Here is a 44,010-nt window from a genome sequence, read left to right on the forward strand (position 1 = left end):
CGGTCGACGACCTGCCAGGCGCCGCGCTCCCGCAGCCACTGCGTGGCGAGCGCCTTGTACTCCTTGACGAGCTCCGCCGCCTCCTCAGGAGGGGGCTCGGGGAACACGGCGTCGAGCTCCCGCACCTCCGCGGTGAGCAGGGGCTCGGCGCTCTCGGTCACCGCGGGAACGCGCACCCGGCGCAGCGCGCGGATGAGCGCGCCCGGGTCGCCGCCGGCGAGCCGGCCCACCTGCTCGACGCGGCCCACGACGCCGATCTCCCCGTAGGCGACCGCTCCTTGGCCGCCTTCGGCCTCGTGGACCCGCGGCACCAGCACCACCTCGGGCTTCCCCGTTCCCGCGGCCTCCCTCGCCGCCTCGACGGCGGTGCGGACCTCCTCCTGCGACAGGTCCAGCGGGACCACCATTCCCGGCAGCACGATGTCGGTGTCGGGCTGGCCGAGCGGCACCACGGGCAGGGTGAGCGGTGTGGACATCGAAGCCATGATCTCTCCCTAGGCAGGCAAGTTGAGCTATACCCACTCAATGACGGGAGGCCGAGAGATGTTCCCCGGAGCGTGTTCGCCGTGAGCGATCACGGGGTCCGCGGCGCCGTGCGCCCCCGGAAAACCCCGGCGGACGTCGCAGTGTTCCGCCGACCAGGAACGTCGCTGGACCGTACGCGGCGGTAGTGCCGAGGATGGCGGCCATGGACACCGCGTACCCGCACCCCGCGCCGCCGCTGACCCTCGACCGCAGGGACGGGCCGTACGGCGAGGTGGTGCTGCGCAGGCGCGGCGAGGTGCACGAGATCATCGCCAACGGCTGCTTCCTCATGGACAGTTCGGACGGCCGCTCCGAACGCCTCCTCGTCCGCGCCGCGCTCGCCGAACTCGGGGAGCGCCCGGACCCGACGCTGCTGCTCGGCGGACTCGGCGTCGGCTTCTCGCTCGCCGAAGCGGCGGCGGAGCCGCGGTGGGCGCGCGTCACGACCGTGGAGCGGGAGCCCGCGATCGTCGAGTGGCACACCGCGGGCGGCCGGCCGCTCGCCCCCGTGACGGCGCAGGCGCTCGCGGACCCGCGGACCGAGCTGGTGGTGGGAGACCTCGTGGAGTATCTGCGGGGCGACCACCTTGCAGCAAGCGGGAGTTGGGGCGAGACTGCCGGCGGCGGCGCCGCCTCCTCCGTCTTCGACGTCATGGCGCTCGACATCGACAACGGCCCCGACTGGACCGTCACCGAAGGCAACGCCGACCTTTACACCCCGGAGGGGCTGGCGCTCTGCCGGGAGCGGCTCGCACCGGGAGGCGTCCTCGCCGTGTGGTCGGCCCGGCCTTCGGCGGCCTTCGAAACGGCGATGCGGAATGCCGGGTTCGACCGTGTAAGGACGGATGAAGTGCAGGTCGCCCGGGGCGTCCCGGACGCCGTCCACTTCGGGCGCCGAGCGTAGCCCGTTGTCAACCCTGGGGCCTACGCTGCTCCTGCGAGCAGCTCGGGGTGGCCGTACACCCGGGGACGACGAGGTCGCCGCTGCCCGCAGAAGACGCAGACACAGCAGACACGTTGACGACAGCCGCGGGGCAACGCAGGGGCGGGCAATGGACCACAGGAACACCACACAGACGACCGGCGGACCGGCCTCCGCCAGCACACCGGGCGCGCAGCGCCGCATACTCGTGGTGGAGGACGACCCCACCATCTCCGACGCCGTGACGCGCCGCCTGCGCGCCGAGGGCTTCCAGGTGCAGACGGCCGCCGACGGCCCCGCAGCCGTCGAGGCCGCCGAGGCGTTCGAGCCCGACCTCCTCGTCCTCGACGTCATGCTGCCGGGCTTCGACGGGCTGGAGGTCTGCCGCAGGGTGCAGTCCCACCGCCCGGTCCCGGTGCTGATGCTGACGGCGCGCGACGACGAGACGGACATGCTCGTCGGCCTCGGCGTCGGCGCCGACGACTACATGACCAAGCCCTTCTCGATGCGCGAGGTCGCCGCACGCGTGCACGTGCTGCTGCGCCGGGTGGAGCGCGCCTCGCTCGCCGCGCACACCCCGCGCAGCGGCATCCTCAGGCTCGGCGAGCTGGAGGTCGACCACGCGCAGCGCCGCGTCCGCGTCTCCGGCTCCGACGTGCACCTCACGCCGACCGAGTTCGACCTGCTGGTCTGCCTCGCCAACTCCCCGCGCGCCGTGCTCTCCAGGGAGCAGCTCCTCGCCGAGGTGTGGGACTGGGCCGACGCCTCGGGGACGCGCACCGTCGACAGCCACATCAAGGCGCTCCGCCGCAAGATCGGCGCCGACCGCATCCGCACCGTCCACGGCGTCGGGTACGCGCTGGAGACACCGACGGCGGCCGCGCAGGCCGACGGCTGAGCACCATGCCCGAGGAGACGACGGCCGAACGCGGAAGTGCACCTCCCCGGCACCCGCTCCGCGCCCGCGCCCTGCGGGTGCGCGCCGGCGCGGGCCGCGGGATGGAGCGGATACGCGGGCGGCTGCGCTCCAGACGGCTGCGGCTGCGCGACCTGCGCCTGCGCAGGCTGCGCGCCCTCCAGCACGGCGACCCCGCGGACGGCGCCCCGGCACAGCGCGCGCTGCGCTCGTTGCGGTACCGCTTCGCGTACGCGGGGGACCGCCTGTGGGAGGGACTCCGCCCGCTCGACCCCTACCGCTCGATCAAGGCCGCGCTGGGTTTCCTCGTGATCGTCTCGGTGGCGATCACGACGCTGCTCGCGCTCTTCGCCGTCCACTCCGCGACCGAACTGCGCGTGATCACGATCATTTCGATCATCGCCTCACTCCTGGTGACCCAGTTCGTCGCGCAGTCCCTCACCGCCCCGCTCGACGAGATGAAGGACGCGGCGCGCTCGATGGCGCACGGCGACTACTCGCGCCGCGTCGACGTCGCGCGCAGGGACGAGTTCGGGGAGCTCGCCGACACCTTCAACCGCATGGCGGCCGACCTCGAATCGGTCGACCAGCACCGCAAGGAGCTCGTCGCCAACGTCTCGCACGAGCTGCGCACGCCGATCGCCGCGCTGCGGGCCGTGCTGGAGAACGTCGTCGACGGCGTCTCCGACGCGGACCCGGAGACGATGCGGACCGCGCTGGCCCAGACCGAGCGGCTCGGCCGCCTCGTCGCGCACCTGCTCGACCTCTCGCGGCTCGACAACGGCGTCGTACCGCTGCACGCGCGCCGGTTCGAGGTGTGGCCGTACCTCGCGGGCGTGCTGAAGGAGTCGAACATGAGCAAGGGGCCCGGGCACTCCCGTACCGATGTCCACCTCCATCTCGACGTCTCGCCGCCCGAACTCGTCGCCTACGCGGACGCCGAGCGGCTGCACCAGGTGGCGACGAACCTGATCGACAACGCCGTGAAGCACAGCCCCCCGCACGGCCGCGTCACGGTGCGCGCCTACCAGGGCGAGACGGACGGCAGCCTGGAGGTCGAAGTCCTGGATGAAGGGCCCGGAATCCCGGAGGAGGAACGGCAGCGCGTCTTCGAGCGGTTCAGCCGGGCCAAGGGCGCCCAGGCCGCGGTCCGCGGCAGGAAGAGCGAAGGGCGGACGGAGCAGCGGGGCCAGGGCGCGGGCGACGGCGGTACGGGCCTCGGGCTCGCGATCGCGCACTGGGCCGTCGATCTGCACGGCGGCCGGATCAGGGTGGCCGAGTCCGAGATCGGGTGCCGGATACGGGTGAGCCTCCCTGGAGAACCGCAGGCCGCACGTGTGACGTAACCTCGATCATGGGCACGGCAGTCGGCGGTGACGCAGCGGCGTCGCCGACAGTTCCTTTTCCGAGCGAAACTGTGGGTGATTCCCGTCGTATTCGATGCTGAAACTGAGCGTCGGATGTGACGTGTATGACCAACAGGCAGCCCGGACTGCACCAACCGGCCCGGAAGGCGTAGCCTTTATTCCCGCTGTCCACCACCCGAGGAAGCGGAAGAGGGCGGTTGCCGCCGTGTCGTCTCAGTCCCCCAACAGCTCCAGTCTCTCGGCCGAAAAGGCCGGTCAGGATCAGGCTCCTGCCGACCCGTCCGCCGCGTTCGGCACCAACGAGTGGCTCGTCGACGAGATCTACCAGCAGTACCTCCAGGACCCGAACTCGGTAGACCGAGCCTGGTGGGACTTCTTCGCCGACTACAAGCCGGGCGCTTCGGACGCCCAGGCCCCGAAGAGCACGGCGGCCCCACAGCCAGCGAACCCACAGCCGACGCAGACCGCTGCCCCGGCGCAGCCCGCAGCCCAGCCGGCGGCGCAGCCCGCGCCGCAGCAGCCGAAGCAGCAGAGCGCACCGGCGCCCGCGCAGCCGGCGAAGCCCGCACCGCAGCCGAAGCACGCCAAGCCGGCCGCTGCGCCCGCTTCCCCGCAGCCGAAGCAGGACGAGCAGAAGCAGGAGCAGGCGCCCGAGGGCCCCGAGTACGTCCAGCTCCGCGGTCCGTCGGCGGCCGTCGCGAAGAACATGAACGCCTCGCTGGAGCTGCCGACGGCGACCTCCGTCCGCGCGGTCCCCGTGAAGCTGCTCTTCGACAACCGCATCGTCATCAACAACCACCTGAAGCGGGCGAGGGGCGGGAAGGTCTCCTTCACCCACCTCATCGGCTACGCCATGGTGCAGGCGATGAAGGCGATGCCCGCCATGAACCACGCGTACGCCGAGAAGGACGGCAAGCCGACGCTGGTCAAGCCCGACCACGTCAACCTCGGCCTCGCGATCGACCTCGTCAAGCCCAACGGTGACCGCCAGCTCGTCGTCGCAGCGATCAAGAAGGCGGAGACACTCACCTTCTTCGAGTTCTGGCAGGCGTACGAGGACATCGTCCGCCGGGCCCGGAACAACAAGCTGACGATGGACGACTTCTCCGGCGTCACCTGCTCGCTCACCAACCCCGGCGGTATCGGCACCGTCCACTCGGTGCCGCGGCTGATGCCGGGCCAGAGCGTGATCATGGGCGTCGGCGCCATGGAGTACCCGGCCGAGTTCCAGGGCACCTCGCAGGACACCCTCAACCGCCTCGGCATCTCCAAGGTGATGACGCTGACGAGCACCTACGACCACCGGGTCGTCCAGGGTGCGGCCTCCGGCGAGTTCCTGAAGATCGTCGCCAACCTCCTCCTCGGCGAGGACGGCTTCTACGACGACATCTTCAAGGCCCTGCGCATCCCGTACGAGCCCGTCCGCTGGATGCAGGACATCGACGCCTCGCACGACGACGACGTCACCAAGGCGGCGCGGGTCTTCGACCTGATCCACTCCTACCGGGTCCGCGGCCACATCATGGCCGACACCGACCCGTTGGAGTACCACCAGCGCAAGCACCCCGACCTCGACATCAACGAACACGGGCTCACCCTCTGGGACCTGGAGCGCGAGTTCGCCGTCGGCGGCTTCGCCGGCCAGTCGATGATGAAGCTGCGCGACATCCTCGGCGTGCTCCGCGACTCGTACTGCCGCACCACCGGCATCGAGTACATGCACATCCAGGACCCGAAGCAGCGCAAGTGGATCCAGGACCGGGTCGAGCGCACCAACGCCAAGCCGGAGCGCGAGGAGCAGCTCCGCATCCTGCGCCGGCTCAATGCGGCCGAGGCGTTCGAGACCTTCCTCCAGACCAAGTACGTCGGTCAGAAGCGGTTCTCGCTGGAGGGCGGCGAGTCCGTCATTCCGCTCCTCGACGCGGTGATGGACGCCGCGGCCGAAGCCCGGCTCGACGAGTGCGTGGTCGGCATGGCGCACCGCGGCCGGCTCAACGTCCTCGCCAACATCGTCGGCAAGCCGTACGCGCAGATCTTCCGGGAGTTCGAGGGGAACCTCGACCCGAAGTCGATGCACGGCTCGGGCGACGTCAAGTACCACCTCGGCGCCGAGGGCACCTTCACGGGACTCGACGGTGAGCAGATCAAGGTCTCGCTCACGGCCAACCCGTCGCACCTGGAGGCCGTCGACCCGGTCGTGGAGGGCGTCTCGCGCGCCAAGCAGGACATCATCGGCAAGGGCGGCACCGACTTCACCGTCCTGCCGATCCAGCTCCACGGCGACGCGGCCTTCGCGGGCCAGGGCGTCGTCGCGGAGACGCTCAACATGTCGCAGCTCCGCGGCTACCGCACCGGCGGCACCGTGCACGTCGTCATCAACAACCAGGTCGGCTACACGGCACCGCCCGAGTCCGCGCGCTCCTCGATGTACTCGACCGACGTCGCGCGGATGATCGAGGCGCCGATCTTCCACGTCAACGGCGACGACCCGGAGGCCGTCGTCCGGGTGGCGCGGCTCGCCTTCGAGTACCGGCAGGCGTTCAACAAGGACGTCGTGATCGACATGCTCTGCTACCGCAGGCGCGGTCACAACGAGGGCGACAACCCGAAGTTCACGCAGCCGCTGATGTACAACCTGATCGACAAGAAGCGCTCGGTGCGCAAGCTGTACACCGAGTCGCTCATCGGGCGGGGCGACATCACGCTGGAGGAGGCGGAGCAGGCGCTCCAGGACTTCCAGGGCCAGTTGGAGAAGGTCTTCACCGACGTCCGCGACGCCACCGCGTCGCCCGCGCCGGCCGAAGTCCCCGCCCCGCAGGCCGAGTTCCCCGTGCACGTCGAGACGGCCATCAGCCAGGAGGTCGTCAAGCGGATCGCCGAGTCGCAGGTGAACATCCCCGAGCGGATCAGCGTCCACCCGCGGCTGATGCCCCAGCTCCAGCGCAGGGCGCAGATGGTCGAGGACGGCACCATCGACTGGGCGATGGGCGAGACCCTCGCCGTCGGCTCGCTGCTGATGGAGGGCACGCCCGTCCGCCTCGCCGGACAGGACTCCCGGCGCGGCACCTTCGGCCAGCGCCACTCCGTCCTCCTCGACCAGAACACCGGCGACGACTACACCCCGCTCCTCTACCTCTCCGAGGACCAGGCGCGGTTCAACGTCTACGACTCGCTGCTCAGCGAGTACGCCGCGATGGGCTTCGAGTACGGCTACTCGCTCGCCCGTCCCGACGCGCTCGTCATGTGGGAGGCGCAGTTCGGCGACTTCATGAACGGCGCGCAGACGGTGATCGACGAGTTCATCTCGTCGGCGGAGCAGAAGTGGAACCAGACCTCCGGCGTCACGCTGCTCCTCCCCCACGGCTACGAGGGCCAGGGTCCCGACCACTCCTCGGCGCGGATCGAGCGGTTCCTCCAACTGTGCGCGCAGAACAGCATGACCGTCGCCATGCCGTCGCTGCCGTCGAACTACTTCCACCTCCTGCGGTGGCAGGTGCACAACCCGCACCACAAGCCGCTCGTCGTCTTCACGCCGAAGTCGATGCTCCGGCTCAAGGCGGCGGCGTCGAAGGCGGAGGAGTTCACCACCGGCGGCTTCCGTCCGGTGATCGGGGACTCGCTCGTCGAGTCGGGCAAGGTGGACCCGGCCGGCGTCCGCAAGGTCGTCTTCTGCTCCGGCAAGGTCTACTACGACCTCGACGCCGAGCGGACCAAGCGCGGCGTCACCGACACGGCGCTCGTCCGGCTGGAGCGGCTCTACCCGCTGCCCGGCAAGGAGATCCAGGCGGAGCTCGCCAAGTTCCCGAACGCGCAGAAGTACGTCTGGGCGCAGGAGGAGCCGGCGAACCAGGGCGCATGGCCGTTCATCGCCCTCAACCTCGTCGACCACCTCGACCTGATCATCGGCTCCGAGCCCGTCCCGGACGCCGACCGCCTGCGCCGGGTCTCGCGCCCGTCGTCCTCCTCCCCCGCCGTCGGCTCCGGCAAGCGGCACGAGCAGGAGCAGGCACAGTTGCTCACGGACGTCTTCGAACTGTGAGGGCTCGGCCTTGAGCTGAGTCTCCGAGTGGGGCCGCCGCGCCTGCGGCGGCCCCACTTTTTGCTTGTCCGGGCCCTGTTCAGGTTCAGCGCCATACGGACGGCGGTTCGCCGGTCTCGGACCGGGCTGCGGCACGAGGGGCCCCGCATCGTCGTCGAACCGACCGGGCCGGTTCAGGGGTCAAACGCCCCGCTTCCGGAGGCGGACGACCACAACAGCAATGCGCGCCGGGCGAGAAGGCAGTGGCTGCCGGGAGCGTTCGCGTTCCGTGCGTGACGGACGCCCCTTCGCGGGCGACGCGAAAGGGCGTCGGCGCCCGCCCTCAGCCCAGGTAAGCCTCGAAGTTCCAGTGCGGGCGCATGCGTTGGCGGGCGCTGAGGGTGTGCGGGTGCTGGGCGCCCATGGTGCGGGTGAGGCGTTCGAGGGCGTCCTCCTCGAGCTTGCCCGCCTCGGTGCGTTGGCGGAGGGCGCGGAGATCGGCGGCGAGGGCGATCTGGGCGGAGAGCGTCAGCGGGTGGTCGTCGCCGAGGACGCGGCGGGCGCGGCCGAGGGTGTTGCGGCTCAGCTCGGCTGCCTCGTCGAGGTCTCCGATGATGTTGTGGCCGCCTGCGGCGTTGAGGGCGCAGCCGAGCGTCCACGGGTGCTCCTCGCCGAGGAGGACGGCGAGGCCGCTGTACGCCTGCTTGAAGAGGGCGACCGCCTCGTTGCGCGCCCCCTCCGCCTGGAGCAGCAGGCCGACGTTGCTCTGGAGTCCTGTCGCCACCGGGTGCGCGGGGCCGAGGAGTTCGCGGAAACCGCTCTCGGCCTCGGTCAGGAGGTCGCGGGACTCGCCCAGGTCGCCGTGCTCGCGGAGGAAGTTGCCGTAGTCGTTGGCGACGATGAGCGCTTCGAAGTGGGTACGCCCGTGGACCTGCCGGCGGCGCTCCAGCAGCCCCGCGAGCTGGCCCGCCGTCTCGCTGCGGTCGAGTCCGGCGCGGTAGCGGCAGAGCGCGAGGTGGTGGCGGGCCCAGAGGGTCTGCGGGTGGTCGGGGCCGAGGACCTGGAGGTGGAGGCGCATGCCCTGCTCCTGGCGCGCCGCGGCCTCCCGGAAGCGGCCGAGGAGACGCAGGTCGAGAGCGCAGGAGTTGCCGGAGTGCAGGGTGGCGGGCGCGCGCTCGCGCAGCACCTCCTCGCGCTGGCGCAGGACTTGCTTGTCGACCTCGTACGCGTCCTGGTAGCGCCCGAGGAAGCGGAGCGAGAAGGCGACGCTGTCCCTGGCGACGAGGGTGTTGAAGTCGGCGGGGCCGAGGATGCGTTCGGCGTCCTCCAGGCACTGGAGCTGCTCGTCGAGCGCCTCCTGGTAGCGGCCGAGGCTGCGGTAGTCGGCGGCGAGGGCGCTGCGGGCGAAGTTGAGGGAGTACTCGTCCACCGGTGCGGCCGACTGGAGGTCCTCGAAGAGCGCCTGGTCGAGCTCGTACGCGCGGTGGAAGTCGCCGCTCTCGCGGAGGATGGCGCCCTGCTGGCTGGTGAGCTGCATCCAGAGGCGGTCGTCCCCGGGGACGACGCCCGTCCAGTGGCGGCGTACGCGGTCGGCGAGCTGGCTGCCGGAGATGTACTCGCCGCTGCGCAGGCAGTACCGCAGGCAGTTGACGACCGTCTCGCGGACCCGCGGGTTGCGCGAGTCGAGGGCGCCCGAGGACTCCAGGTGCGCGCGGATCTCCGCGTACTTGGGCCACGAGCGGCTGTCGAGCGCGTTGCCCGGGTCGGCCCTGGCGAGGGCGCGGCGTACGGCCCGCCGGTACTCCTCGCGGTTGTCGTCGGCGGTGAGGCGGCTGATGATGCTGTGCACGACACGGTGCATACGGACCGTCTCGCCGCCGCGGTCGTCGTCCGAGAGGTTCTGGCGCTCGTCGACGTCCCTGCGGAGTACGCAGAAGTTGACGAGGGTGTCGATGGCGCGCGCCCATCCGGAGCCGTCCCGCGCGATCCACCGAAGCTGCTCGGGGAGTTCGGCCTCCGGCACCTGGCGGACGAGTCCGAGCGGGATGCGTCCCGGCGCGAACGCCGAGCAGAGGGCGAGGAGTTCGACGGTGCGGGGCTGCTCCCTGCGGAGCCGGTTGATCAGTATCGACCAGGAGGTGAGCGAGGACTGCGGGTACTCGCTCGGGGTGTCCGGGTGCGGCATCGCGTGGTAGGGGCGCTCGCGGACCATGGAGAGGTACTCGTCGGCCGGCATCCCCGACTCGCCGAGCAGCGCGGCGGCCTGGACGAGCGCGAGCGGCAGGTCCTCGAACTCGACGGAGACCCGGTCGGCCTCCTCGGCGGTGAGGTGCGAGGCCCGGCGCATGAGGAAGCCGGTGGACTCGGCACGCTCGAATCCGGGGACCTCGATCTGATCCACCAGTTGGGACCAGGAGCGGTAACGGGAGGTGATCAGGACGTGCCCCTCGCCCTGGGGGAGGATCTGCTCGGCGCCCTCGACGTCGTCCCAGCCGTCGAAGACGACGAGCCAACGGCGGTACGGCTCGCCCGTGCGCAGCGTCTCCCGGAGCGTCCTGATGCGCTCGCCCGGGCCGCCCGTCTCCGCGGTGATGCCGAGCCGGGGGGCGAGTTCGCTGTACCGCTCGCGGAGGCTGCTGCGGGTGTCGGCGGGGACCCACCAGACGACGTCGTACTGCGGCCGGAAGCGGTAGGCGTACTCGGCGGCGAGCTCGGTCTTCCCGATGCCGGGCATGCCGACGATGGCGCAGGCGGCGGTGTCGCGCACGGCGTCGGAGAGCCGGTGCTGGAGGGTGTTGAGGAGGTCGTCCCTGCCGGTGAACTGGTGGTTGCGGCGGGGCACCGCGCCCCAGACGGGCGGGGGGTCGCCGGGGAAGCGGAGCGCGCCGGGGCGCGGACGCGGCCGGCCGGCGGGGAGTTCGAGGCGCTCCAGGAGGCGGTGCACGGCCTCTTCCTCGCCGATGCCGTAGAGCTCGGCGGGCCTGAGGACCGAAGTGGCCGCGGGGAGCGGCTGGTCGGTGAGGTGGACGGCGGCGAACCTGTGGCGGTTCTCCGCGACGAAGCCGCGCAGCACCTCGTCCCACTCGCCCTCGGGGCGGGGGCCCAGCTCGAAGAACCACTCGTTGAGGACGAGGAGGACACGGCCCTCGGAGAGGAGGAGGTCGCCGAGGCCGCGTTCGAGCGGTTCGTCCCTGGGAGGGTCCCAGCGCTGCATGTTGACGCTGTGGCCGCGGCTCTCCAGCGTCTGGTAGATCCAGGTGGCCCACTGACGGTAGTAGCCAGGGAAGACGACGAGGACGTGCTCGGGGCCCTGGGCCTGCGCGCTCTTCGGCTTCGGCTGAGCGTTCATGCGCCGCTCTCCCTCGGTGCGTTCGTCGGCGGTCCGTCACCGGGCCAACCAGCGGGAAGATTACCGTAGGTCACGTGGCGATGACAGTCTCCGGGAGAGCGACCCCTGCCGGGCGTCGCCGCCGTAGGCCACGGCCCAGCCGAGTATGCCTCAGCACCATCCCGCGCACGAACTGCCGCCCCTCGTAGGTGAGTTCGGCGGACTCACGAAGCTGCGCCAGCGTCCGGGCGGTCTGCTGCCACGCCTCGTGGCTGCGCGGTACGGCGGCCGCGCGCGGGGGCCGGCCCGTCGCGAGGCGGTGCCAGAGCTCGGCGAGGGCGAGGTGCGCGAACGTCCCCTGGAGCGCCGCCTCGACGGGGCGCGGATCGCTCCGCCAGCCGACCTCGTACCGCTCGCGGTTCCGGGCGGTGTGGAGCGGGCGGAGGACGTCGAGGAGGGCGAGCTTGGTGTGCTGGATCTCGTGCACGAGGACGGCGGCGAAGGAGTGCGCGTCGGCGGGCAGCGTGGTGAAGACGGCGCCGGGTGCGGCGCGCAGCGTCATGCTGGAGTGGCCGCCGCCGCGCGGCGGTTCGGGGAGCGGGAGCACGCACTGGAGGAGCGAGCGGACCTCGGCCGCGCCCGCCGCGTCGACGGCCGTGAGCGCGCCGAGCGCGGCGCCGAACCTCGCCGACCAGGTGCGCCTGTCGGTGCGTACGCCGGTGGGCGTGCCGTCGGCCGCGTGGAGCGGCTCGACGTCGTCGAGGCGGGCCGCCGCGCCGGGGAGCCTGCGCGGGCGCACTGCGGCGCGTGCGTACGGGAGCGTCAACTCGCCGCCGATCGCGGTGAATCGACCGAGCCCGGGGAGTACGGCCGAGTCGCTCGGCGGCGCGAGCCGGTGCACGGCGGGCACGCGGGCGGCGACGGCGGCGGCGCAGGCGATTTCGCCGAAGCCGGCCAGCGCGGACGCACGGGGCCCCTCCGGCGCCGAGAGGGCGGCGGCGAGCCGGAGGCCGACCGTCGGATAGAGGAGGACTCGCCGCACGGCCGCCGGGCTCCGGTGCTCGGCGGCTTCGAGGAGGCGCCAGGCCGCGGTGAAGTGCGGGGACGGAGGCCCGAGTTCGGCGGTGCGCTCCCACAGGGCACGGAGCAGGACGAGCCTGCGGTGGTGGAGGAGCCGGCGGAGGAGGGCCCGGTCGGCCGGCTGCGCGGCGCCGGCGCCGGCGCGCAGGTGGAGGCGCGGGTCGCCCTGCGGTGCGCCGCGGCGGGGCGCGGGTGCGGCAGGCACGGTCAGGACCCGGCCCTGGCGGGGGCCGGCGGTGTCACGTGCCGGGGAGCGGGTTGGGGTTGGGGTCGGGGTGGTTGTTCCAACCGCCGTTCTCCGCTGCCGGGTTGGCGAGGACGTGGTCGACCGCCGCCGCGAGGCCGGGAAGCTGGGCCCGAGGAGTCAGGCGCAGGGTGCGGAGATCGACGCCGGAGAGGTCGGGGAGCGGAGGCGCGGCCTCGGGGAACTCTCCCCCGCCGACTGCCGTTTCCGTGTCCTTCGCCATCCTCGCCTTCCCTTTCAGCGGTCGCCGACGGCCGCTGCTGCCAAGGCCCCCGCGGCTGTTGACTTCTTCCCCCTACACCAGATGAGAAAACCCGTTCGGCCGGGCCCGGGCCGTGCCTCGGGTTCCGGCTCACCGCGTCGAGTCGTACCCCCAGGGGTCGATGTCGCCTTCGAGGAGGCGGACGCGCCGCCGTACGAACTCGGTCTCGGCGGCGCTGAGTCGGGGAGGCGAGCCGGTGGGCCCTGGCTCCGCGGCGAGGAGTCGCGCCTGTTCGGCCGCCGTGCGGTAGCAGTCGAGCGCGGCGCTCGGACGGCCCGCGGTCTCCGTGGCGCGGCCGCGCGACAGCAGGGTACGGAAGAGCTCGATCCGCGCGGTGCGCAGGTCCGCCGGCGTGCCGGTCGCGTCGTCCAACGCCTCGTACGCGGCGGCGGTCGCCCGCGCCAGCGCCTCCTCCGCCTGCTGACGAGGCGGCTCCGCTTCCGGGAAGGCGCCGTACGCCTCGGCCAGCAGCCGCCAGTACTCGGCCCGGCGCAGCGGTTCCTCCGCTTGGTGGGCCGCGCTGTGCAGGAGGTGGGTCGCCTCGTAGAGGTCGGGGAGGAACGCGGCGGTGCGGTAGCGGCGCAGGAGCGCGTCGGCGAGGAGGCGCTGGAGGTGGAGGGTGATACCGGCGCCCTGCGGTGCGCCCGTCAGCGCTTCGTGGAGGAGGCCCTCGGCGCGGTGCGGTTCCTCCATTTCGCCGAGCCTCAACTCTCCCCATTCGGCGAGGAGTTCGCACCGCCGCAGCGAGTAGCGCCCGCAGTGCTGCTCGGCCTCGGCGTAGCAGCGTTCGGCGTCGGGCCAGCGGGAGGCGGCGCGGTGCGTCCGCGCCTCGGCGAGGGCCGCATGGAAGCGGAGGGCGTGGTTCTCGCCGGCGGCCTCGCGGGCTTCGGCGAGGGTGCGCAGGAGTTCGGTCTCGGGCGCCTCGGCCGCGCGCAGCGCGGCGGCGCGGTCGAGGAGCGCCGCAGCGGAGAGGCGCCCGCGGGCCTCCGAGTGCCCGGCGTACTCGGCGAAGAGCCCGACGGCCTGCCCGCCCCACTGGCGGCGTTCCGGGGCGTCGCCCGCCGTGCGCGCGAGGTCGAGGAGGACGCGGGCGAGCGCGAGCGCGTCGGCGCCCTCGGAGTGCTCCCCGAGCCGCAGCAGTTCGTCGCGAGCGGCGAAGAGGTGTGCGCGTCCGGACGTGGCTCGCCACAACGCGTGGTGGACGGCGGCGCGTTCGCGTCCGGAGGCGGCGTCGTCGTCGCGGAGCAGGTCGAGCGCGCGGGACAGGAGGGTCGGCGCTTCCGGTGCCGGGCGCGCGTCCGCGTGCGCGTGTGCCTGGGTGCGGAGGGTGCGCGCCAGCAGCAGACGCGCGCGCCGGTGCACGCCGCGAGCCGCCTCCGGCGCGTCGAGCACGCTCGACGCGAGCGCCACCGCGTGCCGCAGCCTGCGCGCGCCCTCCGCGTAGCGCGGGTCGGGGCGCTCCCGCAGCACCTCCTCGACCTCGTCGAGCATCTGCTCCTCGGCGGCCCCGGACGCGGTGAACCCGGCGGCCCCCGTCCCGAGGAACCGGTCGACGACCGCCTCCGGCACCTGCGCGAACAGCTCCTCACCGCCCGGCGGACGCCACGCGGCGGCGCCCCACTCGTCCTGCCCCTCCGACGGTTCGTCGCCGCCCGCGAGCCGAAGCGCCGCGAGCGCCGGGAAGTTGCGCACCCCGCGCCCGAAGTGCTGCGTGACGTACTCCGAGACGTGCTTGAGGACGAGCAGCGACGTGTCGCGGTCGAGCGAGTCCGCGAGGAGCTCGGCGACGCCGGGGGCGTAGCGGTAGCGCGGACCGCCACCGCGCTCGGGCAGCCGCTCCAGTACGCCGCCGAGGAGGACTTCGGCGAGCTCCATCGGCCCCGTGTCGGGGAGCATGGCGCGTTGCACGAGTTCGATGACGGGCGGCAGCAGCGGCACGGCCGTGAGGTGGGCGGCGAGTTCGACGGCGCCGGGCGAGGCGCCGGCGAGGAAGTCGTCGAGGAGCCGGTGCGGATCGTCGACGGCGCCGGTGCGCGGGCGGACGGGCGGGTAGGCCTGGTGGACGCGGGCCGCGGCGCCCCTCGTCGTCTGCGGTGCCCGACTCCCCATCATGCGCGCCCAGTTCGCCAGCGCGCCGGGCACGGGGAGGAGGACGGGGACGGCGTGCGCGCCGGGGCGTGCGGCGGGCCCGCGGTCGGCGCGGAAGAGGACCCGGCCGCCGCCCTCCATGCGGCGCAGCTCCCCCGACTCGGCGGGGAGCGCCGTACGCGGCCACAGCCGCGGCGGCAGCGGCTGCACGAGGGCGACCGGGGCCGGGCCGCGGCACCAGGCGTGGAGCATCCGCTGCGCCGCGCCTTCCTCCCAGAGCCGCCCCGCGCAGTCGCTGAGCAGCAGCGTGAACCGCCGGCCCGAGACGTCGCCGAACTGCCCCGGTGGGCGGAGCCCGCCGTCCTCGAGCCGGGGCGAGGTGCTCACGGCAGGCGTTCCGCCCGGGGTGCGGTGCAGGTAGAAGGCGCGGACGTCCCGGAAGGCGCCGGACTGCTCGCAGCTCTGCCGGAGTTGCTCGAAGGCGAGCCGCCACACGGAGGACGTCGGCGAGGCGTCCATCACGAGCTGCATCTCCGTCGTGCGGGCGCGCGACGGCGCGAAGACGGGCGTGAGCGCGCCGGAGCGTGCGCTCGCCTCGGCGGAGGCCCGCTCGTCGAGCCGATGCGTGCGCCGGCGCACCTCGGGGACGGGTGGGCGGTAGCGGGCCAACGGCCGCAGGGCGCGCTGGAATTGGAGGAGCCCGGAGAGGGCGCTGACGGCGGGAGCACGCACCCGCTGGAGCGAGGGATCGTTCTCGGCGCCCGCGGACGGCGGCGCGGGCTCCTCGGGACGCGGCGGCGTGCAGAGGTCGGGCGGGTGCGTCTCGGCGGACGGCGGGATGAAGAGCGGGACGTCGTCGGCGGCCCCGGGGGCCGGCGGTTCGGGCGCGGCGACGCGGGCGTCCGGGAGCGGTGCGGGGAGGCCTGCCGTCTCGGGTGCGTCGGCCGCGTCGGGCGCGGGCCGGGGCGCCGGCGGCCGGGGGGCGACGTGCCGGGCGAGCCAGACGGCGTCGGCGAGCGCCTCGGCGTCCGGCTCCCAGGAGAGGGCGGCGAGCCGCGTGGCCAACTCGGCGAGTGGTGCGAGGGGTTCGCCGCTCACGACGGGCCCGAACGGTGTCCGCGTGGGCCCGCACGCGGTGGCGCCGGCTCGGTCGGCATCGTGGGTCACTCCGTCTGGTCGAGGGGGCGGAGCAGCATCTCGGCGAGACGCTCACGGGTGAGGCGCTCTGCCCCCTCGGCCTGCTGGGTGAGGTAGAGCGCGTTGAGGAGTTGGTCGGTGGCGACGAGGCTGCCCGGATCGCGGTCGAGGAACCGCTGCACCAGCTCGCCGCCCTCGCGGAGCGCTTCCTCGCCGAGGTGCGCCGCGACCATGGCGGCGAGTTGCCGCTCTCCCGGCGGCTTCAGCTCCAGGTGGATGCAGCGCCGGAGCATGGGGGCGGGGAAGTCGCGCTCGCCGTTGGAGGTCATCACGATGAAGGGGAAGACGCTGCACTCGACGCGCCCCCCGCGGACGGGCACCCGCACCCCGTCGTCCGTGAGCACCTCGGCGACCGGCTCGCGGTCGGCGACGCGCTCCAGCTCGGGGATGTCGAACCGGCCCTCCTCCAGGACGTTGAGAAGGTCGTTGGGCAGATCGATGTCGCACTTGTCCAGCTCGTCGATGAGGAGCACCCGGGGCAGCCCGTCCGCGGTGGGCAGCAGCGCGGTGCCGAGCGGGCCGAGACGGATGTAGGACCCGAGGGGCGGATGGCTCACAGGGCCCTGCTGGACCGCCCTGTCGAGCTGGACGTCCTGCAGGCGTCCGAGCGCGTCGTAGTGGTAGAGGCCGTCGGCGAGCGCGGTACGGCTGACGATCGGCCAGCGGAGCACCCGGCCGAGCCCCAACTCGTGGGCCACGGAGTGCGCGAGGGTGGACTTGCCGGTGCCCGGGTTGCCGGTGACGAGAAGCGGGCGACGCAGGTAGAGGGCGGCATTGACGGCCTCCACCTCCTCCGGGTGCGGATGGAGGTTCTCGACGAGCTGGTGCCGCACACGCTCGGCCCCGAGACGGCGCGCCGTGTCGCCGGTGTCGGCGTGCCCGCCCGGCTCCGCGGTGTCGTCGGCCTGCGGGGGGTCGTCGCGGGAGGTGAAGTCGCGCCAGGGCGGCGGGTCGGGGAGGCGGCGGATGTCGTCGTGCCGCAGGCCCACGCCGCGGTAGATGCGCCAGTCGCTCACGCTCGCTCCTCACGTGCCTCGTCGAAGTCGCCCGCCGTCGTGCGGGCTTCCCCTCCATCGCTGTGGATACCCGCCCACGCGGCTACCGACCGGTTCTCGTCCGATCTCCCGGGCCCCCTCGCCGCCGCGGCTCACCGAGCGGGCCCGCACCGCGGCGCTGCCGCTGAGGCGGATCGTAGAGGAGCGAGAGACGCCGTGCACAGGCTGCCTCGGTACCGTTCCCCTCCTCGCCGCGTCTGCGCAACTCCCGTACGCGTGCGGGGAGTCCTGCGGCCTGCACCGACTCGTCGAGGAGACTGCTCACGAGCTCCAGTTGCGCGCCCCCGGTCGAGGGCGCCCCGGACGGGTCCTCGCGCAGCCAGAGTGCGACCGCGTACCCCGCGTCCATCGCGGCGTCCACCGCGCGGGCCGCCGCGCCCTGGGAGACCCCGGCGTGGTGGAGCGGGACTGCCGTCGGCGCGAGGCGGTCGAGCGGCTCGAACTCGCCTACTGCCGCGGGAAGTTCGTCCGGCTGACGCCGACCGGCACGCTCGGGGAGCAGCGGGTGGGCCTCCATCGGGCCGCGGCTCACCCCCTGCCACCGCTCCTCGCGCACCGCCGCCTCCTCCTCGGGCGGGTCCGGGCTGCCGACGGTGCGCTGCCAGTCGCGGAGCACGACGCTGCGGTGGAGGCCGAGCCGCTCGCACGCTCCGCCGTCCGACGTCCGTACCTCCCACCGCTCCACGGGCAGGTCGAAGAGCTGCCGCGGCACCACGAACTCGACGGCGGCGAGGTGCGTGAAGGCGTCCCCCAGGTCGAGCGCCGCCGGCAGCGCCGCGCAGATCGCCTCGCGCAGCCGGGAGCGCGCCACGGCTCGACCGCCGACCTGCTGGACGCGGTGGTGCCCGCGCGGCCGCAGCAGCTCGATCTGCCAGGTGTGCGTGCCCGGTTGGGAGAGCTCGGGGTGGATGACGACGCGGACGTCGGCCCGCGCCGACGCCGCCCTGGGGTCCTCGGCGAGCAGATCGGCGACGCGGCCGCGGATCACCTCGTTCTCCACCCGCAGCCCCGTCTCCTCCACCCATGCGGCGAGCGCGTCGAGCGCGTCCGCGGGGCCGCGCTGCTCCCAGGCGAGCGCGGCGCAGACCTTCGCCGCGTAGACGACGACGGCCTCCAGCTCCATCCCGGGTGCGCCGGCGCCGCCCGGGACGCGGCCGTCGTGCGCGTCGTAGAGAAGTCCTGCGCCCTCGCGCCAGCTCCGTGGCCGGTACTCGCGGACGTTGTACGAGGGACGCAGTACCGCGTCCCTGGCCTCGTTGGCGAGCTCCAGCACCTCGCCCGCGGTGCGCGGGGCCGGGAGCCGGGCGAAGAGTTCGTAGAGCGCGGTGCGCAGCTCGGGCGTGAACGTCCCGTTGCCGCGGCCGAGTCGGGGCTGGATACGGGGCCAGCACTCGCCGGGTGCGAGGAGCCGGTCGCGGTGGTACCTGTCGTGGGCGCCGAGTACCTCGTGGAGGACGCGCGCGCCCGCGGGGGTCTCGTCGCAGAGTGCGCGCAGCGCGGTGACGGGGGTGGCGACGCTCCCCGTCGATTCGGCGCCCTTGCAGACGCCGATCACCGCGCCCCGCTCCAGATCGACGACGGGGCCGCCGGAGCAGCCCGCACGCAACTGCCCGCCCTGCACGACGAGATGGCCGCCCCGGCCGCCGCTCACCGAGCCGACGCTGGGGTGGAACTCGACCCCGCCGCCCGGCACCTCGATCCATCCGTAGAGGCCGCAGCCGGGCGCGGGCGCGAGGGTGGAGCGGTCGCTCAGCCAGAGGCACTCGGGGTCGAACGGGTAGGCGGCGGAGACCCGCACGAGGGCCAGGTCGGGGAAGGGCCAGGCCCGGGTGCGCACCGCATCGGGGGCGGGGAGGGAGAAGACGAGCTCACCGTCGAGCACCTCCTCCTCGGCCGTGGTCACGGCGACCGGTGCGGCTCCGCGCCAGGTCTCCTCGCCGCCCGCGGCCGCGACGTGGCCCGCCGTCAGTACCCAGCCCGGTGCCACGAAGAAGCCGCTGCCCCAGAACTTCCCCGCGGCGCCGCCCGGTTCGCCGGGCGCGCCGATCCGCACCACGGAGGGGCGCACGGCCTCCCCGAGGATGTCCGCGGGACCTCCCCCCGACGTCATCGCGCACGGGCGCACCGCTGCCGCGCCCTGCCCGCCGTCCACCACTCGTCCATGCGCCGTGCTCGCCCCCGTCCGCCGTCGTGAAGGGACAGGCTAGTCCCGGTACTCCGCGGACGGGAGGGTGCCGGCGGTCGCGAGGGGCAAGGATGGGGACGCGTGGCGCGGGCGGCGGCGGGCCGCCCGCCGCCGAGAGGAGGACGGTGTGGAACCGATCATCCAGGAGATCGAACTCCCCGGAGGCGGGCGGGTGCTGGCGAGGGTGACCGTGCCGGACGACGCCGAGCTGCCGGACGGCGCGGAGGACGACGGGTTCGGGTATCGCGACGTCGGCGCGGTCGACCGGCTCTCCGCCCGCGTCGAGCAGCTCAACGAGGTGATCGCCGGCGTGGGTACGGCGGTACGCGGCGCCGCGGCGGCCGCGGCGCCGCACGAGGTGACCGTAACGTTCGGCGTGGAGCTCGCGCTGCGCCCCGGCCGCACGGTGGCGCTCCTCGCCGACGGGGAGAGCAAGGCGGCGCTCTCCGTCTCGCTCACCTGGCGCGGGGAGCCTCCGCAGTCTTCGCCGCCACCTCGCACGCGTTGACCATGAGGCAGGCGAAGACCGCGGCGAGCAGCACGACTTCGGCGACCGAGTTCAAGGCGCGGCAGGAGTTGATCGGCCTGGCGTGGGCGTGCATCGGAAGGGAACTCCTCGATCAAGTCGATGCGGGGGAAGAGCGATCGGCAGGGCGTAAGCCGGTGGCTGTTTTCGCGTCGACCGGGAAGCAGTGAAGGGGCCTTCTCTGCCAGACGCGCTGCCCTCGTCAGGAGGCGGGAGACACCAACGACCCGCCGGGCACGCCCCGTTCGGGAGACACTGACGAATGTCAGCACCGTCCGACCTGATCGGCTGTCCGCACCGCGGCCGGCCAGGGACGCCGCCGTCGACCGACCGTCTCAGCCGATGAGCGACTGAGTTCCTACGACGGTGAGCAGGGCCAGGCGCTCGGCGTCTTCGGTGTCGGGTCGGGCGGTATAGGCCATGATGCGCAGGTGGTTACCGGCGACGTGCAGGACATCGCAGTCGAGGGTGAGCGTGCCCACGCTGGGGTGGTCGATGGTCTTGCGGCTCGAGTGGTGCTCTGCGGTGGCGCCGGTCTCCCATAGTTCGGCGAAGTGGCCGCTACGCCGCCGCAGTTGAGTGATCAGCTCGCTCAGCGCTGCGTCGTGCGGGTAGAGGGCACTGGTGCGGCGCAGGTCGGCGGCGAGCAGTTCTTGCAGGGCGCCGTTGGACTGGGGGGTGTGGCGTACGCGGGTGGTGGAGGTGACGAACGCCCGCCACGCGGCGTTGAGGTCCGGCCCCGAAAACGCTCCTATCAGCGCGGTGTACAGCGGGTTGGCGAGGAGCTGGGTCCAGGTGGCGTCGTAGACGGCGACGGGCGTGGTGTGCAGGCGGTCGAGGAGGCGGTGGACACCGGGGGTGATGTGCCGGGGCACCGTTCCGGGGCCGGGCACGGCGAGCCCGGCGAGGCGGAACAGGTGCTCGCGTTCGTCGTCGTCCAGGCGCAGGGCGCGGGCGAGGGCTTCGACGATCTGCGGGGAGGGGTTGCGGGCTCGCCCCTGTTCGAGGCGGATGATGTAGTCGGCGGAGATTCCGGCGAGCTGGGAAAGCTCCTCCCGCCGGAGCCCGGGTGCGCGTCTGCGGCCCGTGCCGGTCAGACCGGCCTGGTCGGGTGTGGCGCGATCACGCCAGGCATGCAGGGCCTCGCCGAGAGCGGTGGAAGGCATACCGCCATGGTGACAGAAGCAGCTTTTACTCAGCCTGGTACCGGTAATCCCAGGAAAGCGCGTCTACTACCTAATCACCCCGATAATGCGGACGTTGGTGTTCATGAACGCCACCACAGCATCGAACGCTCCCCTTGTCGCCGGATTCATCGGCCTGGGCGACCAGGGCCTGCCGATGGCCCGCGCCGTCGCCGAGGCCGGCTTCTCCTTGACAGCGTGGGCCCGGCGCCCCGCATCCCTGGAACCCCTTGCCGGAGTCCCCCACCAGGTGGCGGATTCGGTCGAGGAACTGGCGGCCTCCTGCGACGTCGTCGCCCTGTGCGTGGGCACGGACGAGGACGTCGAACGGCTCGTCACCCAGATGCTGCCCCATCTGCGTGAGGGCGCGATCGTCGCCAACCACGGCACCGGCGTCCCCGCAACCGCCGTACGCCTGACCGAACGTGGTGCGCCGCATCAGGTCGCCGTGCTGGACGCCCCGGTCAGCGGGGGCCGCCCGGCGGCCGAGGAGAAGCGCCTGACCTGCATGGCCGGCGGCCCGGATGCGGCGTTCGAGCGGTGCCGCCCGGTGTTCGAGGCGTTCTCCGCGCACGTTGTGCATCTCGGGCACGCCGGTGCGGGGCAGACAGCGAAGCTGTTCAACAACGCGCTGCTGATGCTCAACCAGCGCTCCGTCGCCGACATCGTCGCCCTCGCCGCCCAGCTGGACGTGGACCTCGATGCGCTGGTGGACGTCCTCGAGCTCGGCAGCGCCTCCAGCGCCGCGCTGAGCCTTTTGAACACGATGGTCCGGCCCGACAACGTCGACCATCTCTCAGCGGTGGAGGCACTGGACATGGAGCTGTTCGAGCAGGCCATGTCCGATGCCGGCGTCGAAGCGGGCGACGTCACCGAACGGGGCCTGTCCGGGGCCCGCGGCCTGCCCGCGCTGCTGACCCGCCTGAACAGCTGATCCCCGCCATGGACAGCATCAACGAGACCACCCAGCTCGTCCTGCGTGAACGCCGGAGCAGGGACCGCGGCTGGTACGAGCAGACGGCCGCCCGCTGCAGCGCCGACAGCCGCATCGGGACGAGCTGGTTTTCCGGCAGCGGCGCCGACTGCACCGCACGCACCCGGGCCACGGCCGAGCGCGGCGACATCGCCGTGCATCGCCTCGGCCCGCCCACCGTCCACGTCGACGGCGAGAGGGCGCCGGCCGAACTGCCCCTGGTCACCGATGGCACATCGGCGTGGACGGAGTCGAGGCCGACCTCGCCTCCTCCTGCCGCTCCCAGTACCGCTCCCGCCGCGAGGCGGACGGGGTACGGCACATCGTCGCCCTCACCTCCACCTGCAAAAAGCACACCCCCAGCCCCGTCCTACCCGGCACGACGGTGCACCCGGACACCACCGAGCCCCCCGCCCACCGGTTCCTGTCCTGGTTCACCAACCGCCTGGACTACCCACTGGACAGCGACGACCTCGGCGACGACCAGCCCGACGACGGCGCAGAGCAGTCCCGCAGCGAGCCCACCTGGCTGCACCAGACCCCCACCGCCCCGGCCGCCTGACGCCGGAGCTTCGAAAGGACACACCCCTCATGAGCAAGCTCGCTCTCGTCACCGGCGCCACCTCCGGCATCGGCAAGGCGTTCGCCGAACGCTTCGCCGGCGACGGCTACGACCTGATCATCGTCGGCCGCCGCCAAGACCGCCTCCAGGAGTTCGCCGACAGCCACCCCGGCACGACCGTTCGCACCGTCACCGCCGACCTCTCCACCGCCGACGGCATCGACCTTCTCGCGCGGATCTGCGCCACCGAGCCGCTGGACATGCTCGTCAACAACGCCGGCGTCTCCCACTACATGCCCCTGGCCGACCTGCCCGCCGACAAGGCCCAGGAACTCGTCAACGTCAAGGTCCTCGCCGCCACCCAGCTCATGCGCGCCGCAGTGGGCCCCATGCAGCAGCGCGGCACCGGCACCATCCTCAACGTCGCCGGCATGATCGCCTTCTCCGGCCCCGCCGACAAGAGCGTCATGCCCCGCCGCGCCGTCTACGCCGGCACCCTGGCCTACCTGGTCGCCATGACCCAGACCCTGGCCGCCGAGGTCGAAGGCTCCGGCGTCACCGTCGGCGTGGTCTGCCCCGGCGTCGTTGCCACCGAATTCCACTCCTCCCAGGGCCTGGACATGAGCGCCGTTCCCCGCATGAGCGCCGACGACCTCGTCACCGGCGCCCTGCGCGGCCTGGAACTCGGCGAAACCGTCAGCGCCCCCGGCGTCGAGGACTACCAGCTCCTCCAGGACGTCTTCACCGCCGACCTCGCTGCCTTCGGCGGCCAGGCCCCCACCCTCGCCACTCGCTACACTGAGTAACCAGAGCAGGGCGGGTGCTTCAGCCGCACCCTCCCAGCACTCGGGCGCCGCACCCTGGGCGAGGGCGCAGGCAGCCGGCGCGGCGGAGGTGGCCAACCCCGCCGGCTGGTTCACCACCGTCACCGCACGCGTCTGCCCCGACCTCCTCGGGGCCCGCGAGCGGCACGGCGAACTCCCCCTGCTCGCAGAGGAGATACCGGACGGGCGGCTCGACGCGGAAGAGGCGTTCCTCCGCCGCGAGCGGGTGTCGCGGGCGCTCCTCGTCCTCCTCGACGAACTGTCGCCGAGCCGGCGGGCGGCCTCCTCTCCGCCCTTCCCTTCGCCGACGTCGCGGAGGTCCTCGGCACCAGCGCGGGCGCGGCGAAGAAACTCGCGAGCCGTGCGCGCATCAGGCTGCACGCGGCGCCGCCGGCCGCGTCGGACCCGGACGCCGAGCACCTCGCCGTCGTCGAGGCGTTCCTCGCGGCCGCGCGCGGCGGCGACCCCGCACGGCTCGTCGCGCTGCTCGCGCCCGGCGCCGTCCGCACGGTCGATCCGCGGCTGCTCCCCGAGGGCGCGCGGACCCGCGTCGGCGGGGCCGGGGAGAGCGCGACGAGGGTATTCGCCGGGCGGATCGCCGTCGCGGCTCCGGTGCTGGTCCCGGGCGCCCGGGCGCGGTCGTCGCGCCCGGCGGGCACGCATGGGCGCTGATCCGCTTCCGCCTGGAGGCCGGGCTCGTGACGAAGATCGACATCGCACCCTGCGTGCCCGGAGCGATCTCGCTCGGCGGCTGAGTACCGCCCGGTGGGCGGCGGTGAAAGGCGCTCCCGGCAGCGCGGAGAATGGGGGTCCGAGAGACGTCGTACCCGACAGGAGCAGCACCGTGTACTTCACCGACCGAGGCATCGAGGAGCTCGCCGACCGGCGGGGCGAGGAGGAGGTCACCCTCGGCTGGCTGGCCGACCAACTTCGCGCCTTCGTCGACCTCAACCCCGACTTCGAGGTGCCCGTGGAGCGGCTGGCGACCTGGCTGGCGCGGCTGGAGGACGAGGACGACGAGTGACCTCGGGGCTGGACGCCGGTGAAGGTGCGGACGTGAACTCGGGGCGCTCACCGGCGCGTTGAGCCGCGCGCGGTGGCGGACGCGAGCGGGTTGCGGCCGTCGGCGACGCGACATATCGTGTCTTGGCGAGGATGCGATATGTCGCCGTCTCGCGGTGGCACGGAGGTGTCCCGCAGCGGTTGCGGACGGCGCCGGGGAGTCCCGGCTCCTGTTTGGAACCCGTGCGGGGCGGCCGAGTCGGGCCACCGCCGTCGGCCCCTGCGCGTCCACGCGTCGTACGCAGAGCCCAGGGGGAGCGCCATGGCCGAGCAGAGCCGGTGGATCGACGGTCCGCAGACGGTCGTCTTCGAGGCCGTCGACGCGGTCGACATCCGCCTCGTCGACGGCGCCGTGAACATCGTCGGCACCGAGGAGAGCACCGCGAGGCTTGAGGTGGAGAGCGTCGAGGGTCCGCCGCTCCGCGTGGACCGCAGCGGCGACCGCCTCACCATCAACCACGGCGAACTCACCTGGCACGGCCTCCTCGACTGGCTCGATCGCAAGGACACGCGCCGCTCCGCGCGCCTCACCCTCTCCGTGCCGCGAGCCTCGGCTCTCCGCCTCGGCGCCGTCTCCGCGCACGCCGTCGTCTCGGGGCTGCGGGGCCGGGCCGAGCTCCAGTCCGTCTCCGGGGAGGCGACCCTCGTCGGGCTCTCGGGCGCCGTCTCGGCGCACACCGTCTCCGGGTGCGTGGAGGCGCAGGGCCGCCGCGGTTCGCTCCGCTTCCACTCCGTCTCCGGGGACCTCACCTCCGTCGAGGACGCCGGCTCCGCGCTCCGCGCCGACTCGGTAAGCGGTGCCGTCATCGTCGAGCTCGGCCGCGCCCCGGACGCCGCCACCGACGTCGAACTCACCACGGTCACGGGCGAGGTGGCCGTCCGGATGCCGCGGCCCGTCGACGCGGAGGTGCAGGCGAGCAGCTCGTCCGCGGTCACCTGCGACTTCGAGAAGACCTCCCCTTTCCCGTGGCCGGGCGCGCACAGCCTGCGCCGGACCTACGGCAACTCCGCGGGGCGGTTGCGCGCCGGCAGCGCCTCGGGTCCCGTCGCCCTCCTGCTCCGCCCGCCGTCACCGGCCGACGCCGAACCGATCGTCCTCGAGGAGCGCTGAGATGCCCCCAGTCTTCGCCCACGGCCGGCTCCGCCTCTACCTGCTGAAGCTCCTCGAGGAGGCCCCCCGGCACGGCTACGAGATCATGCGCCTGCTCAAGGAACGCTTCCAGGGGCTCTACGCCCCCTCGGCGGGCACCGTCTACCCGCGCCTCGCCAAGCTGGAGGCCGAGGGACTCGTCACCCACACCACCGAGGGCGGCCGCAAGATCTACGCCATCACTCCGGCAGGCCTGGAGGAACTCGCCGAGCGCAAAGCGGAGTTGGCCGAGCTGGAGCTGGAGATAGGAGCCTCCCTCTCCGCCCTCGCGGCCGACATCCGCGAGGACGTCCGCGGCTCCGCCGACGACCTGCGTCGCGAGATGCGGCAGCGCATGCAGGGCGGTCGCCGCTCGGCGAGCGACGAAGAGCGCCCTTCCGGCGGCACCGAGCATCTCTCGGCGGACGGCGAAGCGTGGCGCAGGGCCAAGGAAGAGGCCCAGCAAGCCAAGGAGGCGTGGAAGGAGCAGGCGCGCCAGGCGAAGGACGAGGCCCGCCGCGCGAAGCGCCAGGCGGAGAAGGAGCGCGAAGCGCACCAGGACGCCGTCGAGGAGTTGCAGCGCGTCGCCCGTCGGGTGCGCGACCAGGTCCAGAGCGGCCGCCGCGCAGGGGACTGGGCGACGGCGCTGCGCGACGGGATGGCCGAATTCACCCGCGAGATGGACCGGTGGGGCCGGCAACACGCCTCCGCCCCTGCCCCGGAGGCCCAGAGCGCACCCCCGCCCGAACGCCACGAAGAGGCAGCGCCGCGGCCCGACCCGACCTGGGGCGAGGAGGTCCTCCAGGACGACCCGGCGCGCAGCCTGGAGCGCCTCCTCGACCGCTTCCGCGACGACATCCGCGACGCCGCCCGTGACACCGGCGTCGACGAGCGCCAACTCCGCGAGGTGCGCCGCCGACTCTCCACCACGGCCGCCCACCTCGGCGCCGCACTCCGCGATCCCGACGCGTATTTCGGCCCGGACGGCCCGGGTGCGGCCCAGGCGGAGAAGCCGACCCCCGAACCACCACCGGGCGACGGCCCGTCCGACTGAAACTGCATCGCGTTCGGTCGGGACCGTCCGGCCGCGTGACTCCCGGCCTCGGCCGACTGTTCGTCCAACTGCGACTGTTCCGCGTCCGGTTGGCGTCCGCCCGGCTCTTCGGCGCCCGTCCCGCTGGACGGACCCGGCATCACTCGACCTGCCCGGTGCCCTGCTGAGGCAACACGGGCCCCATACCGGCATTACCCGCTGGACGACCAGCCGAACTGCGCCTCACCCGCATCCAGTTGCGTCAGCCCGACACTTCGACGCCTGACCCGTCCGACGACCCGGCACCACTCAACCTGCCCGGCGCTCAGCTGACGCGGCACAGCCCTCTGCCGCCACGCCCGCCGGACAACCCGCCCAACTGCGCCCATCCCGCGCCCAATTGCGACAGTCCGACCCGTCGACACCCGCCCACCGGACACCCCGCACGACGGCACCCAGCCTGACCGGCTGCACCGACGAACGACCCCGAGCCGCCCACCGAACCGGACGACCGCGGCCCCTCCCGGCCCCGGCACCGACTGACAGGCCAGGCACCGTCCCGCGCCCGCCTCGACGCACGTCTAACTTCCCCCGGGCTCCCGCCACATGGGCCACATCAGCGGGCCGTCGAACGGCAGCCTCACGGGCGCGGACGTCTCCACGAACCCGTAGTGGAGGTAGATCCCCCGGCTGTGCTCGTTGCTCGCCTCCAGGTAGGCGGGGAGGCCCTCGCGGTCGCAGCGGTCGAGCGCCCGGCGCAGCAGCCGCCCGCCGAGTCCTGTGCCCTGGTCCTCGGGATGGACGGCGATCGCCTGGAGGTAGACGTGGTCGGCCGTCGGATGGTGGTCGCCCGTCGCCTCGCCCAGCGCCGGCAGCCGCGCGTTGCCGGGGTCGACGCGGCCGAGGGCCTCGTCGAGCTCGTCGCCGCCGGCCAACTCCCCGCCCGACGACCGGAACCAGAGGGCCACCGCCCGTGCGTCGGCGGCGAGTTCAGCGGTGCCGTGGCGCGCCGACACCGCGAGGAACGTGCCGAAGAGCCGCGGGTGGGCCGCCTCCCTGTGCGCCTCGTCGGGGAAGACCCAGCGGCTCACCGGGTCGTCGCGGAAGGCGACGTGGAGGAGGTCCGTGACGGCGGACACCTCCTCCGGCCGCACCTCGCGCGCGTCTCCCCCGTGCCCGGCTCTCTCCGTCCGCCGTACGTCCATCCGTTGCAGCCTCCGCTCCGCTCTCCGAACCGTCGCCGACTGCTCTACCGGTGCGGGGCGGCGCACACAAGATCTGCACCGCAGCACGGTCGGGAATCGGCCGCCGCCGCACCGCACACGGCAGGGGCTCGACGGCCGAACCCGGCGCACGCAAGGCAGCGCACCACCGGCCGCGGAAGACCGGCTCAGACGGTGAGCACCAGCTTCCCGAAGTGGTCGCCCTCCGCCATCTTCCCGAACGCGTCGCGGGCGCGATCGAGCGGATGCGTGGAGTCGACGACGGGCCGCACGCCCTTGGCGACGCAGAAGTCGAGCAGGGAGGCGAGCTCCTCCTTGGTGCCCATCGTCGAGCCCGCGACGTTCAGCTCCAGGAAGAAGACGCGGTTGAGTTCGGCGGCCGAGGGGTTGGGCCCGCTCGTCGCACCGGAGATCACCACGGTGCCGCCGGGCTTCAGCGACTTCAGCGAGTGCGACCAGGTGGCGGCACCCACCGTCTCGATCACGGCGTCCACGCGCTGCGGCAGCCGCGCCCCCGTCTCGACGGCCGCCTCCGCGCCCAGCTCCTCGGCACGCTTGCGCTTCGCCTCGTCCCTGCTGGTCGCGAAGATCCGCAGCCCGGCGGCGGCGCCGAGGACGATCGCGGCCGTGGCGACGCCACCGCCCGCGCCCTGGACGAGCACGCTGTCACCGGGGCGGACGCCCGCCTTGGTGAAGAGCATCCGGTACGCGGTGAGCCACGCCGTCGGCAGGCAGGCGGCTTCGGCGAACGACAGCTCCTTCGGCTTCGGCAGCAGGTTCCACTCGGGCACGGCGACGCGCTCGGCGAACGTCCCCTGGTACCGCTCGGTGAGGATCGAACGCGGCTCCTTCGGGCCCACGCCGTGCCCGCTCTGCCCGATGACGGAGTGGAGGACCACCTCGTTGCCTTCGGCGTCGACGCCTGCCGCGTCGCAGCCGAGGATCATCGGCAGCGACTCCTCGCCGAGCCCGACACCGCGCAGCGACCACAGGTCGTGGTGGTTGAGGGAGGCAGCACGGACGGAGACGGTCGTCCAGCGGTCCGGGGCAGTGGGCTCGGGGCGCTCGCCCAACTCGAGGCCGTCGAGCGGCCGATCCTTGTCGATGCGCGCGGCGTAGGCAGCAAACATGATCCAGACGCTACGCCGACGGCGCGCGACGCGGAAAGCCCTGCACCGCGCGAGCGAGCCAGATCACCCGGTGGTCCTGAGGCCAGCTCCCTCCTTCACTGGAGGTGCTCCGCCAGGAACCTGGTGTCGAGCTTGACCTTCACAGGCTCCGGGAGCACCAGCTCCTCCCCGAAGGGCACAGTGTGAAGGTCGCGGTAGCCGAAATCGCCAGGGCCGGAGTGAATGGTGGCGGTCCCCGCCTGTCGGTCGACCAGGAAATAGACGGGGATGCCTGCCGCAGCGTAGGCGGCGGGCTTTTGCCGACGGTCGCGCGCATCGGTGTCGTGGTCGTAAGAGGTAACCTCGACCGTCATCAACACACCCTCGGGGTCGGCCCATTCGCCCTTACCAAGAAAGTGACCGTCGAGCGCAAGCGCCCCGTCCGCCCGAGCGCGCCCTTTTCGGTACGCGGCTACCTTGAGCCCGCGGTCCGGATACAGCCACAAGTCAGGCCGCTGCTGCATACAGCAGCGCATCAGCCATTTGATGATCTCGTCGTGGTCCCCGTCGGGCACGCTCTTCACCCCGATCCGTCCTTCGAGGAACTCCAGGGTGACGGTCTCGGGTGCCGCGGAGGCGATCTCCTCGAACTCCTCCGGCAGCATCTGGGCTTCGCGCTCGGCCATAACCGTCATGGTGCCCCTCCTTCTGTGTCGGACTCCAGTCTCAACACGAGAGCACCTCATATCCGGGGAATCGTCCCCGGATCCTCCGATCGAGGGAACCCGACCCGAGCTCTCGGTGACCGATACCGCTCGGGAGTCAACACAGCCGCCCTCACAGCACCTTGGACAGGAACGACCGCGTCCGCTCGTGCTGCGGGTTGCCGAGCACCTCCCGCGGGTGCCCCGACTCCACGACGACGCCGTCGTCCATGAAGACGAGCGAGTCCCCGACCTCCCGCGCGAACCCCATCTCATGGGTGACGACGATCATCGTCATCCCTTCGGAGGCGAGGTCCCGCATCACGTCGAGGACCTCACCGACGAGCTCCGGGTCGAGCGCGGAGGTCGGCTCGTCGAAGAGCATCAGCTTCGGCTCCATCGCCAACGCACGGGCGATGGCGACGCGTTGCTGCTGCCCGCCGGAGAGCTGGGCGGGATAGCTGTCGCGCTTGTCGCCGAGCCCCACCCGGTCTAGGAGCGTCACCGCGCGCTCGCGCGCCGCGGACTTCGACTCCTTCTTGACGCGTACGGGCGCCTCCATGACGTTCCCTGCCGCCGTCATGTGCGGGAAGAGGTTGAAGCGCTGGAAGACCATCCCGATGTCCCTGCGCTGCGCGGCGACTTCGCGGTCCCGCAGCTCGTAGAGCTTCTCGCCCTGCTGCCGGTAGCCGACGAGCGTGCCGTCGACGTAGAGCCGCCCGGCGTTGATCTCCTCCAGGTGGTTGATGCACCGCAGGAACGTCGACTTGCCCGAGCCCGAAGGGCCGACGAGGCAGAAGACCTCCTCGGGCGCCACCTGAAGGTCGATGCCCTTGAGCACCTCGACGGGACCGAACGACTTGTGGACCTGCTCGGCCCTGACCATCGGGGTCATGCGTGCTCACCTTCCCGGGCGGGGCGCCTGTCGTGCCAGGTGAAGAGGTTGCGCCGCACCTTCTGCCAAGGCGTGTCGGGGAGTTGGCGGCTCGTCCCGCGCGCGTACCGCCGCTCCAGGTAGTACTGGCCGATGCTGAAGACGGTGGTGATCGCGAGGTACCAGACGGTCGCGACGAGGAGCAGCTCGACGACGGAACCCGAGGTGTTCCCGATGTTCTGCGCCTTGCGCAGAAGCTCCTCGAACATCACCACGGCGCAGAGGGAGGAGGTCTTCAGCAGGTTGATGAACTCGTTCCCCGTCGGGGGCACGATCACCTTCATCGCCTGCGGCAGCACGATCCGCCGCATGTTCTGCGCGCTCGTCATGCCGAGCGCCTGGGACGCCTCCGTCTGCCCCTCGTCGACCGACTGGATACCGGCCCGGCAGATCTCGGCCATGTACGCGGCCTCGTTGAGCCCGAGCCCGAGGAGCGCCGCCATGAACGGGGTCATGACGTCGGTCATCTCGTTCTTGTAGATCGGCCCGAGGTTGAGGACGGGGAAGATCAGTCCGAGGTTGAACCACAGCAGCAGTTGGACGTAGACGGGCGTACCGCGGAAGAACCAGATGTACCCCCAGGCGACGGAGGAGGTCACGGGGTTCTTCGACATCCGCATCACGGCGAGGACGATCCCGAGGACCAGCCCCATCGCCATCGCCAGGATGCTGACGAGGAGCGTGTTCTTCGCTCCCTCCAGCACCTGGTCGTCGAAGAGGAATTCGCCCAGCGCGCTCCACTGGAGGTCGGCAGAGGCGAGCGCGTTGACGAAGAGGACGACGAGTGCGAGCACCACCAGGGCCGCCAGGTAGCGGCCGTAGTGGCGCACGGGTATCGCGCGTATCTCCGCGGGAGGGACCGTCGTCTTCCCCGGTCCGGTGTTCTTGCTCGGGGACGGCGTCCCCGGGGACGGCGAGGCGTCCTCGGGTTCCGCCTGCCCGGCGCGGTCGGCTGTCACGGGTGTTGCCTCTTCTCGGATTCAGCCTCGGGTGACGGCGTCGCTGCCGGTCAGGAACCGGCGTTGACCGTCGCCTTGTCGACGGCGCCGTCCTCGACGCCCCACTTCTTGAGCGCCTTCTCGTAGCTGCCGTCGTCGATGATCTCGGAGAGCGCGGCCTTGAGCGCCCCGCGCAGCTCCGGGCTGCCCTTGGGGACGGCCATGCCGTACGGCGCCGACTCCATCTGCTCGCCGACGACCTCGAAGTCGCCGCTCTCCTTCGCCGAGTTGGCGGCGACGGGGAAATCGGAGACGTCGGCGGCGACGCCGCCGGCCTTCAGGCGGACCCGGGCCTCGTCGTCGTTGTCGAACGCCTCGATGTCGAGCTTCTTCTCGCCGTCCTTCTCGCACTTCTCGATCTGCTGCTTCAGCAGGGCGTGCGAGGTGGTGCCGCGCTGGGTGGCGACCTTCTCTCCGCAGAGGTCGTCGAGGGCCTCGACCTTCTCGGGGTTGCCCTTCTGCACGAGGATCGAGCTGCCGGCGCTGAGGTAGTCGACGAAGTCGACGCCCTTGCCCGCCTTCTTGCCGTTGTCGTCGAGGCCCTCCTGCCGCTCCTTGGTGTCCGTCATCGCGGACATGATCATGTCGAAGCGGCCGGTCTGCATCGAGGTGACGAGCCCGTCGAAGGTGCCGTTGGTGAACTTGAAGTCCACGCCGAGCTTCTCGCTCATGGCGTCGGTGAGGTCCGGGTCGAGCCCGACGATCTTCTGACCGTCCTTGTACTCCATGGGCTTGTACGCGGCGTCGGTACCGACCTCGATGACGCCCGCGTCCTTGATGTCCTTGGGGAGCTTGTCGTAGAGCGGAGCGTCCGAGCTCTTCCCGGAGCCCTCCGCCCCCTCGGTCTGGTCGCCGCAGCCGACGAGCAGCAGCGAGCCGGCGAGCACTGCGGCGCCTACCGCGGCTATCCGACGGCGCGGCGCGGATGCGCGTGAGGGTGTGCTGACGGTCATCGCTTGGTCCTCCTGCGGATCTGTCCAGCCGAGCGGTCGGGCATGCGCCTTCGGATGTCGCGACCATGGAATGGAGGAATCCTGCCATCCGCGTAGACAGATCCAGGTCCAGGTGAAGTCAAAATCGGATAACGGACTGGCGTATCCGAAAACGGAACGAAGATCGGCCGGCACGGGACTCCCCGCCACCCGTGGGCATTCGCGAGCGGGCATCACCGCCGCGACCAGCGCTGAGACGTCCGTCACGCTGCCACTCCCCTACCCGCGGGCTGCCCGGTGTACTCCGCCGCGCCCCTGCTCCCCCCGATACGCCCCCTTTGCACCGTTCCTTCGGGGAAGTTGGCCCGGCTATGCACCAATTCCCTGCACCATAGGGGGAGTTGTCCGCCACGACGCCCCGCAATCGAGCCTCGCTCCCCTCGATTCACGCCAACCACCCGACGTACAGCGCGCCACCCGGTCGTCTCCCGCCCTCGTCTTCCGGTAGAAAGGTCGATTACACCCCTCACCCGGGGACCAGGGCGCGTGTGCGGCGCGCCCGGCGCCCGCGCAACCTCCCGCACCCGCGGCGAGAGGCGGACGTGGTACCCGCCCGCTCCCCCACCAGGGAGCGCTCACCCTCACGCAGCTTTCCGACAAAGGGGTTCAACCAGTGGCAGCGGAGATCGTCAACAGCAACGAGGAGCTCACGGGCGACGTCGTCGACCCGGCCTTCGCTCTGCACAGGGGCGGCAAGATGGCGGTGCGCGCCACCGTCCCCGTGCAGAACGCCGACGACCTGTCCCTCGCGTACACGCCGGGCGTCGCCAAGGTCTGCAGCGCGATCGCCGAACAGCCCGAGCTGGTCTCGGAGTACACCTGGAAGTCGCAGGTGGTTGCGGTCGTCACGGACGGCAGCGCGGTGCTCGGCCTGGGCGACATCGGTCCCGAGGCGTCCCTCCCCGTGATGGAGGGCAAGGCCATCCTCTTCAAGCAGTTCGGCGGCGTCGACGCGGTCCCCGTCGCGCTCGACGCCCGCGGCGCCGACGAGATCGTCGAGACCGTCGCACGCATGGCACCGTCCTTCGGCGGCGTCAACCTGGAGGACATCTCGGCGCCGCGGTGCTTCGAGATCGAGGCGAAGCTCAAGGAGCGCCTCGACATCCCGGTCTTCCACGACGACCAGCACGGCACCGCCATCGTCACCCTCGCCGCGCTGCGCAACGCGGCGAAGCTCGCGGGCAAGTCGCTCGGCGAACTCCGGGCCGTGATCGGCGGCGCGGGCGCGGCAGGCGTGGCGATCGCGCGCATCCTCACCGAGGCCGGCATCGGCGACGTCGCCGTCTGCGACCGCAAGGGCATCGTCTCGGCGGACCGCGAGGACCTCACCGAGGTCAAGCGCGACCTCGCCTCGTTCACCAACAAGAGTGGCAGGACCGGCTCGTTGGAGTCCGCGCTCGCCGGCGCCGACGTCTACGTCGGGGTCAGCGGCGGCACCGTGCCCGAGGAGGCCGTGGCCACCCTGGCGAAGGACTCGTTCATCTTCGCCATGGCCAACCCGACGCCGGAGATCCACCCCGACGTCGCGGGCAAGTACGCCTCGGTCGTGGCGACGGGCCGCAGCGACTACCCGAACCAGATCAACAACGTGCTCGCCTTCCCCGGCGTCTTCGCCGGTGCCCTCCAGGTCGGCGCGACCGACATCACCGAGGGCATGAAGCTCGCCGCGGCCGAGGCCCTCGCAGCCGTCGTCGCCGACGACCTCAGCGCGGAGAAGGTCATCCCCTCCCCCTTCGACGAGCGCGTCGCGCCGGCCGTCACCGCCGCCGTCGCCGCCGCAGCACGCGCGGAGGGCGTCGCGCGCCACTGAGCCGTACGCCGCCCGGCACGGACGCCGCCCGTCCCGCACCGCGGGGCGGGCGGCGCGCTTCGTAGGACGCGCGCGGGCGTACGCGCGACTCCCCTGCCGTCGCCGCGTGTTCGACCGTCTACCGGAGTCGCCCGTTCCGGAAGGCCCTGACATTCTTGCTCCTCCCCCGTGCCGCCCGGGGTCACCCGAGAGGAGCGCATCCGCGAAACGTAATAGCCTCTGTCCAAGGTCAGCTCTTACGGTCGACCACCGGGCCAGCCGCATCGGCCCCGCCCCGAACCGCACCGCGCACCGTAAGGAAGAGCAGTGGAACTCAGCCAATACGCGCAGGTGGCCGTCCGGCTGGTCAACACCGAACAGCCCGCGCTCGACGAAGACTCCCTCACCTCGCTCGACGCCGTGCGCGAACTCGCCGGATTCCAGAGCCACATCGTCCGCCGGGTCACCGAGTCCGACCTCGCCCGTCTGCGCGCCGTCCGCGCCAGGCTCCGGGCCGTCTTCGCCGCCGCGTCCGAGGGTGACGACGTGCGCGCCGTCGACCTGCTCAACGCGCTCCTCGTCGAGTTCCCCGCGAGCCCCCAGATCTCCGGGCACGAGACCACGGGCCCCGGCGGCCGCCCGCGCTGGCACATGCACCTCGCCGAGCATCCGGCGAGCGCCGCCGCCGGCTACGCGGCGACCGCCTGCATGGGCCTCGCCTTCCTCCTCACCGGCGTCGGCGTCGACCGACTCGGCATCTGCCGGGCGCGGCCCTGCCGCAACGCGTACGTCGACACCTCCACCAACCGCTCGCGGCGCTACTGCTCCGACCGCTGCGCCACCCGCGCCAACGTCGCCGCCTACCGCGCGCGCAAGCGCCGCGAGAGCGAGGAGCGGGAGCGCCCCGACAGCCGCACCAGCGGGCGCACCGCACCGGCGGACCAGCGCAGCGCCGAGGAGACCGACCGCTGAGTCCCCCGGGGCGAGCGCAGCCTCAAGTAGGCCCGCGCCAGCACCAGTTCGTCGGGGACGATCCCGAACTCCCTGCTGTCGTTGCGCACTCGGGGGTTGTCGCCCAGCACCCACCAGCCGCCGTCCCTGCGCTCGGCCGCGCGCTTGACGATGAGGAGATCGTGCTGGAACGGATGGCGCACCACCACGACGTCGCCCGCGTGCACCCGGCTGCCGTAGACGACGAGGAGCTGGTCGCCCGGGAGCAACGTCGGCTCCATCGACGGGTTGTAGACCTCCGCCAGTCCGACGCGGCGCAGCCCGCGCGCGTGCCCGCGCTCCCGGCCGTCCGCCACCTGCTCGGGCATCTCTCCGCCTCCGGTCCCTGCGTCCGGCGCCCGCTCGCCGAGCCGTCCGCTCCAGCCTGACACCGGACTTTTGTCCTAAGCCCGCGGGGGCACACGGGAAAAGACTTCCCGCACGGAGTAATCTCGCACGTGAGAAGACGATCACGAGGAAGGACAGCTTTATGCTCTCCCGCCTGTTCGCCCCCAAGGTGCAGGTCAGCGCACACTGCGACCTCCCCTGCGGTGTCTACGACCCGGCCCAGGCCCGCATCGAGGCCGAGTCGGTCAAGGCCATCCAGGAGAAGTACCAGGCCAGCGACGACCCGCACTACCGCACGCGTGCCACCGTCATCAAGGAGGAGCGCGCCGAGCTCGCCAAGCACCACGTCTCGGTGCTGTGGAGCGACTACTTCAAGCCCCCGCACTTCGAGAAGTACCCGGAGCTGCACCAGCTGGTCAACGACACCCTGAAGGCGCTCAGCGCCGCCAAGGGCTCGACCGACCCGGCCACCGGCCAGAAGGCGCTGGACTACATCGCCCAGATCGACAAGATCTTCTGGGAGACCAAGCGCGGCTGAGCTCCGAGCCGTCCGACCGGCGGCCCCGTCCACCGGTCACTTCCGCACCCGGCCCGCCCGGCAGCCGCACCCCGCGGCGCCACGGCGGGCCGGGTGCGCTCACGAGGGGTCTCGCAGCTCCGCCCCACCTGCATACGCCTCGCACCGGCAGGCGGACGCCGACAGCGTGCCCGCCGCACCGGCACACCGCGCGGCCCTGCGCCGGCGCGGCATCCAACTGCCCGTGCCCCCGCACCGGTTGCCCCCGTCACCCGTGCGCGCCCAACCGCCACAACGACGTCACCTCGGCGTCCCGCGCCGCGTGCAGCGGGTCGCCGGCGTCCGCCGCCTTGTGGTGGCGCGGACGTGCGTCGAGGCGGCCCAGGACACGGAGTCCGGACGACGCGATCCGGTCGAGGAGCTCCGCGCGGGTGCGCAGCCCGAGGTGCTCCGCGAGGTCGGAGAGGACGAGCCAGCCCTCGCCGCCGGGTGCGAGGCGCTCGGCGAGGCCGTCGAGGAAGCCGTGGAGCATGCGGCTGCCGTGGTCGTAGACGGCGCGCTCGACGGGCGCGCTCGGTTTCGCCGGCACCCAGGGCGGGTTGCAGACGACGAGCGGTGCGCGCGTCCGGCCGGGCGGGAAGAGGTCGGCGCGGACGACCTCCACCGCGTCGTCGACGCGCAGCCGCGAGACGTTCTCACGGGCGCAGTCGAGCGCGCGCTCGTCGGTGTCGGTGGCGACGACCCGCGCGACGCCGCGCCGCGCGAGCACGGCGCTGAGCACGCCGGTCCCGGTGCCGATGTCGAAGGCGAGCTCGGGCGCAGGCACCTGCTCGTCCGCGGCGCGGGCCACCAGGTCGACGTACTCGCCGCGCACCGGCGAGAAGACGCCGTACCGCGGATGGACGCGCTCCCCGCCGAGCGCCGGCACGGCGACGCCGCGCAACTGCCACTGGTGGGCGCTGAGCACGGCGTTGAGCTCGCGCAGCGCGACGAGGGAGCGCTCGGCGCCGGCGGGCGCGGGTCCGTACGCCTGCACGCACGCCTCGTGCACCGCGGGTGCGCGGCGCAGCGGGACCGTGTACCCCTCGGGGCCGGCTTCGAGGGGTACGAGGAGCATGCCGAGGAGCCCGGCGCGGCGGGACTGCCACTGGCGCGCGCGGTGGAACGTCTCGCGCCGCTCGGCCCCGGGCTTGGGGGGCTTGCGCTCCACTCGCCGCGCGAGCGCCTGGAGCAACTGCCTCGCCTGGTGGAAGTCGCCGCGCCAGACGAGTCCCGTGCCCTCGCAGACGAGCTTGAACGCGCGGTCGGCGCCGAGCCGGTCGTCGGCCGGGGCGAGGCGGGCGGGGAGGCGGGCACCGCTCTCGGAACGCCAGTGCGCCGAGTGCTCCCGGCCGTCCTCCGTCCAGCGCGCCGGCTGCTGGGTGGTCATCGCTCCAGCGTACGAGAGCGCGACGGGACCCGAGCCGGCGCTACCGCGGCGCCGACGAGGTACGCACGGCGCCCGCGCTCGCCGCCACGACGAGAGCGACAGCGAGGAGTTGGAGCGGCCCGAGGCTCTGCCCGAGGACGAGGAACCCGGCACCCGTCGCGACGACCGGCATCAGACTCATCAGCACCGAGAAGGTCGCCGCCGGCAGCCTCCGCAGCGCGAAGAGCTCCAACGTGTACGGCACGAGCGAGGAGAGGACGGCGACGGCGACCCCGGCGCCGAGGACGACGGGGTCGAGGAGCGCCCCCTGCGCGCTGACGAGCCCCGCGGGCGCGCTGACGAGCGCGGCGACGGCCAGACCGAGCGCCAGCCCGTCCGCCCGCTCGAAGCGTGCGCCGGCGCGCGCGTTGAAGAGGATGTACGCCGTCCACATGGCGCCCGCAGCGAGCGCGAACCCGGCGCCCGCCAGGTTGAGTTCGCCGAACGAGCTGCTGCCGAGGAGGTAGACGCCGCCGAGCGCGAGCAGCGCCCAGACGAGGCTGACGAGACGCCGGGACGCCACGACGGAGAGGACGAGAGGCCCCAGCAGCTCCAGCGTCACCACGGCACCGAGCGGGATGCGCTCGACGGCCTGGTAGAAGAGCGAGTTCATGGTGCCGAGCGCCACGCCGAGCCCGAGCACGGCCGTCCAGTCGCCCCGGTCGTGCCCCCTCAGCCGCGGCCGGCAGACGAGCAGCATCAGCACGGCGGAGAAGACGAGCCGCATCGCCACGACGCCGAGCGCCCCCGCTCGCGGAAAGAGCAGCGCCGCCACGGCCGACCCGAACTGAAGCGACATCGCGCTCCCGATCACCATGCCGAGCGCCCCCGCGCGCCCCTTCCCCCTCGCGGGGCGCGGGGGCACGGGGGACGGTGCGGCGGTCCCGGCCGCCGACTCGGAAGCGCTCATGACCGCACGCTATGCCGGTGTGCCGCGCCGCGTGAAATGCCGTACGGAGAGCGGCTATGCCGCAGGCGCATGACCGTCGGCACGTCCCGCGCGAGGGACCTCCGGCCGTCGCCGGTCGCCCTTCCGCGGGACGGCTACGGCTCGTACTCCTGCCCTGCCACGGCCGCCCGGCCCGCATGGGTACCGTCCACACGGGGGGCACCCGGACCGCCAGGGACGGCGGCAAGTCGGTGCCGCGCCCAGGAGCCCGGGAGGCGCCGGCGCCCCGACGACGCGCAGGGAAGCGGCCTCCTCGGAGAGGCCGGACCGCCCGGGGCGACAGCACCCGTCCTCGTGTCAACTCCCCTGACGCAGCCCGGACTTGTCGGCTCCCCGGCTCAACACGGCGCGCTCGATGGTCGCGTGCGCCTCCCGCCGTTCGCCGCTGCCCCGGTCGCGGCCGAGGTTGACGAGCGTGTGCCGGGGCTCGGTCTCCATCAGGTACGGCACGTACTCCGCCCGGCCGACCCGCCATTCGGCCGCCGCGCCTCCGGCGTCCGGGTCCTCGGGCGGCCGGAACGCGAACCGCGCCGCCGTGCCCATCGTGCCGCGCGGGTCTTCCATCTTGCCGGCGATCTGGTCGCCCATCCCGTAGACCACCCACGTCCCGTTGACCTTCTCGTACGCCTGCGGGACGTGCGCGTGGGTGCCGATGATCAGGTCGATGTCGCGCCGCCCGTGATGACGCGAGGCGGTGAGCTGCTTCGCCAGCGCGCGTTGCTGCGCGTCCGGCTCCTGCTGCCACTCCGTCCCCCAGTGCATGCTCGCGACGACGACGTCGGCGCCCGCCTTCCGCGCCGCCCGTGCGTCGGCGACGATCCGGCGCGGGTCGATGCGGTTGACGGTCCAGGGCTTGCCCTCCGGCAGCGGGATGCCGTTGGTGCCGTAGGTGTAGGCGAGTTGGGCGACCTTGGCACTGCCGGCCCGCAGCGTCGCGGGGCGCCGGCTCTCGGCCTCGGACCGCGCGGAACCGACGTGCCCGAGCTTCACGGCGTCCATCGCCTTCAGGGTCCGTGCGACGCCCTCGCTTCCGGCGTCGAGGCTGTGGTTCGAGGCCGTCGAGCAACTGTCGTACCCGGCGTCCTTGACGGCCTTCGCCAACTGCGGGGGCGTGGTGAAGGACGGATAGCCGGCGAAGGGACCCTCGTCGGGCCCGTAGACCGTCTCCATGTGGCACAGGGCGACGTCGGCGCCGCTCGCCAGCGGCTTCGCCGCGGAGAGCATCCGCCCGAAGTCGTAGGCGGGGGCGCCCCTTTCGCCGGAGGAACCGGCGTCGGCCTTGGCCTGCCGGATGAGCGAGTCGTGCACGAGCAGGTCCCCCGACGCGATGAGCGTGAACCCGCGTGCGGGCTGCGGCTGCCGGCTCGCGGCGCCTGCGGGGTCCTCCGGGTCGCGCGAGGCGCGGTGCCCGGCGCACCCTGCGACGCCGACGACGGCCGCGAGGGCGCCGGCGGCCACGAGTCGACGGCGGGCGGCTGCTCTCTTGGCGTGCGGGGCTTGAGCGGAAGGGTCTCTTTCCACGGGAGCTGCTCCAGTCTCCGGACGGTTGCTCGGGCACCCGGGGCACCCGAAAAGTACGAAAAACTGCTGAGTCCACTCACCGCTACGCAGCCCCGCCTCGCCCCGCGCAATGCCGTCGCCCCCGCCGTACGGAGCACGATCTGCACCCTCGCGAGTGCCGCGGCACGACGGCACGCCCCACCGCACCGCCGTATCCGGCCGGAAGCCGCTGGCTATGCTCCGGACCCATGACCGCCGACCTGCGCCACCTGAGGGCCTTCCTCGCCATCGCCGACGCGGGCACCGTCACCCACGCCGCGGCCCGGCTCGGCGTCGGGCAACCCACCCTCTCCAGGCGGCTCTCGCAGCTCGAGGACCATCTCGGGGTGCAGCTCGTCGACCGCTCGACCCACCACCTCGCGCTCACCTCGGAGGGACGGAGCTTCCTCGACAAGGCGGCCACTGCCGTCGCCGCCGTCGACGACGCGCTCGACCCCGCACGCATCCGGTACTGGCCCGTGCGCCTCGGACACTCCTGGTCGGCGCTGGGCCGCTACACGACGCCGCTGCTCCGCCGCTGGAAGGCCGCACACCCGGAGACACCGCTCGAACTGCTGCGGATCGACGAGCGCATGGCCGGGCTCCTGGGCGGCCGCACCGATGCCGCCCTCGTCCGCGGAGAGATCCCCGACGCGGCCCCCGTCCGGCGCGCCTGGCTGCTCGACGAGACCCGCGTCGCCGCCGTCCCCACCGGGGGCGAACTCGCGCGTGCGGCCGACACGTTGACACTCGACGACCTCGCGGACGAGACCGTCGTGCTCAACTCCGTCTCGGGGCTCACCACCCTCGCGCTCTGGCCGGCCGAGCACCGCCCCGCCACGACGGTGCGCGTCGCCAACACCGACGACTGGCTCGGCGCCATCGCCGCGGGCGGCGCCGTGGGCGTCTCCACCGACGCCACCGCCGAGCTCCACCACCACCCCGGCGTCGTCTACCGCCCGCTCGCGGGCGCCCCGCCCGTTCCCGTCCACCTCGTCTGGCGCACGGGTCCCGGGCACCCCGCCGTCCCCGAACTGGTGAGGCTCGCCCGCGCCGTACTGCCCGAGTGCGCGCGGCAGCCGATGCCCGGGCGGTGAGGGCCGCGCAGGAACCGCTGCCACCGGACGGTCGTTCACAGGGCAGGTGCCCATGCACGGGCCACGCGCCCGAGACCCCGACAACTAGGAGGCAGGACCGTGGCAGGCTTTCTCGACCGCGCCAAGGAGCAGGCGCAGCGCGGTATTTCGCAGGGCAAGGAAAAGGTCGAAGAGGTCCAGGCCCAGCGCGCGGGCAACGAGCTCCTGCGCGCTCTCGGCCAGGCGTACTACGAGCAGCAGCGGAGCAACGGCTCGGCCGAGGCCGTCCAGGGGTCGATGGTCAGGCTGGAGCAGCACATCGCGGAGCACGGGGACGCCTTCCTCAAGAAGTGACCCCGCGCGGTACGGGCGCGGACGCGCTCCGCGCCCGTACCGCGGCCTCCCTCGGGTCAGCCGAAGCGCAGCCGGTGGAGCATGAGCAGCGCCGCCGCCGTGTTGGCCGCCGGCACCTCCCCGCGCGCGACGAGCTCCGGCACCTCCTTGAGCGGCACCCATTCCCGTCTCGACGACTCGAAGTCGTCCTCCGGGTGCCCGACGTACTCGGCACGCTGCGACCAGAAGACGTGGTGCCGCGCGTCCGTCAACCCGTTCGACGGCTCCACCGTCATCAGCGGGTGGAGGCGCCCCGGGGACCAGCCGGTCTCCTCGCGCATCTCGCGCGCGGCGGCGGCCGCGAGCCCCTCCCCGTCCTCGACGACGCCGGCCGCGATCTCCCACCCCCAGCTTTCGGTGATGAAGCGGTGCCGCCAGAGCAGCAGCACCTCGTTCCGCTCGTTGACCGCGGTGGCCATCGCGACCGGGCGCAGGCGAATCACGTAGTGGTCGAGGTGCCGGCCGTCCGGCAGTTCGACGTCGGCGAGGTGCACCCGTAGCCACTGGTTCTCGTACACAGTGCGTTCACCCAGGTTGGTCCACTGCACGTGTGTGCCCCCTTCCTCACGGAGGTTGGGCACATCCCAGCATGTGGCGGCCGCGACCGGACAGAGCCACTCGGTGCGGCCGCGGTCAGAGCGGAACCCTCAGCGCGTCGTCGATCAGTTGCGCCGCCTCGGCCGCCGGCGCACTCCGATGCCGCACGAGCTGCCGTCCGAGCCCGCGCATGCGCCCGCGCAGACGTTGCGACTCGACACCGCGCGCGTGGGCGACCATCTCCTTCGCCGTCTCCGCCGCCTGCTCCTCGTCGCCGCTGGCCAGCTCCACGTCGGCGAGGGTGGCGAGCCTGTTGACCCGCCCCCTGATGTGCGCCGGCGCGTCCGCCGACTCCCGCGCGTACCGACCCGCCGTCGCCACCTCGCCCAGGACCAGCAGCGCCTCGGCCAGCCGCACCTGGACGAACCCCGGCTGTACGTACCCGGTCTCCGCAGGCTCCTCCTCGGGCCGGATGCGTTCCGAGTACGCCTCGGCGGCCCGCATGCAGGCGTAGGCGCCGCCCCGGTCGCCGAGCATGGCGTACGCCTTCGCCTGCATCCCGTACAGATCCGAGGTGAGCGCCGCGCTCGCCCGCGCCTGCGGGGAGCGCAGCACGGCCTCGGCACAGGCGATGGCGTGGCGGCTGTCGCCGAGGAAGAGGGCCTGGTTGACGAGGAGGGAGACGACGTAGCCGCCGAAGAGCCGGTCCCCCGACGCCTTGCCCAGACGCAGCGCCTGATGGAAGTAGCGCTGCGCGAGGCCCTGCGCATCGGTGTCGTACGCGCAGATCCCGCTGATCGCGGCCAACGACCCGGCCGCCCTGAAGAGTTCGCGTCCGACCTCGTCCTCGTACCGGCCGCGCAGCAGCGGGGCGACCTCCGCGTTGAGGAAGCCGACGACACGGGCGCGGGTCGCGACGCCTCCCGCGTTCCGGTAGAGGCGCTCGTAGTGGCCGCGGGCCACCTGGAGCACCGAGACCTCGGCCTCGCCCACGGGGCGCTCGCCGCGGTGCGAGACGTCCGCGTCGGCGGGCGGGTTCTCCCACTCCCAGACCGGCGCGACCGCGGCCGCACCCCGCAGGAGGGAGGGGGCGACTCCCCCGGCGTCCTCGGCGTGGAGGCGGTCCGAGTGCCACAGCAGCGCCGCCCGCTCGACGAAGCCGCCGAGTCCGCTGCCGTCCGCGCTCTGCGGCGGCGGGGCCGCGCCGTCCGGTGGTCCTGCCATGCCGATGTCGGCGAGGGTGAGGGTGCGGCCCAGCCTCCCTCCGAGGATCTCGCAGAGGAACTCCGGCACCCTGCCACGCGGACGCTGCCCCTTGAGCCAGCGCGCCACCGCCGTGTGGTCGTAACGAAGGGTGAGTCCGGCCGCGCTTCCCGACTGGTTTACGCGCGTCGCCAGTCCGGCACGGGACATGCCGGACTGGTCGAGTAACGCGTCCAGTTGACTGTTGGGCTCCATGTCGCCCTCCGGTCGTCCGTCTCGTGTTTCGCAGAGTAACGGACGGGCGTTCACACGGGGTGTGAAAAAGCCACGCGTGCACGGTACTTGCACACCCTCCCGCACCGCCCCCGCGCGCGGTTTGCTGTGGGTAGCCGCACACGAGGGCGTGTGCGGAAGTCCCCAAGGAGGCTACGGAAAGTGAACGACCCTCTCGCGCTCGATCTCACTCAGCGTCATGAAGCCCGCTAGCCCGTACCGTGCGCCGGCGCACGAGACGGCGCAGCCGACGGCGCCCGCCGCGGCGCCGGCGCGGGAGCACCGGCCGCAGAACACCCCGCGGCATCTCCGCCCCAACCCCGAACTCCGCGCACTGCTCCGGGAAAGCGGCTGGACGCAGGCAGCCCTGGCGCACACCGTGGTTCGTCTCGGCGCCGAGGCCGGCGTACGTCTTCGGTACGACCGCACCTCCGTCGCGCACTGGCTGCGCGGCAGCCGGCCCGAGCCGCAGGTGCGGCGGGTCGTCG

The 44,010-nt window shown here is 72.7% G+C and carries 37 protein-coding genes and 1 pseudogene; 18 read left to right on the plus strand and 20 right to left on the minus strand.

Features of this window, described 5'->3' with window-relative positions; translation table 11 throughout:
* Positions 1 to 485, minus strand: a 485-nt coding sequence (locus tag UWG_RS29880) for an LON peptidase substrate-binding domain-containing protein (RefSeq protein WP_033196095.1), incomplete at its 3' end; no start/stop codon positions are given.
* A 203-nt stretch (positions 486 to 688) separates the two neighbouring features.
* Here UWG_RS29880 and UWG_RS0111985 point away from each other — a divergent pair.
* The 4 genes from UWG_RS0111985 (at position 689) to UWG_RS0112000 (ending at position 7,769) form a co-directional block, all read left to right on the plus strand.
* Positions 689 to 1,429 carry a spermidine synthase family protein gene (locus tag UWG_RS0111985; protein WP_016907453.1) on the plus strand — a complete coding sequence of 247 codons (741 nt, stop codon included), beginning with the start codon at positions 689 to 691 and terminating at the stop codon, positions 1,427 to 1,429.
* Between the two features lie 148 nt (positions 1,430 to 1,577).
* Positions 1,578 to 2,345: a response regulator transcription factor gene (locus UWG_RS0111990; RefSeq protein WP_016907454.1), complete on the plus strand. Its 768-nt coding sequence runs from the start codon at positions 1,578 to 1,580 to the stop codon at positions 2,343 to 2,345.
* Between the two features lie 5 nt (positions 2,346 to 2,350).
* Complete coding sequence (locus UWG_RS0111995; RefSeq protein ID WP_016907455.1) at positions 2,351 to 3,709, plus strand: sensor histidine kinase; 1,359 nt, start codon at positions 2,351 to 2,353, stop codon at positions 3,707 to 3,709.
* A gap of 226 nt (positions 3,710 to 3,935) precedes the next feature.
* Positions 3,936 to 7,769: a multifunctional oxoglutarate decarboxylase/oxoglutarate dehydrogenase thiamine pyrophosphate-binding subunit/dihydrolipoyllysine-residue succinyltransferase subunit gene (locus UWG_RS0112000; protein ID WP_016907456.1), complete on the plus strand. Its 3,834-nt coding sequence runs from the start codon at positions 3,936 to 3,938 to the stop codon at positions 7,767 to 7,769.
* Positions 7,770 to 8,091: 322 nt separating this feature from the next.
* Here the strand turns inward: UWG_RS0112000 and fxsT are convergent, their stop codons facing one another.
* The 6 genes from fxsT to UWG_RS0112030 form a co-directional block, all read right to left on the minus strand.
* Entirely contained in the window at positions 8,092 to 11,097 is a 3,006-nt protein-coding gene (fxsT, locus tag UWG_RS0112005; protein WP_016907457.1) for an FxSxx-COOH system tetratricopeptide repeat protein, read from the minus strand.
* A 70-nt stretch (positions 11,098 to 11,167) separates the two neighbouring features.
* Positions 11,168 to 12,361, minus strand: a complete 1,194-nt coding sequence (locus UWG_RS0112010; protein WP_016907458.1) for an aKG-HExxH-type peptide beta-hydroxylase — start codon at positions 12,359 to 12,361, stop codon at positions 11,168 to 11,170.
* A gap of 34 nt (positions 12,362 to 12,395) precedes the next feature.
* Positions 12,396 to 12,623 carry a hypothetical protein gene (locus UWG_RS0112015; protein ID WP_016907459.1) on the minus strand — a complete coding sequence of 76 codons (228 nt, stop codon included), beginning with the start codon at positions 12,621 to 12,623 and terminating at the stop codon, positions 12,396 to 12,398.
* A 129-nt stretch (positions 12,624 to 12,752) separates the two neighbouring features.
* Positions 12,753 to 15,848, minus strand: coding sequence for an SAV_2336 N-terminal domain-related protein (locus tag UWG_RS0112020; RefSeq protein ID WP_237720060.1), 3,096 nt, complete (start codon positions 15,846 to 15,848; stop codon positions 12,753 to 12,755).
* A 65-nt stretch (positions 15,849 to 15,913) separates the two neighbouring features.
* Positions 15,914 to 16,963 carry an AAA family ATPase gene (locus tag UWG_RS0112025; RefSeq protein ID WP_016907461.1) on the minus strand — a complete coding sequence of 350 codons (1,050 nt, stop codon included), beginning with the start codon at positions 16,961 to 16,963 and terminating at the stop codon, positions 15,914 to 15,916.
* 82 nt (positions 16,964 to 17,045) lie between these two features.
* Positions 17,046 to 19,154: a VMAP-C domain-containing protein gene (locus tag UWG_RS0112030; RefSeq protein WP_016907462.1), complete on the minus strand. Its 2,109-nt coding sequence runs from the start codon at positions 19,152 to 19,154 to the stop codon at positions 17,046 to 17,048.
* A gap of 160 nt (positions 19,155 to 19,314) precedes the next feature.
* Between UWG_RS0112030 and UWG_RS0112035 the strand changes: the two genes are divergently transcribed.
* Complete coding sequence (locus tag UWG_RS0112035; protein WP_016907463.1) at positions 19,315 to 19,695, plus strand: CU044_2847 family protein; 381 nt, start codon at positions 19,315 to 19,317, stop codon at positions 19,693 to 19,695.
* Between the two features lie 2 nt (positions 19,696 to 19,697).
* On the plus strand, positions 19,698 to 19,883 hold the full coding sequence (locus UWG_RS33030) for a hypothetical protein (protein WP_157838552.1): 186 nt from the start codon (positions 19,698 to 19,700) through the stop codon (positions 19,881 to 19,883).
* 165 nt (positions 19,884 to 20,048) lie between these two features.
* Here UWG_RS33030 and UWG_RS0112045 read toward each other — a convergent pair whose 3' ends face one another.
* Entirely contained in the window at positions 20,049 to 20,879 is an 831-nt protein-coding gene (locus UWG_RS0112045) for a helix-turn-helix transcriptional regulator (RefSeq protein WP_016907465.1), read from the minus strand.
* A gap of 103 nt (positions 20,880 to 20,982) precedes the next feature.
* On the opposite strand from UWG_RS0112045, the gene UWG_RS0112050 reads away from it, so the two are divergent.
* The 6 genes from UWG_RS0112050 to UWG_RS0112075 all read left to right on the plus strand — a co-directional run bounded on the left by UWG_RS0112050 (position 20,983) and on the right by UWG_RS0112075 (position 26,501).
* Positions 20,983 to 21,831, plus strand: a complete 849-nt coding sequence (locus UWG_RS0112050) for an NAD(P)-dependent oxidoreductase (protein WP_162130078.1) — start codon at positions 20,983 to 20,985, stop codon at positions 21,829 to 21,831.
* A gap of 280 nt (positions 21,832 to 22,111) precedes the next feature.
* Positions 22,112 to 22,432 carry a hypothetical protein gene (locus tag UWG_RS0112055; protein WP_016907467.1) on the plus strand — a complete coding sequence of 107 codons (321 nt, stop codon included), beginning with the start codon at positions 22,112 to 22,114 and terminating at the stop codon, positions 22,430 to 22,432.
* Positions 22,433 to 22,461: 29 nt separating this feature from the next.
* Positions 22,462 to 23,238 (plus strand): SDR family NAD(P)-dependent oxidoreductase, encoded by a 777-nt coding sequence (locus UWG_RS0112060; RefSeq protein WP_016907468.1) that lies wholly within the window; start codon positions 22,462 to 22,464, stop codon positions 23,236 to 23,238.
* Between the two features lie 862 nt (positions 23,239 to 24,100).
* The gene (locus UWG_RS0112065) at positions 24,101 to 24,280 is read left to right on the plus strand and encodes a DUF6104 family protein (RefSeq protein ID WP_016907469.1); all 180 of its coding nucleotides are present in this window, start codon (positions 24,101 to 24,103) and stop codon (positions 24,278 to 24,280) included.
* Positions 24,281 to 24,580: 300 nt separating this feature from the next.
* On the plus strand, positions 24,581 to 25,429 hold the full coding sequence (locus UWG_RS0112070; protein ID WP_016907470.1) for a DUF4097 family beta strand repeat-containing protein: 849 nt from the start codon (positions 24,581 to 24,583) through the stop codon (positions 25,427 to 25,429).
* Between the two features lies 1 nt (position 25,430).
* Positions 25,431 to 26,501 carry a PadR family transcriptional regulator gene (locus UWG_RS0112075; protein ID WP_016907471.1) on the plus strand — a complete coding sequence of 357 codons (1,071 nt, stop codon included), beginning with the start codon at positions 25,431 to 25,433 and terminating at the stop codon, positions 26,499 to 26,501.
* A gap of 560 nt (positions 26,502 to 27,061) precedes the next feature.
* Here UWG_RS0112075 and UWG_RS0112080 read toward each other — a convergent pair.
* The 6 genes from UWG_RS0112080 to UWG_RS0112105 form a co-directional block, all read right to left on the minus strand.
* Positions 27,062 to 27,685, minus strand: coding sequence for a GNAT family N-acetyltransferase (locus tag UWG_RS0112080; RefSeq protein WP_016907472.1), 624 nt, complete (start codon positions 27,683 to 27,685; stop codon positions 27,062 to 27,064).
* 185 nt (positions 27,686 to 27,870) lie between these two features.
* Entirely contained in the window at positions 27,871 to 28,833 is a 963-nt protein-coding gene (locus UWG_RS0112085) for a zinc-binding dehydrogenase (protein WP_016907473.1), read from the minus strand.
* Between the two features lie 95 nt (positions 28,834 to 28,928).
* On the minus strand, positions 28,929 to 29,507 hold the full coding sequence (locus UWG_RS0112090) for a Uma2 family endonuclease (RefSeq protein WP_016907474.1): 579 nt from the start codon (positions 29,505 to 29,507) through the stop codon (positions 28,929 to 28,931).
* 142 nt (positions 29,508 to 29,649) lie between these two features.
* Entirely contained in the window at positions 29,650 to 30,411 is a 762-nt protein-coding gene (locus tag UWG_RS0112095; protein ID WP_016907475.1) for an amino acid ABC transporter ATP-binding protein, read from the minus strand.
* A complete protein-coding gene (locus UWG_RS0112100; protein ID WP_016907476.1) occupies positions 30,408 to 31,409 on the minus strand; it encodes an amino acid ABC transporter permease in 1,002 nt (333 codons plus the stop codon). Before UWG_RS0112100 ends, UWG_RS0112095 begins: the two co-directional genes overlap by 4 nt.
* Positions 31,410 to 31,459: 50 nt before the next feature.
* On the minus strand, positions 31,460 to 32,335 hold the full coding sequence (locus tag UWG_RS0112105; RefSeq protein WP_016907477.1) for an ABC transporter substrate-binding protein: 876 nt from the start codon (positions 32,333 to 32,335) through the stop codon (positions 31,460 to 31,462).
* Between the two features lie 718 nt (positions 32,336 to 33,053).
* On the opposite strand from UWG_RS0112105, the gene UWG_RS0112110 reads away from it, so the two are divergent.
* Positions 33,054 to 34,250 carry an NAD(P)-dependent malic enzyme gene (locus UWG_RS0112110; RefSeq protein ID WP_016907478.1) on the plus strand — a complete coding sequence of 399 codons (1,197 nt, stop codon included), beginning with the start codon at positions 33,054 to 33,056 and terminating at the stop codon, positions 34,248 to 34,250.
* Between the two features lie 306 nt (positions 34,251 to 34,556).
* Complete coding sequence (locus UWG_RS0112115; protein WP_016907479.1) at positions 34,557 to 35,201, plus strand: CGNR zinc finger domain-containing protein; 645 nt, start codon at positions 34,557 to 34,559, stop codon at positions 35,199 to 35,201.
* On the opposite strand, the gene sodX is transcribed toward UWG_RS0112115, so the two are convergent.
* Positions 35,090 to 35,548, minus strand: a complete 459-nt coding sequence (gene sodX / locus UWG_RS32115) for a nickel-type superoxide dismutase maturation protease (protein ID WP_078495639.1) — start codon at positions 35,546 to 35,548, stop codon at positions 35,090 to 35,092. The genes UWG_RS0112115 and sodX overlap by 112 nt on opposite strands.
* Before the next feature lie 161 nt (positions 35,549 to 35,709).
* Between sodX and sodN the strand changes: the two genes are divergently transcribed.
* The gene (gene sodN, locus UWG_RS0112125) at positions 35,710 to 36,105 is read left to right on the plus strand and encodes a superoxide dismutase, Ni (RefSeq protein WP_016907481.1); all 396 of its coding nucleotides are present in this window, start codon (positions 35,710 to 35,712) and stop codon (positions 36,103 to 36,105) included.
* Positions 36,106 to 36,352: 247 nt separating this feature from the next.
* Here sodN and UWG_RS0112130 read toward each other — a convergent pair whose 3' ends face one another.
* The 3 genes from UWG_RS0112130 to UWG_RS0112140 all read right to left on the minus strand — a co-directional run bounded on the left by UWG_RS0112130 (position 36,353) and on the right by UWG_RS0112140 (position 39,959).
* Positions 36,353 to 37,513: a methyltransferase gene (locus UWG_RS0112130; protein WP_016907482.1), complete on the minus strand. Its 1,161-nt coding sequence runs from the start codon at positions 37,511 to 37,513 to the stop codon at positions 36,353 to 36,355.
* Between the two features lie 40 nt (positions 37,514 to 37,553).
* The gene (locus tag UWG_RS0112135; protein WP_016907483.1) at positions 37,554 to 38,369 is read right to left on the minus strand and encodes an EamA family transporter; all 816 of its coding nucleotides are present in this window, start codon (positions 38,367 to 38,369) and stop codon (positions 37,554 to 37,556) included.
* Positions 38,370 to 38,798: 429 nt separating this feature from the next.
* Positions 38,799 to 39,959, minus strand: a complete 1,161-nt coding sequence (locus UWG_RS0112140; protein ID WP_016907484.1) for a CapA family protein — start codon at positions 39,957 to 39,959, stop codon at positions 38,799 to 38,801.
* Positions 39,960 to 40,249: 290 nt separating this feature from the next.
* Between UWG_RS0112140 and UWG_RS29885 the strand changes: the two genes are divergently transcribed.
* Together UWG_RS29885 and UWG_RS0112150 are read left to right on the plus strand one after the other, a co-directional pair.
* Positions 40,250 to 41,137: a LysR family transcriptional regulator gene (locus tag UWG_RS29885; protein WP_016907485.1), complete on the plus strand. Its 888-nt coding sequence runs from the start codon at positions 40,250 to 40,252 to the stop codon at positions 41,135 to 41,137.
* A 99-nt stretch (positions 41,138 to 41,236) separates the two neighbouring features.
* Positions 41,237 to 41,470, plus strand: coding sequence for a hypothetical protein (locus UWG_RS0112150; RefSeq protein ID WP_016907486.1), 234 nt, complete (start codon positions 41,237 to 41,239; stop codon positions 41,468 to 41,470).
* Positions 41,471 to 41,526: 56 nt separating this feature from the next.
* Here the strand turns inward: UWG_RS0112150 and UWG_RS0112155 are convergent, their stop codons facing one another.
* Both UWG_RS0112155 and UWG_RS0112160 read right to left on the minus strand, forming a co-directional pair.
* Positions 41,527 to 42,057, minus strand: coding sequence for an NUDIX hydrolase (locus UWG_RS0112155; RefSeq protein WP_016907487.1), 531 nt, complete (start codon positions 42,055 to 42,057; stop codon positions 41,527 to 41,529).
* 85 nt (positions 42,058 to 42,142) lie between these two features.
* On the minus strand, positions 42,143 to 43,504 hold the full coding sequence (locus UWG_RS0112160) for an NsdA family TPR-like regulatory protein (protein WP_016907488.1): 1,362 nt from the start codon (positions 43,502 to 43,504) through the stop codon (positions 42,143 to 42,145).
* A gap of 217 nt (positions 43,505 to 43,721) precedes the next feature.
* On the opposite strand from UWG_RS0112160, the pseudogene UWG_RS0112165 reads away from it, so the two are divergent.
* Positions 43,722 to 44,010 (plus strand): annotated as a pseudogene (locus tag UWG_RS0112165) (hypothetical protein); the annotation flags it as partial.

Source organism: Streptomyces xiaopingdaonensis (assembly GCF_000262345.1).
Lineage (GTDB): Bacteria > Actinomycetota > Actinomycetes > Streptomycetales > Streptomycetaceae > Streptomyces > Streptomyces xiaopingdaonensis.

Bases quoted from the DNA above. Each gene is read 5' to 3' on its own strand.
- UWG_RS0112160 (WP_016907488.1), bottom strand. From the start codon at position 43,504: ATGGAGCCCAACAGTCAACTGGACGCGTTACTCGACCAGTCCGGCATG.
- UWG_RS0112045 (WP_016907465.1), bottom strand. From the start codon at position 20,879: ATGCCTTCCACCGCTCTCGGCGAGGCCCTGCATGCCTGGCGTGATCGC.
- UWG_RS29885 (WP_016907485.1), top strand. From the start codon at position 40,250: ATGACCGCCGACCTGCGCCACCTGAGGGCCTTCCTCGCCATCGCCGAC.
- sodX (WP_078495639.1), bottom strand. From the start codon at position 35,548: ATGCCCGAGCAGGTGGCGGACGGCCGGGAGCGCGGGCACGCGCGCGGG.
- UWG_RS0112050 (WP_162130078.1), top strand. From the start codon at position 20,983: ATGAACGCCACCACAGCATCGAACGCTCCCCTTGTCGCCGGATTCATC.
- UWG_RS0112095 (WP_016907475.1), bottom strand. From the start codon at position 30,411: ATGACCCCGATGGTCAGGGCCGAGCAGGTCCACAAGTCGTTCGGTCCC.
- UWG_RS0111995 (WP_016907455.1), top strand. From the start codon at position 2,351: ATGCCCGAGGAGACGACGGCCGAACGCGGAAGTGCACCTCCCCGGCAC.
- UWG_RS0111990 (WP_016907454.1), top strand. From the start codon at position 1,578: ATGGACCACAGGAACACCACACAGACGACCGGCGGACCGGCCTCCGCC.
- UWG_RS33030 (WP_157838552.1), top strand. From the start codon at position 19,698: ATGAGGCAGGCGAAGACCGCGGCGAGCAGCACGACTTCGGCGACCGAG.
- UWG_RS0112135 (WP_016907483.1), bottom strand. From the start codon at position 38,369: ATGGTGATCGGGAGCGCGATGTCGCTTCAGTTCGGGTCGGCCGTGGCG.
- sodN (WP_016907481.1), top strand. From the start codon at position 35,710: ATGCTCTCCCGCCTGTTCGCCCCCAAGGTGCAGGTCAGCGCACACTGC.
- UWG_RS0112130 (WP_016907482.1), bottom strand. From the start codon at position 37,513: ATGACCACCCAGCAGCCGGCGCGCTGGACGGAGGACGGCCGGGAGCAC.
- UWG_RS0112080 (WP_016907472.1), bottom strand. From the start codon at position 27,685: ATGGACGTACGGCGGACGGAGAGAGCCGGGCACGGGGGAGACGCGCGC.
- UWG_RS0112085 (WP_016907473.1), bottom strand. From the start codon at position 28,833: ATGTTTGCTGCCTACGCCGCGCGCATCGACAAGGATCGGCCGCTCGAC.
- UWG_RS0112015 (WP_016907459.1), bottom strand. From the start codon at position 12,623: ATGGCGAAGGACACGGAAACGGCAGTCGGCGGGGGAGAGTTCCCCGAG.
- UWG_RS0112075 (WP_016907471.1), top strand. From the start codon at position 25,431: ATGCCCCCAGTCTTCGCCCACGGCCGGCTCCGCCTCTACCTGCTGAAG.
- UWG_RS0112060 (WP_016907468.1), top strand. From the start codon at position 22,462: ATGAGCAAGCTCGCTCTCGTCACCGGCGCCACCTCCGGCATCGGCAAG.
- UWG_RS0111985 (WP_016907453.1), top strand. From the start codon at position 689: ATGGACACCGCGTACCCGCACCCCGCGCCGCCGCTGACCCTCGACCGC.
- fxsT (WP_016907457.1), bottom strand. From the start codon at position 11,097: ATGAACGCTCAGCCGAAGCCGAAGAGCGCGCAGGCCCAGGGCCCCGAG.
- UWG_RS0112090 (WP_016907474.1), bottom strand. From the start codon at position 29,507: ATGACGGTTATGGCCGAGCGCGAAGCCCAGATGCTGCCGGAGGAGTTC.
- UWG_RS0112070 (WP_016907470.1), top strand. From the start codon at position 24,581: ATGGCCGAGCAGAGCCGGTGGATCGACGGTCCGCAGACGGTCGTCTTC.